This window comes from Enterocloster aldenensis (assembly GCF_003434055.1).
Lineage (GTDB): Bacteria > Bacillota > Clostridia > Lachnospirales > Lachnospiraceae > Enterocloster > Enterocloster aldenensis.
Genome location: NZ_QVEX01000022.1, coordinates 28,893 through 77,748 on the forward strand (window position 1 = coordinate 28,893; position 48,856 = coordinate 77,748).

Sequence of the window (48,856 nt, forward strand, 5' to 3'; positions counted from 1 at the left end):
ATTGGTGCATCCATGACTTCTTTCGCAGCTCAGGGTTGGGCTGAGGAAGATAGTACTTGGGTATACTACAACAGAGATGGCGAGAGAGCAACTGATCAGTGGAAGAAATCCGGTAACAACTGGTATTATCTGGACAGCGATGGCGAGATGGCTATCGATACCCTGATTGAGGATGGCGACAATTATTACTATGTGGACATCAACGGTGTAATGGCTTCCAATCAGTGGGTAGCGATTACTGGTATTATTTCCAGGCTAATGGTAAAGCATTAAAGAATGGCGATAACAGTAAGGTTACTTTAAAAACTGTAAATGGTAAGAAATATGCATTTGATGAAGAAGGAAAGATGCTGTATGGTTGGGTTTCTTCTGATAATGCAGAACGCGTAGATGATACAGACGGCGATGGCTTCAAAGAGGGTGACTATTACTTCGGCGGCGAAGATGATGGCGCTATGACCGTTGGTTGGCTACAGATGGATATTACTTATGATGAAGCTACCAATGATTACGAAATCGCTCCTGTGTTTAATGATGATGAAGACCAGACCCGTTGGTTCTATTTCAAAGCTAATGGTAAAAAGGTTAAGGCAGAAAATGGCGATTACCAGAAAGAAAAGACAATCAATGGTAAGAAGTATGCTTTTGATCAGTATGGCGCAATGACTGCAGAGTGGTCATTGGATAAAGATGAAATTACTGATAAGGCAAGTTCCAGCAATCCTATTCCTGCATCTAACAGTTCTGCTGGCAGTGTAGATGTTGATGCTAAGTATGCTCAGCAGTGGAGATACTTCAATAGCGTTGAAGATGGTTCCAGGATAAGTAAGGGCTGGTTCAAGGTAGTTGCTGCTGAGTATCTGAACTATGATAAATTTAATGATGATGAAGATGCTTGGTACTATGCAGATGGAAGCGGTAACCTGTATGCCGGCGAATTCAAAACCATTAAGGGCAAAAAGTATGCGTTCCGCGATGATGGCCGAATGATTGATGGTCTGAAGTTCATCAAAGAAGAAGGCAATGGGCTGGATGTAATTGCCGATGACGATGCCACATATAACTTTGACAATGAGGATGATTTTGATGAGAATTCTCTCGCACTGGAAGCTCTTGGCTATAAGTGCTATTACTTCGGTAACGGTGATGATGGTGCTATGAAGACCAATAAAACCACTGTTGAAATTGATGGCGAGAAATTCAACTTCTACTTTGAAAAGTCCGGAAGCCTGAAGGGCGCTGGTAAAACTGGCGAAAAGGATGACAAGTATTATCAGGCAGGTAAACTGCTGAGAGCAGGTTCTGATGAGAAATATCAGGTAGTTGCCGGAATTAAGACGACTGTCGATAGTAAGACAGGAGCAGGATATAAGAAGATAAGTGATGCGAAAGAATTTATTGGTGTCCTGTATCAGTTTAATGCAGTTAAGATGGGCGTGAATGATGATAATGTCAAGAAGTTAAATGAACTCGGCGTAAATAAGAAGGCTGATGATTTGAGCGAGTTATACATCATGGATTATAATACTGATGCTCCTGCAGATACATTTTTCTTAGTTAATACTTCTGGTAAGGTTATTGACAGTAAGTCCAAGAACAGAGATGGTAATGATTATTACTATGTTGTTCAGAAGGGTGGCAAGATTGTAGCTGTTTATGTTGAAGACTAATTTATAGTATTCAATACAACTAATTAAAATCTAAGGGGGAAGCGTTATGGCTGATTGTAATTTAATTAGTCCTAACGCTTTCTTTTTATAAACAGAAAACCAACTTGGAGGTATGAATATGCTAAAAAAGAAATTAACTACCCTGGCTGTAGCTATAGGGATTACTTTATCTATTTCCATACCCGCTTTTGCCAGTCATATAGAAAGTGAAACAACTATGGAAAATGCAGGCGCATATCTGTTTGATTGGCGCTCCATAGACTGCGGAAATGGTCGTTATTTTGCAATTATTGCAGGAGGAGATACACTTTATGAAAGTAATGTAATCCTCAAAAGAGGCTATGATTATGCTTATACTTTCTACCCCAATATGTATTCACGTCCATGGGGACAAATCCCGGATTTAGTTAATATTAATGGCGTATGGGGAATCCCGGAAAATTGGACTTTATTGCCGGAGAACAGTCAATCTACATTGCAGCTAGTATTAATCATGAACAATAATAATTACACAAGCAAAGAGCGGTATATTGATGTCGTACGGCTTCCAGGAGGAGTCTCGGCAGTTGATTTACCTGCCGAAGTCAGAAAATATCTAATTAATGCGGATGGCTCAGATGCAGGTGCCTATTCCGGCACTGAAACTACTGGCTGGATAAAAAATGAATACGGACAATGGCGTTATAGAAAACAAGATGGAACCTTTGTCAGTGATGGTTGGTTAAAGGTTGATGAAAATTCATATTATATGAACTCTGATGGAATCATGCTAACAGATACAATTTCACCTGATGGAGTTTATGTCAATACAAGCGGTGAAAAAACATCTTATATGCCAGGATGGATAGCAAATGAAAGAGGCTGGAAATATGTATTGAAGAACGGATATTATACAGCATCCACATGGATTCAGGATACTGATGGAAAGTGGTATTACTTTGACATGGGCGGTTATATGGCAGCAGATGAAAACACCGCGGATGGATATTATGTTGGCCCTGACGGTGTATGGAATGGACAGCCAAGTACCATTTCAGACAATGTTAATCTTGGACCAGGAATGACTCTTTCCTATGGTTGGGAAGAGTCTAATAATACTTGGAAATACAAGCAGAAAGACGGTACTTATGTGACAGATGCTTGGAAACAGGATAATGGTAACTGGTATTATTTTGGTGAAAATTCAATAATGGTTACGAATCAGGAAACTCCGGATGGTTACTATGTTAACGCCGAAGGTGTTTGGGTACAGTAAATAACTAAATAGTTGAAGATTAAAAATAACATTGAAAATACAAGTTGAATGAATGTAAGGCGAAGCCATTTTGGGGCTTCGCCTTATTTCTACGAGGGTATAAAAAATTTTGTGTCTTTAAGTCGGGGAAAACTGTTTGATTTGAATTAGATATGTATGGTTTTGTAAATATTTGATGATTTATGGTTGCCAAATTATTTATCTATTTAGAGTATTACCATCTTTCGGAGAACTATACATGATTTTGATTTTTTTGCACATAAAACAGGCATTCGTGGTTTTTCAGTTTGTGGGCGCTGCCCACACCTGGCCTCAGGAATGAGACCGGGTTTTTCTGGAAATACTCCTAATGCCGAAGGAATAGGCTTGCCAGGATGTCAGCGGTTCACTGCTCCCGGCCTTCTCCTTTTATAGATATGAAGTCAGTCGCTCCCCATACAACACTATCAACTGATTCAGCACCTGATTCCAGCCACGGTATCTTTGGGTCCATTTCCGAATCACGTTCCCACTTGCAAGGTAAAGCATTTTTTCTAGGGCACTGTCGCTGGGGAACACACTTTTGGTCTTGGTCACCTTCCTGTATTGAGGGTTCAATCCCTCAATGATGTTCGACGTACTATGCCGCTTTCGTGATAGCACGACCAATACGATTAGGGGATTCAACCGCCAGTTGCGAAAAGTGACAAAATCAAAGACCGTATTTTCCTCGGACGATAGTCTGATAAAAATGCTGTATCTGGCGATGATGGACATCACAAAGAAATGGGCCGGTCACCGCCAGGACTTGGGCAGATTCATTCCCAATTGGAGACTTATTTTGAGGAACGGTTATCCTGATTATATACGGAAAAGGGCGGCTGGAGCAGTTTTTCTTGACATGCCTAAAACAGCATTATAATACAAGCAAAGGGCAAAACCTGGATAAACGGCTTTGCCCCTTGGAAACCATTGACATATCTTATATCAGTTTTTTGAGTTTAAACAAAACCTGAAACGGTTTCCTGCCCTTTAGTATTATCCACTAATCCTGTGTTCGTTACCATATAATAGAAATCTTTTAACACTAGAGTCAGGCTTCTTCCTGTTGGGTATTCTGTATGGCTCCTGGCCCTAAGCTTTCAGTATCAACAGTAATCGTTGTAGGTTGTCCATCCCATACACCATTTACATCAACATAATATCCATCAGGAGTCTGTTTATCTGTCACCATGTATCCACCTATGTCAAAGTAATACCAGTTGCCATCCGCCCCCTGAACCCAGGTTGAAGCAGCATAATAGCCATTTTTAAGGACATATTTCCATCCCCGGTCATTCTGTACCCACCCGGGCATATAATTTGTCTTTTCTCCTTTTGCATTTACATATACTCCATCAGGTGTAATGGTATCTGCCAGCATAAAACCATTTTCATCCATATAGTAGTTTTCATCATCTACATTTAACCAGCCGTTGGTGACCAGACCACCATCCGGTTTTCTATATATCCATTTACCATCCTGCTTATCCCAGCCATTTGTAACCGTACCTGAATAGGCTCCGGCATCTGAGCCATCCACGTTTATTAAATATTTCCTGACTTCTGCCGGAAGCGTGGATGAGTCCACACCACCTGGAAGTCTTACGACATCTATATAGCGCTCATTGGTTGGAAGCTTCTTGTTATTTGTTACCAAGGTAATCCGTAATGTAGGCTGGGTACCTTCCGGAAGATTAGCCCAATTTTCCGGAATGCCCCATTGCCCATTTACATTTACTAAATCAGGCACCTGTCCCCATGGTCTTGGAATTGACGGGTTAAAGGTATAAGGATAATCGTAACCTCTATTTAATATAACATCACTTTCATTAATTGTATCCCCACCTACTAAAATAGCAAAATATTTACCATTCTCATAGCCTACCGGACGCCATTCGAATAAATAGGCACCGCAATTTTCCATGACAACTGCATTAGAGGATGTTGTATCTGCTAATGCGGTATGGGTATAAGCAGGTGCTAGCGAGAGAGTACACGCTAATAGAATGGCTTTTAATCGTATTCTTTTCATTTTAAAATACCTCCATATTGAATGTGCAACGAAACTAAATATTTCTAAGAAATGGAATTTTTAAAAAAAAGAAAGCGTTGCAACTAATATAATAGTATCAGTCACAACGCTTCCCCCTAAATTTCAGCTACTCCATCTATTAAACTATTCTAAATTAGTCCTCAACATAGATACCAGCAACACTACCGTCTTTCTTATTTACGGTATAATAGTAATCATTACCATCTTTATTTCTGGACTTACTGTCAACTACTTTACCAGATGTACCTACAAGGAAGTAGTCCTTTGTGCTAAGTTCGGCCTTTGGAATGTAAACTTCCTTCAAATCGGCAAGCTTCTTATTGATATTAGCATCACTCAGAATCTTCTTAGCTGCAGCATCGGTCATACCCTCTAAATCAGTCTTGGTATAGTAAGCAATGCCATTCTCGTCTAAATCCTTTAAGAAGGCGTCAACGTCGTCCAGTTTATCATAAGCTGTGATATCTTCACCTTCAGCTAATGTTTCATCGAGATCAGAGTTCTTCGCATAAGTATTGACTTTTACAACCTGATACTTATCATCAGAACCAGCCTTGATAAGTTTACCAGACTGATAGTACTTATCATCCTTCTCACCTGTCAGACCGGCACCCTTGTTTCCGCCAGACTTCTCAAAGTAGAAGTTATACTTATCGCCATCAATCTCAACTGTATTCTTGTTGGTTCTCATGGCACCATCATCACCATTACCGAAGTAATAGCAGTAGTATCCAGCTGCCTCGAACATTGGTGCATGTAAATCAAAGTCATCCTCATTATCGAAGTTGAATGTATCATCGTCATCAGCAATTACATCTAAGCTGGTGCCTTCGTCCTTAATGAACTTCAGACCATCTATCATACGGCCATCATTACGGAATGCATACTTCTTGCCTTTGATTGTCTTGAATTCGCCGGCATACAGATGACCGCTTCCATCTGCGTAGTACCAGGCGTCTTCATCATCATTGTACTTCTCTTCATTCAGAAGTTCGGCACTGACAACCTTGAACCAGCCCTTGCTTACCCTAGCGCCATCTTCAACACTATTATAGTATCTCCATGCCTGGCTGTACTTAGCCTGCTCTTCAGCAGTAGATATACTTGCTGTTGAAGATGTAGATGGCTTCTTATCAGCATCCACAGACCACTCAGCTACCATTGCGCCGTACTGGTCAAATGCGTACTTCTTACCATTGATGGTCTTATCCTTGGTCTCATCAGCGCTCTCAGAATAAATCTTCTTACCATTGGACTTAAAGTAGAACCAACGGCTCTGATCCTCATCATCAGTAAATACTGGTGCAATCTCTTTATAAGCATCATCGGTTGCTTCATCATATGTGATATCCATCTGCAGCCAGCCAACAGTCATTGCACCATCGTCTTCACCGCCAAAGTAGTAGATACCTTCCTTGAAGCCATCACCGTCTGTGTTGTCAACGCGCTCTGCATTGTCTTCAGCTACCCAGCCATACAGCATACGGCCTTCATCGTCAAATGCATATTTCTTGCCGTTTACAGTCTTCAGTGAAACCTTGTCATTGGTTCCATTGGTTAATGCTTTACCATTAGCCTGGAAATAATACCAGTAGTGGTCTGGCTCGTCATCCTCGCCAGCATCCTCGTTGTCAATCGCTACCCACTGATTGGAAGCCATCACACCATTGATGTCCACATAGTAATAATTGTCGCCATCCTCAATCAGGGTATCGATAGCCATCTCGCCATCGCTGTCCAGGTAATACCAGTTATTACCGGACTTTTTCCACTGCTCGGTTGCTCTCTCGCCATCTCTGTTGTAGTATACCCAAGTACCGTCTTCCTCAGCCCATCCTGTAGCTGCGAAAGAAGTCATGGATGCACCAATAGCGAGCAGTGCTGCTGTTGATAATACAGCAACTAATTTTGTCTGCTTTCTCATAATTAATGCACTCTCCTTTTTCTTTTTGAAATACTTTTTGAAATTCCTAATTGCATTACGAGTTGATTATACTTCGTATATGGAAAATTATCAATAGTTTTTTTGCATTTTTTGCAAATTCTACTAAAAATGCGTAAATTAGACAATTTACCAATGGAAGCTTTCCAACTCCATCACACGCATTTAGTATAGTATAAATCCAAGGAAAATACCATAACATTTACCTGTGCATTTTCTTACGTAATTATTACAAAAAGCAAAGGTCTTTCGAAATTTGTACTTATATTTGTACAATTTGAAGGTATTAAAAAATGATACCCGATTTTTGGTATCAGGTACCATTTTTCTAATGCTCATTTTACTGACAATTATTTTGCCAATACAGCGCTGTACGCTTCTGCCATTCCCTTGCTCTGGATTAAATCGTAGTATTCCTGAACCATCGGAATCATCCCGGTCAGGTCTTCGTGCCAATAGTCTTTACGCCTCATGATGTCTTCTACGGAGGCAGTCTTCATGAACGCAAGGATTTCTTCGCCATCGTTTGCCTTATCGGTACGGTAGAAGGAGATAAGGGCTGCCATGGAGAAGGTGAGGGCTGCCGGGTATGTTCCAAACTTCTCTTTGTATTCCAGTATGGTCGGTAGAACGCGTACCTGGAACTTGCTTACGGAGTTAAGGGCAATGCTTAACAGCAGGTGTTTAATGAATGGATTGGAGAAACGCTCCAGCACAGCTGCGCCGAACTTGCGGTTATCTTCAGTGTCGCCAATGGTAGGGATGATTTCCTCAAAAATGCACTTCTTAAGGAAGGAAGAGACTTTTTCATCCTTCATGCATTCGCCTACGGTTTCAAGCCCGTAAAGATACGCACCTAAGACCATGGAGGTGTGGCCGCCGTTCAGGATGCGGACCTTTCTCTTCTTATATGGATGCACATCATCGGTCCATACAACATTGTACCCGGCTTTCTGGAATGGAAGCTCGTCTTCATGATGCCCGCCGATTACCCACAGATGGAAAATCTCTGCTGTGTCAATTAATTTATCTTCATAGCCAATCTTCTTTGTCAGCTCTTCTACTTCATCTCTTGGATAACCGGTGACAATACGGTCTACCAGTGTGCTGCAGAAATCATTGTCAGTTTCAAGCCAGTTTTTGAAACCGTCTTCCAGCTCCCAAAGGTCTGCATATTGAAGAACACATTTTTTCAGGTTATCACCGTTGTCATCAATCAGCTCACATGGAAGAAGAATCAGGCCCTTTAATCCTGCTTTGTACCTTTTATATAAGAACTGACATAACTTTGCTGGATAGGACTTGGGAGGCATGTCGCTGAGTTTCTCTGTTCCAAGATATTCAATTCCGGCTTCTGTTGTATTGGAAACCAGGACCCTTAAGTCAGGGCTTTCTGCCAGGGCAATATATTCCTCGTACTGTGTATATGGATTCAGCGCCCTGGATATAGAGGTCACATGGGTATGTTCATTAACCACTTCCCCATTGTCAATGCCGCGCAGAAACAGATTGTATTCACAGTTCTGGTCTGCCAGCATCTGGCACATTCCTTTTTCAATCGGCTGTACTACAACAATTTTGCCATCATATAAACCTTTTTCCTGCAGTTTGTGGAAAAAATAATCTACGAAACCACGCAGGAATCCGCCTTCACCAAACTGAATAACTGTCTCTTTTACATTATTGCTCATGATTGCTACCTCCATAGGAATAAGAATTGTGTTACTTTTTGTAAGTGCTTACATTTTCATTTATAGAGCACTTTTGCTTTATTTATGAGATTACTATACAACATTATCTGAAAATGTGCAAGGGATTTTAATGGGAAATTGTAAGCATTTACATTTTAAAACAAATCTTATTGGTTTATCCATACAGGAATCATTTAAAAAGTCTTTACATCTGACTTTTACAGAAGATTTATATTTGGATTTTTATATGGAATACTGAAATAATACACTTTCAAATGCTTCTGGTATACTTGATATTTGCACAGGACCTTAATCACATAATACCTTATTTACATAATACCCTATTTCCATAATACCCTATTTACATAACCACACCCATAACCGTCAACCCACAAAAAGCGGCCCCCAGATTTCTCTGGCAGCCGCCTTGTTACACACTTTTTCAAGATGTAAAATATAAAGATAGAAAGGTAAATTACTTCAGGGTAACCTTAGCGCCCTCAGCCTCTAATTTAGCCTTAACGTCCTCAGCCTCATCCTTGGAAACGCCCTGCTTGATTGCCTTTGGAGCACCATCAACCACGTCCTTAGCTTCCTTAAGGCCTAAGCCGGTAACTTCACGTACAACCTTGATGACTTTAACCTTGTTAGGACCAACCTCGGTCAGCTCTACGTCAAATTCGGTCTTCTCTTCAGCTGCTGCTGCGCCGGCACCTGCTGCTGCAACTACAACGCCTGCTGCTGCGGATACGCCAAACTCTTCCTCACATGCTTTTACTAATTCGTTCAGTTCTAATACGGATAATTCCTTGATAGCTTCGATAAACTCAGCGGTTGTTAACTTTGCCATTTTATGTTCCTCCTGTTTGATATTTAGTATTTGGTATTCAATCTTGAATCTTATTTTAACTCGTATTCAGTTCCTATGGCTACTGAATCATGCATGTTCCAATCTTATAAACTGCTCAGGCAGCGGATGATGCACTGCTGTCAGGCGCAGAAAGGATGGGAATTATGCTTCTGCCGCCCCACCGTTCTTTTCCGCAATCTGATTGAGTACGCGGGCCAGGTTGGTGATTGGGGACTGGATGCTGCCAAGCAGCTTGCCCAGCAGTACTTCCCTGGATGGGATGGTTGCAATAACCTGGGTTCCGGCCTGGTCGTAGTAGTTTCCTTCCACGATGGATGCCTTCAGTTCCAGCTTAGGTGCTGTCTTAGCAAATTCTGCTAAAATCCTTGCAGGAGCGGTCGCATCTTCCTTGGATACTGCTAATGCGGTCGGTCCTTCCAGCTGTGGTTCAAGTGCTGCAAATTCGGTTCCTTCTGCTGCACGTTTAATCAGGGTGTTTTTGTATACCTTGTAGGTCACACCAGCTTCCCTTAATTTCTTACGCAGCTGGGTATCCTGCTCTACAGTCAGACCGCGGTAATCAACGATGACTGCGCCTGCAGCGCCTTCAAGTACTCCCTTGATTTCGTCTACAACTGGCTGTTTTAATTCAACTTTTGCCATGAATGGTTTACCTCCTTATTTTATTCTTGCATTGAAAACCGTCATAGCATGGAATACATAAAGACCTCTCTGCCATATGGACAGAGAGGTCTGCAAAATCTCATCATAAAGAATCAGAGTTTTGTATGTTCCTCGGCAGGCGGTTACGCCTTACACCTTACGGTACCTGCTGTCTCAGGGCATTCAACACTTGTGGTATCATATCATATTGTATGATTGGTGTCAAGACCATTTTCATAAAATGCCGGTTATATGAAATGCCGGCTGACACCGTCTATATTACTGCAATCCATTAGTTTACCAGCTTACCTACATTCAGCTTAACGCCAGGTCCCATGGTTGAGGCCAGGGCAACACTCTTAAGGTACGCACCCTTAACTGTGCTTGGTTTCGCTTTCATGATTGCATCAATAAGCGTCTGGAAGTTGTCCGCTAACTGCTCCTCTGTGAAAGAAGCTTTTCCTACTGGCACGTGAATAATGTTTGTCTTGTCAAGCCTGTATTCAATCTTACCAGCTTTGATATCGTTGATAGCCTTGGTTACGTCCATGGTTACGGTACCGGCCTTTGGGTTTGGCATTAAGCCCTTGGGTCCAAGTACACGGCCCAGACGGCCAACAACGCCCATCATGTCAGGAGTTGCTACAACAACGTCAAAATCCAGCCATCCGTCGTTCTGAATCCTTGGAATCAGCTCCTCAGCGCCAACGTAATCAGCACCTGCAGCCTGGGCCTCGTCAGCCTTTGGTCCTTTTGCAAATACTAAGATACGTACGGTCTTACCGGTTCCGTGAGGCAGTACAACGGCGCCACGGATCTGCTGGTCTGCATGACGTCCGTCACATCCTGTCCTGATATGGACTTCTACAGTCTCGTCAAATTTTGCAGATGCATTCTTCTTAACCAATGCGATTGCGTCTGCTACGTCATAAAGTGCAGAACGGTCTACATTTTTCATAGCCTCTGCATATCTTTTACCTGATTTCATTCTAATAACCTCCTAGTGGTATTGACGGGGAATCTCCCTCCCACGTTCATATAACGGGAAAATGCTCCAGAATTACCCACGCTTCTTTTATCGTGGACTTTCCTTAACTTCCCACGATTGCTTTCAATCGTGGAATTTCCTTTAACCCGATGCCTTGCTCAAGGGCATACGGATCCATACACCAATCCTTATTCCTCGACGGTAACGCCCATACTTCTTGCAGTTCCTGCAATCATGCTCATGGCAGCTTCTAAGCTGGCAGCATTTAAGTCTGGCATCTTTGTCTCTGCAATCTTCTGAAGGTCAGCCTTCTTAAGGACAGCAACCTTGTTCTTGTTGGGAACTGCGGAAGCGGTCTTGATGTTGCAGGCTTTCTTAATCAGTACTGCTGCAGGCGGAGTCTTGGTGATGAAGCTGAAGCTTCTGTCCGCATATACGGTAATGACTACAGGGATGATCATGTCGCCCTGATCTGCTGTTCTTGCATTGAATTCCTTGGTAAACTGAACGATGTTAACACCGTGCTGACCAAGTGCCGGTCCAACTGGTGGTGCTGGTGTTGCTTTGCCAGCTGGAATCTGTAATTTGATATATCCTGTTACTTTCTTTGCCATCTTAGGCACCTCCTAAAATTATGTGGTATTGTCGGGAATGTCCCTCCCACCAGCCCTTGCCCTGCAAAAGCTGATTCTTTGTGTTGCAAAGGACCGCTTACATCCTCTTGACTTCAGCAAATCCCAGTTCAACCGGTGTCTCACGGCCAAACATTTCTACATGCATCGTGATGGTTTTCTTGCTGTCGTTAATCGCCTTGATGGCTCCGACAGTGTCCTTCCATGCACCGGAGATAACAACAACCATATCTCCTACTTCAAAATCGACTAAGACGTCTTCTTCTCTCCTGAAGCCCAGGCTGGCCATCTCTTCTTCTGTCAGAGGAACCGGTTTGGAGCCCGGACCCACAAAGCCCGTGACACCGCGGGTGTTGCGCACCACATACCATGTGTCATCGTTCATGACCATGTTGATGAGTACATAACCCGGGAACATCTTCTTGTCAGCTTTTTTCTCCACACCGTTCTTAAGCTCCACTACAGGAAGCATGGGTACGGATACCTCTAAGATCTGGTCCTGAAGGTTTCTGTTTTCAATTGTCTTCTCAATATCGACCTTGACTTTGTTCTCATAACCTGAGTAGGTATGGACTACATACCAATGTGCTTCTGACATACAATCACCCTCGCCTTTAATTCAATCTCCATCATGAGTTTGCTTCAGTTAAAGAATAAAGCTCAAACCGAACTTCATGACAAAGTCCAGGACTGCAATTACCACGCCAATGAAGATTGACATGAACAGAACTGCCACTGTCTGTTTTGCTACTGTTTCCTTATCAGCAAAGACGATTTTCTTGTACTCTTTTTTCAGCCCTTTGAAAAAGCTTGGCTTTTTCTCCTTCTTAGCTGATTTCTTCTCTGCCTTGTCAGCCTTGGCCGTTTTTTCTGTGGTTTCTACAGTTGACACTGTATTCTCTTCCATATTATCACGTCCTTTACTGAACAGGATTACTTGGTTTCCTTATGCATGGTATGTCTCTTGCAGAATCTGCAGTACTTCTTGGTTTCCATACGGTCCGGATGAGTTTTTTTGTCCTTAGTCATGTTATAGTTGCGTTGTTTGCATTCTGTACATGCCAGTGTAATTTTTGTGCGCACGACTTCCACCTCCACTTATATTATCGTAGTTCACATTTTGCTGCTTAGATACTTAATTTTGAGCATAAAAAAAAGACCTAAGCTCTTCCATTCGCCTGACTACTATACCATACAAATGTGGATACGTCAAGGTTTTTTAGGTCTTTTTTCTGTCTGGCTCCGCATGCCTGCCGGACGTTTTCTGTCCTGCACTGTTTGATTTTACTTACTTTTTCTTTATTAATTGTTATACTTCTGCGTTTTATTTATCCTGCTTCTTTTCTTGTCCTGTCCTGTTTCTGCGTTTATGGTAAAGACAGAAGACCGTTCCTCCTGCCAGGGGGATTACCGCTGCGGCCACTACGGTATATTGTATCCTTTTGTCCGTACCTGGATTTTCCTCCTGCACACCGGGCAGGCCGGACGCTGTATCCGCCATATCTTCTTCCATCAGCTCCGGTTCCTGGACAGGAACCGCATTTTCATTGTCAGGTTCCTGGGTCTCAGTGTCTTCCCCTGACGGCATGCCGCCCACCGCAGCCATGGCATTGGATGGCGTGGCCGTGGCAGGGAGGCTGGCTGCTTCTGGGGATGGCTGGGCTGCAGGGGATGGCGTATAATGATTCCTGCTGCGGCCTCCTCCCCGCCGGATCGGGCCTTCCGGTGCATCGGTCTCCTCCTCTGCGCTGCCTCCGGCGCCGGAGAATCTGCCATAGGAACCGCCCTTACCGCTTCCATATGAACCATAACTGTTTCCATAACCGCTTCCTCCATACCCACCCCATCCATAAGAAAAGGTCAGGCCCTGCCCGGTATGCTCTGGTATGGCCACCCTTATCTTGGGGGTGTCGGCTGCTCCGTCCGGCCATTCAATTCTGGCCTTCACATAAAATGAACGGTTATCTGACTGAAAACGGTAGGTCAGATATTCATCCTCTACAATGCTGCGGTTCAGGATATTGCCTGGTTCTTTCAGGAAATTCTCATATTCTACGGTGCCCTGGCCTCCCTGGGCGGCAGATGTACCCACCTGGTTCTTTTCCTTTGTCCATGACTTTCCGTCGCCGCTGCGGTAGATATACAGGGCTGTGATATCAGGGGGCAGGTTCTGGAACCGCAGCCTGGCAATCCCGCTTCCATCCCCATTGATATTCATGAGCAGGGCTTCTGTCAGGTATGTCTCCGGATCCTTTACCGGATGGGTTGTTTCCGGCTGGGTTTCAGTTTCATCCGGCGGAGCAGGCTCAGGAAGGGGACCAATAAACAGCGGGCTGCCTTCGTTGAATTCCGGGCTTACTTTTATCTGTTGATCCTTGTTCCTGCAGATGATGGCCGGAGTGTCTGGTTTTGTGTTTTCTAATTTTATCTTTCCCTGGTTTAAATTCAGTTTTGCATTGCCTTCCACGGAAATCAGACGGTCTGGCCCGGTGATAAGCAGGTCGGGGTCATTGATGATAAGGGAACCATTGCCCCTTATCCGGATCATGCCGCCTGACCCGTCTTTTTCCCTCCGGATTTTGATTTGCGCCGGGCCGCGGTTGGGATTTGGGACCTCATTGCGGTTTCCAGCCTTTCCGTTCTGGTTTGGGTAACGGTCTGCCCCGGCCCCATCGGTGACGGGCGCTCCCAATAATATGGTCTCGTCCGTAATGATTAATTCCTTGGAAATGACGCCTATCTTATGATTCGTGCCTGTCTGGCGGTCATACCACTCCTTCAGTTCAGCAGGAGTATTGATTTGCTCTTCTGTCTCCGGTGTCCCGGTTTCCTGATGCATGGTTTCCTGGGCAAAAGCACAGGTACCTGCCATGTCTGTGCTTCCCGGCAGCCACAGACAGACAGCGGCCAGTATTGTTATTGGAAGTATGATCCTGCCCCGGTGCGGCATTGACCCGGTTTTCGTATGCTTGATATTGCCAGGCATTGGCGCCGGAGACATTTTCTCAATCCCTTCGGTTCGGTTCTGTACCATACGCATTATCCTTTCTATATGTACCTTATATTATACTGTGGGCGATAAAGAGCGTCAACGTATGCTTTCTTACGGTTTCTGTAATGAAATCCAGTGGTTCGGACAGTCACTGCCCATGCCCGATGAATATTGTGACAAAATACACATGTTCCATACCGGCTTTTTTCAATACCCGGGTACATGCCTCAATGGTACTTCCGGTGGTATAGATGTCATCTACCAGGATTACGGAGCGGATATTCGGCGGAATGTGTCCTGCCGTAAATGCCTGCTCCAGGTTTTTCAGACGGCCTGCCGGGTCCAATGATTTCTGTGGGGCCGTGTTTCTGGTGCGCTTGAGGATTGATTGGTCTGCAGGTATCCCTGTCTTTGCGGACAGCCGCCATGCCAGTTCCTCTGCCTGGTTAAATCCCCTTACCCTTAAACGGGACCGATGGACCGGGACAGGTACCAGGGCGTCTGCCCCCATACGCAGGATCCGCTTTCCCAAGCCCCTGAACATGGCTTCACTATAAAAGTCCAGGTATTCACGCTTGTTATTGTATTTTATCTGTGCCATGGACCTGCCGGCAATGTCATCATAATTAATCAGGGAAAGGCCGTAGTCAAAGCTTCTTCTGTGTTTTGTACAGTCGCAGCAGTATTCAATGGTATCGCTTATGACCTCCTTTCCGCATTTTTTGCAGGTCGGCCTGTGCACCCAGGACAATTTTTTCATGCAGTCAGGGCAGATGAGATTTCCCCGGGGCATGACAATCCCGGCGCAGACCGGGCAGCGGCGGGGGAACAGGAGGTCCAGGAGATGGCTGGTGACTGATTGGATTGGATTCATTTTCATCATTCTCCGTTTTGTATGGATTTTTTTGTTGATTGTTTACTTGATTATTTCTCATCCATAGTATTCTTATGGTATCCGGGGGTGAGGTTGAAAATTGCTTTCTGTCAGCTTTGTATCCCGCTTTGTGGAAGATTTGGTCACGATAAAGGAGGCGTAGCGGACTACGTTGACCGGGTTTGGAGCAAATATGCCGCGAAATGGGACATGCTTTGTCCTAAGGGGTACCTATGGTGGATTCCTTGGGGCAAACCGCAGGAGCAGGTTTTCAAACAAACCCGTATTGCTTTTCTTTTATGGATTATTTTTCATGGAATATATCTGACTTTACCGGCAACCCGGACAGGCTTTGCTGTGTAAATCTGGAATCTCGGAATTATGGCATGGAGTCATGGTATGGAATTTAAATATAGAATCACGATATAAATCATGATATGGAATTATAATATAGCATTATGACATAGAATCATGATATGGAATTATGAAATCAGAACGGACATCTGGGTGGGATACTGAATACCCTAACACAGATTTCTTATAAAATCAACTGTTTATCAATCTTTAAGTTCTTCTGCGAAACCCACTGTGAAACCATATGTCAAACCCTCTATTAAACCATCTGCGATACCATCTGTGAAATCCTTTTTGGAACCCTACGTAAAACCTTTTTGGCTAATACAATACTGATTTTAAGGTTTGCACCCAATTCAGAGGGTACAGGGGAATGCGGATAGGACATCAGGACCTGCTTCGAAACAGATTTTGGAAATAGGATAAGATAGGGGAGAAAAGCCGCCCACCGGCACGGCGAAAAAGGTTTCCGGGATTCATTGTCCCGGAAACCTTCCCTCATCCTCTGTCCATCCATCCTGTCCCTTCATCCTGCCCGGCCGCTTTGTCCGAACAGCTCCATATATCCTTTCAGACGCTGCTTATACCCTTCCCTGATACGGTGATATATCATGTAGGGCGGTCCTTCCTGGGCGCCGGCTGCAACGCCTGCCACGAACAGGTCTGTTGCTATGTTTATCTTTGTTATGCCGCATTGGATGGCTTTTACCAGGTTGTCATTCCCGGAACCGCTGCCGCCGTGCAGGACCAGCGGGATGTCCACTTCCCGGCCTATGGCTTCCAGACGTCCAAAGTCAAGATGGGGTTCCCCGCTGTATGCCCCGTGGGCTGTCCCGATGGCAACGGCCAGGCAGTCTATGCCCGTCCTGTCCGCATATTCACGTGCCTTGGCCGGATCCGTAAGACCTGGTTCCCTGTCCTGGGCATAATGTTCACCGTCGCCCACATGACCCAGTTCTGCTTCCACGCTCACCCCCACCGCATGGGCAATTTTTACAAGTTCAGCCGTGTCCCGGATATTGTCTTCATAGGGCGCGCTGCTGCGGTCCACCATGATGGAGGTGAAGCCTGCCCGTATGGCCCATATGGCCTGTTCAAATGAAGCGCCATGGTCCAGGTTGACTGCGATGGGCACGGTTGCGGTCTGGGCCAGCATGCAGATTATCTTCCCAAGGGATACGATATCCGGATGGAACTGATAGGCAAAATCCAGGATAAGGGGCGCCCTCATTTCTACTGCAGCCTCGATGCAGACCCTGGCGGTATCCTCATTTATCACATTGGGGGCCGCCACGCCGTACTTCCCGTTCCGGGCCTCCGCCAATATTTCCTTCATTGAAACCAGCATATGATTATTTCCCCCTTGTTATGAAAACTCTATGTCCGCAGTGAGCTCCTGTTCAATATCATCTGCGTCAGAAGCAGTTTTTGGTTTCATGACAATCAGCAGCAGGGCAGTTACCAGACACCCTATTATGAATGCCAGTATGAACATAAGGGGTTTGTTGCAGAATGGAATGGCAAATACCCCGCCATGTGGTATGGGCATCTCACATCCAAAGAATACGGCCAGGGCCCCTGAGACAGCAGAACCTGCCGTACAGGAAATAATGGTCCTTACAGGGTCGGATGCCACAAAGGGGAACACACCCTCCGTGATAAAACATAAGCCAAGGGGGATTGCGGTCTTGGCTGCCTGATACTCTGCCCCTGTAAACCGTTTTCTGGCAATCAGCACAGCAAGGCCCACACCCACGGGAGGTGTCATTCCGCTTACCAGTGTGGCTGACATAGGGCCATAGACGCCATTGGCAATCATGGAACTGCTGAATGCATAGGCTGCCTGGGCACACGGTCCTCCCATATCAATACGCATCAGCCCCAGAAGTCCGCCCAGGATAAGGCCGGATGAATCACTCATGCTTAACAGGAACGCGGTTATGGCGCCATTTATCATGGAGACAAAACTGCCCAGTATGCAAACGAATATAAGGCCGGACGCCAGGGTGGCCAGCAGTGGTATGACCAGTACCGGCATAAGTCCGATCATGGCCTGGGGAAGTTTTATCTTTTTCTTAATCAGCAATGTTATGTATCCTGTCAGGAACCCGCCTATGAGTCCTCCCAGGAAACCGGCTCCCATGGAATTAGCCAGGGTTCCTATGGCAAGCCCCGGCGCAATGCCTGGTCTTCCCGCGACTGAATATGCGATGCCTGCCGTGATTACCGGCACCGTAAAGCCAATGGCAGCTCCCCCAATCTGGTCCAGGATGGCTGCAAATGTCCCGGCCGCAATATCCCAGCCGCCAAATACCTTTGCCAGCCCCATACACAGCCCTCCGGCCACAACCACCGGTATCATGTAAGATATCCCTGTCAGGGCATGTCTCTTTAACTGCATTTTTTTCCAATCCATATATATCCCCCTCTGCATTCGCTCTGTTACTTTTACTCTGCTGCCTTTACTCTGCTGTCCTTACTCCGCTGCCCTTACTCTACTGCTTTTACCCTGCTCCCTTTACTCTGCTGCTTTTACCCCGCTGCACCTATTCTGCCCCTTTCAGCTTCTCCTCAATTTTATTCAAAACCCCTTTTGGTGAATTGAGGACTACTTTCATGGGCAGCTCCACGATTTTCTTTCCCTTAAAACGCTCCCGGCCTGAGATAAGTATGTCAGCGGATATGAGCACCACATCCGCCCCGGCCACGTCTTCGGCAGTCAGTTCACATTCCGTCCCAATGCTTCCCTGTGTCTCTATTTTTATCTCATGTCCCAGGTCCCTGGCTGCTTTTACCAGCTTTTCTTTTACCAGGTACGTGTGCGCAATTCCAGCCGTACAGGCAGTTACACCCACAATCTTCATATAATCCCTCCTCTCGTTGATATGGCAGATTAATTTACTGCTGGGATTCCCATTGCTGCCGTTATCTCGTTGATGACTGCAAATACATCTTCCTTTGTTGCCACTTCCTTGATACGGCGGCAGATTTCCTCATCTGCCAGGGACCTGGCAACCATTGCCATCATCCGCAGGTGATTGTCCGCATCTGTAGTCTTGTTGACAGCAAACAGGAAAATGACTGAAACAGGCTTCCCGTCCACTGATTCCCATGTTACCGGCTGCTTCAGTTTCCCAAATGCAATACAATCCTTTCTGACGGTTCCCGATTTTCCATGGGGTATGGCAATCCCGTCCCCTATGCCGGTCTGGCCTTCCCCTTCCCTTATGAGGACATCCTTGAGGAATTCAGATTCGTCCCCTATGGCCTGGTCTTTGTACAGCAGATCTGTCAGGTATTCCAGCGCTTTCATCTTTGAGTCGGCCGGAATATCCACTGCAATTGCATTTTCGTTAAAAATTTCTGATAAATTCATGTATTTTACTCCCCGTGTCATGATTGTCCGACAGTGTGCTTACCGTTGATATAATTACATATGTCCTGGGCCTTATTAAGGCTTTTGAACCGTTTCCTCGGTTCCTCTTCATCTAACAGTACTGCCAGTAATTTGTAAAACCCTTTTAATTCATCCATGTCCTGCGGTCTTTTATCCGTACAGGCCGCTATCAGGAAAATAGTGTCCACTTCCTCCCCGGAATGCCACAATACCGCTTTGTCCAGGCGCACCACTGCAATCCCTGAATGCCGCACATCCTTCGGGCTTCCATGGGGAATGGCAAAGCCGAATCCCACTTCGGTGGATACTGCCATTTCCCTTTTTATTACAGAATCCACAAACCCGTCCGTCACATATCCCAGTTTTTTAAGCATGTCGGATCCAAGCCTGATTGCCTCCATCTTATCAACAGCGCTGCAGCCAAATGCCACCAGTCCCGGCACACATAACCGCCTCTTCTTGCCGTCCACCGCCTCCTTTCTCTGATGCAGTTTCCTGGAAACTGTTTTTACCAGCTTTTCTATGGACTTTTCATCTTCCTCTGTCAGAATGGGGCTCACGCAGACAACAGGCTGCCTTTCCTCCAGCGGGCCGATTGTGGATATTACCATTTCCCAGCTCCCGCCTCCGTCCTGGCAGATCTGCCGGAATTTTTCATAGGACAGGACATCCGTCACATGGATATTGGGAAAACGGTATTTTAATTTCTCACAGATAAGCTGTGCAACACTGACGCCATAGTTACACACGATACATGCTGTCACGGTATAGTAATTCAGCTGCTCCCTGGCTGTCAGAAGATAGGTGGCTATATATGCAATCTCGTTGTCATTGACCATAAGCCCGAAGTATTTTTCAAACAGGATGCTGAAGGCCCAGGAAGCGCCGAACACACTGGGATATTTATCCTTAATCTCACGAAGCAGCGGGTTCCTGATTGTCATCCCTATCTTCATCCGGCAGATCATATCGGACAGATGGTATTTGAGGCTTTCGTACAGATGCCCGTCCTGGGGTATACTGATTCCAAGAACGCTGTTAACCATTTCCAGGAACTCGTGGACAAAGCTTGCGAACCGGGCGGATTCAAGGATACCGTTCCTTATATAGTCCATGCCGGCATTTCTGAATATGCCGGAGAAGATGACATATAAAAAGATATAATCCCTTTCGCTTTCTTTGGGTCTGTATCCCATTTTATCCTGGAAACACCGGTCTATCTCTTCCCTGTACCCGCCGGCCGACGCCGCCTTTAGGATAAAGTCATCAGTTTCCGTAAAACCCACCGTGCAGCCGTTTTTACTCCGGTGCAGGGAAAGGGCAATATGTAGGAATAATGTCACGTAATCCCGGTGTGTCTGGATGGAATCGTGCTTTTTTTCAAGGGCACGGATAAAGCTTTTGACGGATGCAGTGTCCGTATCCGGGATAATGGTATGGAGCATTTCCTTCTGATACCCGCTCAGGTCAGGTATCTGTCTGGCATAGTCAGATCCGGCATGGGCCTCCTTTGCAAAAAAGAGTTCTGCAATGGCCCTTCTCTTGTCAAATTCCTTTCCGTTGAGGCTGATGCCGTGATTCCTCCTCTTTTCAACCTGAAGATTATAATTGCCCAGCCATGGTATGATTGCGTCCAGCTCCCTGCTAATGGAACTCCTGCTTACAAATAACTCCTCCGACAGCCTGGTTTCCGTAAGCACATGGCCCGGCCCTGTGCAGAGAATACGCCTCAGCATATAAAATTTCCGGTCATCCTCACCTCCCAGTTCCTGTGCATCCATTTGAAGGAATGCCTGGTTACGCAGCACAAGACAGATGCCTACCCCGGGCTTGCGGCCGACCTCACCTGCACCGGATTCCCTGAGCAGCCTTTCTATGTCGTCCAGGTCATTCCTGATGGTATTTTCAGAGGTATCCAGCAGCCTGGCCAGTTTTCCGCACGTGAGGGCGGTGTCAGAGTCAGCTAAGATTTTTATAATTAATTTTTGCCTCTTTGTTTTGTTCACGCTCTTATTTTCCTTTCTAATTGAAGTTTAACACAGTTATTTTTTGATAATGGATAAGTATATGGCAGATTATTATGATAATTTTAAGCATTTACCCTTGAAATGATTATACTACCAACCAGCTCCCGGGGTTGTATGGTATATATTTCCATTGGGGCCGGACAGCAAAGAAGGCCTGGATCCCTCCAGGCCTTCTTCTCCCATGTCTTCAGTTTTCCGTTAGTCTGTACATTGTATCCGCTATACTGGACATGTCCTTTACTTCGTTTTTATCCCTTTTTTCCTTTAAGGCAATGCGGCACAGATCGATTGCCCCATCCAGCATGAATCCGGGAACCCCGATTTCATCACAGAGCTTCTTCATATACATCAGATCCTTAAGACCGAGTTCAAGGGAAAAATCCAGGCTGTATGTCTTATTTACATACTTTTTGCTGTAAAACTGAAAGAACCAGTTATCAAAAAACTCCGTGTTAAGTATATCATACAGCTTTTCCGGCTCCAGGCCATAACGGTTCATGACAGGATACAGCTGGGCATACAGGACCGCCTGCAAAAGACCTGCCCAGTTCTGTGCCAGTTTGACAAGATGGCCGTTTCCACTATCACCCACGTAATCATAGGATCTGCAATATGAGAGGAACAGGTCATCATATGACCCTATCACTTCTTTATCGCCGGCCACCACGGCTGTAAGGGTCTTGTCCCAGGCATCCTGTGGGCCTGCAATCAGCGGGGAGTCCACAAAATCACCTCCCAGGGCCTTCATCCTGCCATATAGTTTCCGGGTAGAAACCGGGTTGCTGGTGGACAGGTCAATGACAAGCTTCCCCTTAACCCCCAGGGAGAACACGGTGTCCATCACTTTCTCCACTGTGTCTGAGTTCGGGAGGGACAGGAACAGTACGTTACTGCCGGTACATACTTCTTCCAGGGTACCGCATATATGCGCCTGCCCCCTGAACCGTTCTGCGCACTCTTTGTCCACATCAAATACACTGACCTCATGGCCTGCCAGGATTACATTATGGCAGATTCCCTTTCCCATATTGCCCACGCCGATAAAACCAATCCTTCTCTTCATACATGACCTCCTGTCACGGTCCGCAGCCCATACCGAGCCGCCTCAATAACGCGGTAACAACCACGTTATGCCAATAAGATAGTTTCAATATAAATTGGGGGGTTCCCCGTGTCAACAGGAAGAAAACCACGGGCATTGCCAGCCGTATCCTGACTTTGTCCGCGGTTTCCATAAAAATCACGTATTTACAATGTTTTTGAATCGGTCCCGGCCCATATGTACATTTGTGGCAATATGTTCCGGAGGTAATTTGTCCATATCCAGACGCGGGGTACTATGGGGGAGCACTAGCCTTCCAGCTCATAAATCTCCCTGATCCGCACCTTCAGCCCGGAATACCGCTTCTGCTCAACGCAATTGGCCGCCATGGTGTAAAAGGCGTCCGGCTGGCCCACCAGGCATACGCAGGCCCGGGCCCGGGTCACGGCCGTGTAGATGAGGTTGCGGGTCATGAGCATCCTGGGTCCGTTGTACATGGGAATGATGACAGCCGGATACTCGCTTCCCTGGGATTTGTGGATGGTGATGGCGTAAGCCAGTTCCAGCTCTTCCAGCTGCTTAAAGCTGTATTCTATCTTCTTGCCCTCGTCAAACTCCACGGTGAGAAGTTCCGCGTATTCGTTAATCTCCCGGATGATCCCAACGTCCCCGTTAAAGATTCCGGCGCCGCGGTCCGTGGGTATGCCGTATTGGTTGCAGACCTCCCACTCCATCTGGTAGTTGTTCTTTATCTGCATTACCTTGTCGCCAACGCGGTAAATGATCCCGCCCGCCTCCCTTTCCTTCTTTGACTTGTCCGGGGGGTTCAGGTAGTTCTGGAGCACCTGGTTCAGCCGCTCCACGCCAAGGGCGCCTTTGCGCATGGGGGTCATGACCTGTATGTCAAATGGCTGGGCATGGACATAACCCGGCAGCTTCTGCTGGATCAGCGTGATGGCGGCGCTTATGACCGCGTCCGGGTTATCCCGGCGGATGAACAGGAAGTCATTGCTGCGCTTTGCCAGGTCCACCCGTTCTCCTGCATTGATTTTATGGGCGTTGACCACAATATCGCTTTGGGCTGCCTGGCGGAAAATATTAGTCAGCTTCACCACATTGAAGCAGCCGGAATCTATGATGTCCCGAAGCACGTTGCCCGGACCAACGCTTGGAAGCTGGTCCACGTCCCCGACCAGGATCAGACGGGTGCCCACATTGACGGCCCGCAGCAGGGAATGCATCAGGCTTATGTCCACCATGGACATCTCATCAATGATGATTACGTCCGCGTCCAGAGGATTTTCCTCATTCCTGTCAAAATGCATGCCGGAGGCGCCCAATCCAGATTTGTCGCTGTCCCCGCCAGGTGCGCCTGAGGGCACCAGTTCCAGCATACGGTGTATGGTCCTGGCCTCATAGCCCGTGGCTTCTGTCATGCGCTTGGCGGCCCGGCCCGTTGGCGCTGCAAGGAGTATTTCCATGCCCTCCATCTCAAAATACCGGATAATGGTGTTGATGGTGGTGGTCTTACCGGTGCCGGGTCCGCCCGTGATGACTAAAAGCCCGCTGTTGACAGCTTCGTAGACGGCCTTTTCCTGAAGGCTGTCCAGACGGATTGAATCCTGGCTCTGGAGCTCATTATCCTGTTTTTCCTGAGCCTGATTTGCCAGGCTCTGATCTGCCTGAGTCTGATTTTCCCGGTTTCGGGCCTGACGGGCCTGGGTCTGGCGGGCCTCCTGCGCCTGGATTTCCTGGACCTTCTTCAAGTTTTCCTTTATCTCTGTCTCAGGCGTGTCGCCCTTGATGTTCAGGTCATGAAGCATCCTGGCAGCGTTCAGTTCCAGGTAGTAGTACTGTGAGGAATAGATGACCGGCCCCTGTTCTGACTGCTTCACAACCACCCTGCGGTCAATCTGCATATCCATCAGGTGCTTTTCCATGGATGAGGGCTCCACCTTCAGGAGCTCGGATGCCTGGGCAAACAGCTCTGTCTGGGGAAGGTATGTGTGGCCGTTCCCCGTGGCCTGGAGAAGGGTGTACAGGATACCGGCCTTGATGCGGTAGTCGGAATCCGTGAAAATGCCTACCCGCTCCGCTATCTCGTCAGCCATCTTGAATCCCACCCCGGGGATGTCGTCGGCCAGGCGGTAGGGATTTTCCCGGATGATTCCGTAGAGGGAGGGTCCGTACTGCTGATATATCTTGGCTGCCAGGTTCATGGTTATGCCGTAGTTCTGAAGGAACATCATGGCCTGGCGCATGTCTTTCTTGTCCTCCACCTGCTCCGCAATGGCCATGGCCATCTTTTCGCTGATGCCCTTGACCTCTGACAGGCGTTCCGGCTCTTCCTCCATGACCCGGAAGGTATCTGCCTTAAAGTGGCGCACAATCCTGGCAGCCAAAGCGGCCCCGATGCCTTTGATTGCACCGGAGCCCAAATACCGTTCCATGGACAGCTCGTCCTGGGGTGTTTTCATTTCGTAGCTCTCTATCTGGAGCTGTTCGCCGTACACGGGATGTTCTGTCATATGGCCGCTGGCTTCTATCATGTCGCCCTCTGCCGCATAGGCCAGGGTTCCCACCATGATGACCTCATCGCCGTCATTCTGGTCCGTGACGCTTAAGACAGTGTATCCGTTGTCCTCGTTGCGGAACTTAATCCGCTCTATGAATCCTGTAATCGTTGCCATATTTTCAACCGAAAGAACCCGGAACGAAATGCATGTCCGGGTTCTGATTCTTAATAGTCTTCTCTGCTGCTTCCGCCCATGGATGCTTCCATCATCATATTCATTCCGTGGGCAAATTCAATGAACTTACCTGTTCCAATTGCCACCGCTGTCAGGGGATCTTCTGCAATCATGGTGGTAATGCCTGTCTTCTCCTCAATCAGGGCGTCCAGGCCGCTGAGCAGGGAACCGCCTCCTGTCATGACAATGCCCCTGTCAAAGATATCGGCCGCCAGTTCAGGCGGGGTGCGCTCCAGCACGTTGTGCACCGCATCCACTATCTGAAGGGCCGGTTCGCGAAGGGCTTCCAGTGTCTCGTCCGAGGTAACCACAATGGTCTTTGGAAGGCCTGTTACCAGATTGCGTCCCCTTACCTCCATGGTAAGGACTTCGGGCCTGCGGTATGCGGCGCCGATGTTAATCTTAATTTCCTCAGCAGTACGCTCACCGATAAGAAGGTTGTGCTTTTTCCTCATGTAGCGCACCAGGGCCTCGTCAAAGTCATCTCCGGCAATCTTGATGGATGTGCTCACAACCGGGCCGCCCAGGGAAATGACCGCGATATCGGCCGTACCGCCGCCGATATCCACTATCATGTTGCCGCAGGCCTTGCCGATGTCAATCCCTGCGCCGATGGCCGCTGCTACCGGCTCCTCGATGATGGCAACCTCACGGGCGCCTGCCTGGTAGGTTGCATCCTCCACTGCCTTTTTCTCAACTTCAGTTGCGCCGCTGGGGATGCAGACACTGATTCTTGGCTTGCGCAGCGTCTTCTTGCCCACTGCCTTGCTGATAAAGTATTTTAACATTTTCTCTGTAATGGTATAATCTGAAATAACGCCCTGGCGCAGAGGGCGCACGGCAACAATGTTGCCCGGGGTACGTCCAATCATGAGACGTGCCTCTTCGCCGATTGCCATGATCTTGTTGGTGTCACGGTCAATGGCCACAACGGACGGTTCCTTTAATACGACACCCTTGCCCTTAATATATACAAGGATGCTGGCTGTCCCTAAATCAATTCCAATATCATTGGACATCATCGAAAACATATAGATAATTCCTCCTCGCTGTCCATGCCGGCACGCAGGCTTATGGAACCTGTTTTCCCGGAACGGCTGCTTCTATTACTCCTAAAATCTGGCTGCTTGTTCTGTTTTGCTTTTATAGCATTGCTTCTATTATATACAATATTGTAAAGTTTTCAAAGGGTTTTTTTCTTTTTTATTTTCTTTAGGTTTTTTTTATGATGCGGACATATTTTTGTCACAATTATTGCTTATGATTATATCAAGTTCACCGAGAGGTGGACGAGGCCTTTGTTTCAAGTGATTACTTGAAATCACAAAGCTTTTTCATACTCATACCGGACGAAGCAATTCGTCCGGCCCCCCTAATAACATTTTCTTTTTTTATATACCTACCATTCCCACGCTGGCCTCGGGCCATGCAAAAAAAACAAAAAAGAACGCTGGCTGTGGCGACACAGAAAGGCGTTCTTTTTTGCTGTCCCCTGCCATGACGGAGGCAAATGGAAAATATCCGCCTTCTTTTCATCTGCAACCCATCCCCCCACCTCTTACATTTTCCGAAGATATAAATTACTATTGAAAATGGAAAATTTAACCACTAAAGAGGAGGATTAAAACATGACAGCTACACCGAAACTACAGCCGAACCATGCGCTGGACCTGTTTGAGAAGTATCTGGCCGCGCACAACAAATCGCCGAATACAATCTGTGTGTACCGCTATGCGGTGGAACAGTTCTACCATCTTTATCCGCAGCTCACCCCGCGCAACCTGCAGCTTTACAAGGTCTATCTCCTGGAGCATTATAAGCCCCAGACCGTGAACCTGCGGATCCGCGCCCTTAATTGTTTCATGGAATACCGGCAGGCATCCATTACTCCCATTACCATGATTAAGATACAGCAGAAGACGTATCTGGACAAAATCATCAGCCAGGCCGACTATGAATATCTGAAACGGAAGCTGGTTGAAAACGAGGAGTTCACCTACTATTTCATTGTGCGCCTGATAACGGCAACCGGGGTGCGGGTCAGCGAGCTGATTACATTTCAGATTGAGGACATTGACAGGGGGCATAAGGATATTTATTCCAAGGGCAACAAGATGAGGCGCATCTATGTCCCCAGCCAGCTGGGCCGGGAATTCAAACAATGGTTCCTGCACATCGGGCGCAAAAGCGGGCACCTGTTCCTGAACCGTTTCGGTTCACCCCTTTCCCCATCAGGCATAAGGGCCCAGTTCAAGGTGTTTGCGGCCCGCTACCATCTGGACCCGGAGGTCATGTATCCCCACAGCTTCAGGCACAGGTTTGCCAAGAATTTTATTGAAAAATGCGGCGACATCACCCTGCTTTCCGACCTTCTGGGGCATGAAAGCATCGAGACCACCAGGATATACCTGAGGCGCAGCAGCAGCGAGCAGTACCGGATCATTAATAAGGTGGTTGACTGGTGATTGGGAAGGAGGGAAAATGACATGGATTCCATAGAAGGACAAATGATGAATAATACCTGCGAATTCCAGGCAAACTTAGAGTATTTCCGTGATTTCCTCCAGAAACGCGGTTCCGCGGAAAATACCATTGACTCCTATCTGACATCGGTGCGCCATTACCACTCCCTGTACCAGGATGTGACGGTGGAATACCTGCAGGCGTATAAGGTATGGCTGATGGAGCATTATAAGCCGAATACGGTCAATACCCGGATTTATGGCATTAACCAGTATGTAATCGCGCTGCAGGATGCGGCGGGAAAAGACAGTGAAAGCAGCAGCATTTCCCTCCTTTCCCCGTACAAGCTGCCCGCTGTAAAGCATCAGCAAAAACCGTTCCTCGATAATATTATCTCCAAACGGGATTATGAGCGCCTGAAACGTTGCCTGAAACGGGACGGCAACATGTTCTGGTATTTTGTGGTGCGGTTCCTGGGGGCTACAGGCGCCCGGGTCAGCGAACTGATACAGATTAAGGCCGAACACATACAGATCGGCTGCATGGACCTGTATTCCAAGGGCGGCAAGGTGCGGCGCATCTATTTTCCGGAAAAACTCTGCGGGGAAATGCTGTCCTGGCTGGCGCTGCGCGGCATACGGTCCGGGTTCGTGTTCACCAACCGGCAGGGGAAGCAGATTACGCCGCGGGGAATCAGCAGCCAGCTAAAGGTCCTTGCCAGACATTACCGCATCAGCCCTGATACGGTCTATCCCCACAGCTTCCGCCACCGTTTTGCCAAGAACTTCCTGTCCAAATTCAACGATATTTCACTTCTGGCCGACCTTATGGGGCATGAAAGCATTGAAACCACGCGCATCTACCTGACCCGCTCTTCGGACGAGCAAAGGGTGCTGATTGACAAAATTGTCACATGGTAGATTGCATTTTCCGGCAAAACCCAGTATGATTAGAGTCATAAAGCAGAGCAAAGGATGAGTTTATATGTATGAGTATTCGTGGTACCAGTGGCTTACTTTTTTCTTTATATATTGTTTCTTTGGGTGGATTTTTGAGTCCACCTATGTATCCCTTAAAAAAAGGCAGTTTGTGAACAGGGGGTTCCTCCGCCTTCCCCTGCTTCCGCTCTACGGCACAGGGGCCGTTATGATGCTGTGGGTATCCCTGCCGGTCAAGGATAACCTGTTCCTTGTGTATGTCTCCGGCGTGGTGGCTGCCACTGTTTTAGAGTATGTGACGGGATGGGGCATGGAAAGGCTGTTTAAGATGAAATACTGGGATTACAGCAACCAGCGTTTCAATGTAAAGGGCTATATCTGCCTGAGTTCTTCCATTGCCTGGGGATTCCTTACCATCCTTCTCACAGAAGTCATCCACCGGCCCATTGAGCGGTATGTCCTGGGACTTCCGCTGATGGTGGATCTGGTATGCGTCATTGTGGTGTCCCTGCTGTTTGCAGCTGATACCGCCGAATCCGTAAAGGCCGCCCTGGACCTGGCCAAGGTACTGGACGCCATGACCAATATGCGGGCGGAACTGGATGACATCCAGGTGCAGATGGCGCTTTTAAAGGCTGAGACAGTACAGAGGATGGAGGAGGCCAGGGAGGAAGCGTCCCAGAAACTGGGGCAGGTCAGGTCAGAGGCTGCTTCCCGCACATCCGCGCTGAAAGAAGGGGCTGCGGAACGCCTGAATGTGATTGTGGAAAATACCGTGGAACGCATGGGAGACCTGATGGAAGATACCGCTGAACGCGTGGGCGTGCTGGTGGAAGGGACCGCTGATAAGGTGGCCCGGACAGCGGAACGGCTGGCCGAACTGACTGAAGATGCAGCCGCGCGTGTCAGCGCCACTTTGGGGCAGAAGGATATGTCCGGACTGGACGAGGCAGGGAAAGAAGGCGGCCTAAGAGAGGAAGCGGGCACAGACGGAGGCTGCCGGGACAGGAAAGCAGGCACGGACGGTTGCGGCTGGGATGAGGAATCGGCCAGACACGCCTTTGCGGCGGAACGCCGCGAGCGCATAGCTGCTTTATCCAGACGCCTGTCTGCCATTACGGAAAAGCGGCACAGCCTGTCCAGCCGCATGGGATATTACAGGCGCAGCCTGCTGAAAGGCAATCCCACCGCGTCTTCTTCCCGGTTTGCAGAGGCCCTGAAGGAACTGAGGGAGATTGCCGACCGGAAGAAATAGGTTTTACAGATTCAGGTTTTTACAGATTCAACCGCCGCCGTCCGGGCAGTCTGCCGGAACAGCGGTGTACCATATGCTTTTATTGCTGAAGGAAGGGATGCCCGGCAGTCATTGCCGCCAGGCATCCCTTCCTATATCCGTCATGATATTGTCTTACATCATCTTATCCACCATGGCCATCACTGCCGCTCCCAGGCTTTCTGCCTTGGCATCCGCATCTTCCATGGAAGTTCCCTTGATTCCGTAATAGAACTTAATCTTGGGTTCTGTTCCGGACGGCCTTACACAGATCCATGCGCCGTCGTTAAGGTCATAATAAAGCACGTTGGAGGATGGGAGGCCCGTAGGCTTCACCTCTCCTGTGGCCATGTCCGTAATGGTATCCAGCTTGTAATCCCTTGCAGAAACCACATGGTAGCTTCCCACCTGGGCCGGGGTGTTGCTGCGCAGGGTCTCCATGATGGACTGGATTTTGGCCAGGCCTTCGATTCCCGATAAGCCGATGGACTTGACCGCATCCTTATAGTAACCGTATTTGTCATACATGGCAACCATGGCATCCCACAGCGTCATGCCTTTCTGCTTATAGTATGCAGCTGCCTCACAGAGGGCTGCTGTTGCGGAAATCGCATCCTTATCGCGGGCATAGGTGCCAATCAGACAGCCATAGCTCTCTTCCATTCCAAAGAGATAGGTTCCGTGTCCGGTCTTCTCATTCTTAAGCACCTGCTGTCCAATCCACTTAAAGCCGGTGAGTACTTCAATCAGCTCACAGCCGTATTCCTTTGCAACCGCGTCAATCAGGTTGGTGGATACAATGGACTTAATGACCTGTCCATCGGCAGGAATCCTGCCAGCCGCCTGCTTCTGGCTGAGCACGTACTCACAAAGAAGGGAACCGGACATGTTGCCTGTCAGAGGGATGTAATCCCCTGAAGCGCGGTCCTTTACATATACGCCCAGACGGTCTGCATCCGGGTCGGTTGCCAGTACCAGGTCCGCATCCTTTTCCTTTGCCAGCTTGAGGCCAAGCTCAAATGCTTCTGCAGCCTCGGGGTTGGGGTAGCTTACGGTTGGGAAACCGCCGTCCGGCAGTTCCTGCTCCGGAACCACATATACGTGGGTAAAGCCAATCTCTTCCATCACCCTTCTGGCCGGGATATTGCCGGTTCCGTGAAGCGGTGTGTAAACGATTGTAATCTGGTCCTGCATCTGGTCAATGGCCTTCTGGTTCACAACCTGGGCCTTTACCTGGGCAATGTACTTATCGTCGATTTCTTTGCCAATGACTTCGTATTTGCCTGCTGCCAGTGCAGAGGCCTCGTCCGTGGTCTTAACCGTGGACAGATCCTCTATGGCCAGCACCTCGTCGGTAACGCCCTTGTCATGGGGCGGGGTGAACTGGGCGCCGTCCTCCCAGTATACCTTGTAGCCGTTGTATTCCGGCGGGTTATGGCTTGCCGTGATATTAATTCCTGCAATGCACCCCAGCTCACGCACTGCAAAGGAAAGCTCCGGAGTGGGACGCAGGGACTCGAACTTATATGCCTTGATTCCGTTGGCTGCCAGGGTCATGGCTGCTTCCATGGCAAATTCAGGTGACATATGGCGGGAGTCATACGCAATGGCAACGCCCTTGTCAGCGCCGCCCTGTTTGATGATGTAATTGGCAAGACCCTGTGTAGCGCGTCTTACCACATAAATATTCATGCGGTTAATGCCGGCACCGATTACGCCGCGCAGTCCGGCCGTGCCGAACTCCAGGTCCATATAGAATCTCTCTTTAATCTCATTCTCGTCGCCTTCTATGGCGCGAAGCTCAGCTTTTGTGGCCTCGTCAAAATAAGGGTTTGATAACCATTCCTGGTATATCTTCATGTAATCTTTCATTCTGTACTCCCTCCTGAATGTGATATTCTATGCATAATCTGCCTGCATATCCTGATTAAGATTATACTATACCCAACCAGAAAAAGGAAGTACAAGCCTTCATTATTTTTCGCCGCGCAGCGCCGCCACAGGCGTCTGTCCGAAGGCAGCAGTCCTCTCTTAAACGCAGCAGCCCGCTCCTAAACGCAGCAGCCCGCTCCTAAGCGTAGCAATCCGCTCCTAAACGCCACAGTCCGCCCTCAGCCGCCTCAGGAAGCTGTTCCTCAGCTGCTGCTGTTCCTCCAGGCCGCGAAGCTTGTCGATATTGCGCTCCGGTATCCAGGCCTTGTTGGCATTAAAATAAAAGTTCAGCTGTTTCCAGTATTTTTCAGGATAAAGGAACAGGTAGTACAGGCAGGTCCGCTCCCGGCGGTCCATGGGAAGGACCCGCTCATAGGAGTCCAGCATGGACAGCCCCAGGTCCATATTCCAGCCATGTTTCTCCATGACCTTGCGCATGAAACGGTAAAGGTCCGATACCTGGATCCCAAGGTGCATCCGGTTGTATTCAATAATGGCCGTATAGCCATTGCCCATCAGCACATGGTGCTGATCCAGGTCTCCATGGCACAGGTAGACGGGCTTTCCTGAGTGGTCATCGGCGCCACCGGGACCGCGCTGCTGTCTTTTGGCGGCGATTTCCCGTATTTCCGCTGCTTCCAGGGCGTCATATTCAAAGGCTGGATCATATTCCTCCGACCACAGCCCTTTGATTCCATGCACGGCCTCCTGGGCCTGCTCGTAAAACATATTGTAATTTCCAATGACACACAGCTCAAAATCGGATTTTTTGCGCTTTCCCCGGATATAGTTGCGGGTACGCTGCATTTCCTTGTTATGGCGCTCTAATTCTTCTTCCAAAGGCGCGCAAAGATTGGAGCCCATGCTCCATTCCTCTTTAAACTCAACTGCCCTTAACTGACTGTGAAGCATAGCCAGGCGGGACAATGCCTGTCGGATTTCAAAGCCGTCCTTGATGTTGCATTCCCGGTCCATGAACCAGTCCTTAAATATGTAGCGGGTCCCATCCCCGGTCACGGTCAGAAGACTGCCTTCCCGGTTCCTGATGTACTGGTCCGCCCGCAGGCTTCCTCTTGTATCCAGTATCCTTAAGACCTCGTCCTCGAATTCCAGACGCTTGACCGTTCCACGGTATTCCTTTAAAAGCCTGCATCCGTTCCTGGTCTCACAAATCCATGAACCACGGCCCTTCCTGACTGATAAAATATCCATATCATATTGCTCTAAGGCTTCCACGTACTTCTCGTTCATCTACAACCCCTCCACACTCTGATCCCATCACATTTAGTCGAAACGGGAAGCTGCCGTTTCAGCTACTTCTAGGGTATGTGTAAAATGGGGGGATTATGACAGGTGGACGGAAAGAAAACTGCCTGCCGCATAGGTGCGGCAGGCAATTTCCATATAAAAAACACGGCCTTATTTACAATACGCCAAACTGCGCATATACTTCATCAATAGGCATTCCCTCCGCCAGCATCTGTCTCTGGGAATTTTCCTTTTCATATATTTCCTCTACCCGTAAAAGGACTTCATCCACCACCTCTCCAGGAATCACCTGTACACCATCGTTATCCCCAAAAATAAAATCGCCTGGGTATATGGTGACATAATGGGTCAGATGACCAGGCAGCATGGCCGGAACATCAACCTCTGTTACAATCCATCCTCCAAAAGCATTTGGCGCCGTTCCAAAAGAAAACATAGGAAAGTCTTCCATTTTTAAAACATATTGGGTATCCCGGCAGTTTCCTGCCAGAAGCATTCCTCGGCATCCATGGGAATAAGCCAGCTGACAGCTCATCTCCCCAAAATGCGCAGGCTGCATATCTCCTCCGCAATCAAAACACAGCACGCTCCCCGCCGGGCTGGAAGCAACTTTGCGCATCATGATTTTCTGGGGATGCTCTTTTCCCTGGAGATATTCCTTATAAAATTCCTGAATCCCATCTGGCGGCGTATAGGAGTTATCGATGGCCAGTGTATGTAATTTTACCGGCAATGCCCTACCTACCAGCACCATACCCTGGCGCAGAGGTTTAAACCTCTGGGATAATACAGTATCGCATACCCCCAGTTCCCACAGGCTGTCGGAAACATTTCCTCCATACCCGGCCCTCCTGAACCGCTCAATCCGTTCCGAATCCGTTATATCCAGATGCCGTATGGTCTCTCTGGCAATATTATATTGACGTTTTTCCGGAAGCATAGCATTACCTCTCTTTCAATTTTTTTAGTATGTGAATTGGTTGTATATATAATTGCCTTTTCCATCATGAATGTAACCAATACAATCACATTGAATCCCGGACTCCCAGGCTTCGTCCTCCACAGTGAATAGTTCCAGCATCATACTGTCACAGGACATCATGTAACATGTAACCCTTGGGGAGTTTCCTGAAGAAACAGTAACTTCTGGATAAGCCGCGGAAAAACCTTTGGATTTAAAGTAGGCAGAGGCCTTTTCCATGTCATCCACATATATCCCCAAATGTTCCAGACCGTATATATTAGGTACATTCTTCCAACTGCAATCCAGTCTTTGGCATAACTCCAATGGCACCCCCTGGTTTCCCTGGATATTTATAAAATCAGTACCAGTTCCCCATACATTTGGATTATGGAACGGCTTCTTGCCATCCGATTCAATTACGATTTCTTCTGATTCACAATATTGAACCGCTGCCGCTGCATCGCCTACAGCCAAGGCAATGTGACAGAACCCATATCTTCCGGTAATGTTGCGCCTCCCCTTATGAAGCTTCAACCGGCAGTCCCCATTTTCAAGCGTATCCTCCCTGTTCCTGGCCTTTTGGAAAAAAAGATATTTCTGTAACCACGCCGACAACTCATCTGGGGTATCAACATACAGGCCTATACACCAGCCGCTTCCATCTTCGGACATCTGCATCCCCCTTATATTTTGTCCAGTACCCGCTTTCCCCGTTTCATTATTTCAAGACAGGTCCTGGTATTATGATAGGGACACTTTGCCTTGCTGGCTTTTTCATCCCCCACCATGTTTTTCATTGCTTCCATATCCTTAACCATTTCGCTGTCAAATACCTTATTGCTTCCTAAGGCAAACCATTCTCCTTTTTCATGGTCTGCAACATATGCCTCCACATAGTCCCATATATCCAGGGTGGCTTTCAGATACTTCTGGTCTTTAGTCAACTCATAGCAATTGAAGAAAGAGGTGATGCCCTCTGCCTGTGTCCACCATACCTTGGATTTATTTATATGACCTGTCTTTAAATCCATATCAGAGTACATACCGCCATTAATGGGATCCAAACCCTCCAGATATACATGATCCATAATATCCAAAGCGGTGTTTCTGGCCTTTTTTATTAAAGATCCATCGCCTAAAAGATCTGCTGCCCATGTAAGAAGATAACAGCATTCTGCATCATGACCATAGTTGATTTCATCATCAGTACGGTTTCCATCCTCATCCATTCCAGCTTTTAAATGGTGGTTATCCCTATCCACCGCCACATCCAGAAGAAACTCCAGAAATTCCTTAAGTACTACCCCAACATACTGATTTCCGGTGGCCTGATATAGGGTTATGGTTGCCTCAAACATATGAAGATGGGAATTTAACAGCTTTGGGGCCCCATCTGCATTCATTACCCAGCGCCATAGCCAGAAGTCCTTCTTCCATTCCCTGGAAACAGAATCTGCATATCCGCCATTTTCATATTTTGCACAGCTGTTTACAAGCTTGAAAGTCCGCATTGCCATATCCAGCGCGTTTTCATCTTTAAAAACACGATAATATTCCGCCATGGAATATACGATAAAGGCTTGTCCATATGTCCTCTTCTCTATTTCCAGAGGAATCCCTTTCTCATTTACCATCCAGTAAACGCCGTCATATGTATTATCCCAGAAATAATCCCGCAGGTACTCAAATGCCCTTTTAGCCAGTTTCTCATAATGTTCATCCCCAAATATGTCAAATGCGCTGGTAAATGCCCACAGCATCCTGGTGTTGAGGACTACAGCCTTAGGATATCCTTCAACTGGCTTTAAATTTCCGTCCACCTTTCCGAAAAAGCCCCCATTTTTTTCATCCACCATATTATTACACCAAAAGGGAAGGATACACTCCTTCAGGTTCTTTTCCATCCTTGACATAAGTGTTTTGATTGAATTAACTTCATCCATTCCATACACCTTCTTTTTCTTTTATTTTCAATTCCTTTTCGATTGATTCCATCAAGCCAAGCATATAGCCGGTTGCAAATAAGTTTCCATTTATCCCATAACCCGGATTGGAATTATCATCTCCATACATGGTCGGAACGTGGTCAGGGCGCATGACCCCCTGATATCCAATTTCATAATAGGCTTTCATAGCCTCATACATATCGGTATCCCCTACATGATGGAAGGTCTCCACAAATTCTTCCGGCTGGCCATGTATATCCCTGAAATGCGCAAAGAAGAGCTTCCCTTCCCTTCCGAATCTGCGGATACAATCCGGTACATCCTCACCCATGGACGCAAAGGTTCCCTGACACATGGTTATACCGTTATATTCACTGGGCACAAGCTTAGTAACCTGGTACATTGCATCCGCGCTGGTAAGTATACGGTCAACGCCTCCAATACAACTGACTGGCGGATCATCCGGATGCACGGCCAGCTGTACCTTATATTTCTCCGCCACAGGAATCACTTTTTTTAGGAAATACTCCAGGTTCGTCCATAGGGCGTCCGCACTGACAGGACCACAGGCAGGCGGCGGACAGTTTTTTACATCCTCCATTTTAAATCCGGTAACAGACGCTCCTCCTTCTGCAGCCACATTTACCCTGGTCCTGAACCATCCCCATACAGGCATCCAGTTAAAGCATACGGTCTTTATCCCCAGTTTCCCCATATTCTCCAACAGGGTACAAAATCTGGCAATGGCTTCATCTTTAGCCGGCAGTCCCAGCTTTGCACTATCGATAAAATCCACTCCTTCCAGTACAGACCATTCCATGCCGAAATCTTCCATTTCCTGTTTGAGTTCCCGCAAGGACATATAATGCCAGGGCGGGACTAGGCTGGTATATTTGCCGCCCTGGGGCATTGTAACTGCATACTTTATACCAAGTTGTTTTGCAAAATGCTTTAACGGGGTATGATGTTCCCCATAAAATGAATATGCAATTTTCAAATCAATTCCTCCTCGTCTCTTTATATAGAAGCATTTCCCCAATAACCGGAATCCAATAATCAGGCATTCCTTTTTTGTTATTTACATAATTTACAAACTTCCCAATCTGCTCCGTGTTTAATGTAAACATATCATAGTGACAGGGAATCATAAGGCGGATACCGGCTTTCCTGCATAGTTCTGCTGCTTCGCTGTACATCATATTGGATGCAAATCCTTTTTGGCGCCGTTCCTCATCCCATCCGTTTACTGGTACAAATGCCATATGCACATCTGCTCTGGCCAGCAGGGCGGGGAGTTCTTCATAGTATAGGGTGTCACCTGCATGATATAAGGTAAAAGGCCCCATTCGTACGATGTAGCCCAGATACGGGTACTCGGAAGCAATGCTATAGTCAAATCCGTTATGTTTACCCGGAATAGCCTCGATGCATATATTTCCAGTCATCAGTTTTCTTCCTGCCTGACAGGCCAGGATATCATCCTCACTGATTCCATCCTCAAGCAAGGACGGACGGGCAGAAAATGGAATCACAATCCTGGCACCGGGGTTTGCTTTTAAAACCGGTATCACCGTATCCCTGTCATAGTGATCCTTATGGTCATGGCTGCATAATATATAATCCACACATGTAATCCATGACGGCTGCACGGGTATGGGCATCATCCTTATATGCTGAATGACAGGACTATTCCTGGTCATATCCTCCAGGGATGTGGACAGATATGGATCAAAAAGTATGCAGCAATCCCGGGACTTCACAAGAAAACCGCTCTGTCCCATCCACCACACTGCCAGTTCCCCATCCCCTGGTTTGTAATGATTCATTTCATCAGCTAAGTTTCTATCATTTTCTATCATACATGGCCTTCCTAACAAACCCTGAGCATCAAGCCTCCGTCAACGAGCACCGTGGCACCGGTCATATAGCGGAATGCATCTGATACCATGCAGGCCACCACATCCCCAATATCCTCTGGAGTCCCAACCTTTTTCAATGGAATCAGCCGCTCTGTCTCAGCAAGTTCCTTTGCATCCGCTAAATCCGGGTTCATATTAGTGAGGACCGCACCCGGGGCACATGTATTGACCCTAATCCCATAGGGGGATAGATCTGCGGCCAGACATCTCATCAACCCCTCCAAGGCACACTTCGTGCTGGTATATACGGCCTGGGGAGGCAATGGATTTAACGCATTAACAGAGGTGATGATTACTATCTTCCCATCCTTCTGTCTTTTCATGATTTCTCCAGCCCGCTTCAGTCCGAACAGCGCTCCTTTTACATTCGTTGCATACAGTGTATCCATTTCCTCCTGTGTGGTTTCCATAGCCCGTTTCCGTATGGTGAATGCAGCATTGTTCACATATATATCAAGGCGTCCCGTCTCCTTTTCATATATATCAAAAAAATCCTCTACCTGGGACTGGACCGAAACATCTATCTCATATGCCGCCCCCTTGACTCCCAAATCATCAAGCTCATTTTTTACCTCTTCCAGATATTTTTTATTTCTTCCCAGTACGGTCACATCTGCGCCCAGCTTTGCCAGGGACATGGCAATTGCCCTTCCGATTCCCTGGGTGCCTCCTGTAATAATGGCTTTCTTCCCCTCAAGGCTGAATACCTTATTGATATAATCCATCTGCATATTTTCTCCTCCTACGCTTGTTTTCTGCCCTGGAGTGTATTCATCACCACTGCAAATATCATCAGTGAACCCCTTACCACATATTGGGCATATTCCCCAACGTTTAACAGGGTCATGGCGTTGCTTACCACACCCAGGAATACAAGGCCCACCATAGTTCCCTTCATTGTACCGATTCCTCCGTTAAAACTGGCGCCTCCAATGATAACAGAGGATATGACTGTCATTCCCCAGTCTTTTGCAAAAGTAAAATTTCCAGCCATAACCTGTGAAGACAGGATAATACCACTGATAACCGCAGTTATCTGGACCAACACCATACATACCGTCTTTGTCCTGATAACATTAATTCCCGATAACCTGGCCGCTTCTGCATTGCCTCCAGATGCATAAACGTCCCGCCCCAGTTTTGTCTTGTGCATTATGATATAGATAAGCAGAAAGACAATCAGCATAAAGATTGCTGCATTAGGAATTACCTCCATTGTAAAGCCAGCCCCAATTGTACTGTACCATCCTGGAAAGGTCACTACCGGAAAACCATTGGATATCATTGCGCAGATACCATATAATACATTCATCATTGCTAATGTGACAATCATTGATGGCATCTTGAATTTTGTGACAAAATATGTATTTACAAGTCCTGTTACCGTCCCAACAGCACAGGCTGACAGAATCCCTATAAGAAAAACAAGCCACCCAGGCATTACCCCGCTGCTCCCCCATCTCCCCCAGCACAATCCAATCATAACACCTGACATTGCTACCGTGGAACTGACCGATAAATCAATTTCCCCACATATAATTACCATGGTCATACCAAAAGCAAGAATTCCCTGCATGGATATATTTCTTAAAATATTAAGGAAATTACCAGGTGTAAGGAAATATGGACTTGCAAACGCCATCACGGCAATCAGGACGAGCAACAGCAGTTCCAGTAAATATTGATTCAATGATATCCTGATGTTTCTTTGTCCTGATTTGATATTTGTCCGGGTCATTATCTTTTCCATTGTATCCTCCTTTCTCACATGCACATTGCATATAAATCATCAATCCCCAGATGGCCTATATCCTGTTCAGAAATTTCTCCTACAAGGCGCCCCTCATGCATGATGATGATCCGATGGCACACTTCCAGTAATTCTTCCAATTCTGTAGATACCATGATGCTGGATATGCCCTTACGTGCCTCATCCCATATAATCTGGAATATCTGCTGTTTTGCGCTGACATCAATGCCTTTTGAGGGTTCATCGAAAAACATTATTTTAGGATTGGTATTCAGCCAGTTTCCCACTACCACCTTCTGGGCGTTTCCGCCTGATAACGAAGTAATTGGATCATCGGGACTGGACACTTTTATTTGCAGATCCTGAATCTGATGCTGGGCAAACTCCTTTTCCAGACTCTTTTTCACAAAAATACCCTTAGAAATCAAGTCAGTACTTGCCATGCATATGTTCTGTTTGATTGTGTGCACCATCACAAGGCCTTCTGATGTCCTGTTCTCCTGAATCATGGCAAGTCCCCGTTTCTTCATTAGCTGAGGTGTTGCCTTTTTTATCTTTTCGTCAAACATGATGATTTCACCAGAGTCATATCTGTCTGCCCCAAATATCCCCCGCAGGAGTTCTGTACGCCCGGACCCCAGCATACCTGCAATCCCCAGCACCTCACCTTCTTTTAAAGAAAAGCTGATATCAGTAAATTTATCTTTCCTTGAAAGATTATTTACCTGCAGCACCACCTTGTTGCCTGGCTTTAAATCTTCCGGACGCTTTTTTATTTCCACACTGCCAAACATCATACGTATCACATCTTTGCGTTCCAGTTTATCCATGTTCTCAGTACCTATGAGTTTTCCATCCCTAAGAACCGTGCAGGTGTCCGCAATCTCCCATAACTCATGCAGTTTATGTGATACATAGATGATAATCACATCCTTTTCTTTTAACCGCCTCAGCATGGCGAACAGTGCCTGTGTTTCATGTTTTGCAAGCGCAGAGGTGGGTTCGTCCAGCTGCAGGACCTTCGGATGGAAGGACATGGCTTTTGCTATCTCCACCATCTGTTTGTTTCCGGCGCTTAAATCTTTTACAAGTATGTCCACCGGTATATCCAGCTGCAATTCATCTAATATATCCTTCGCAATACACTGCCCCTCTTTCCAGTTAATCATCCCATGTTTCATGGGCATTCTGCCCAGCAGGATATTTTCCGCCACATTTAGTCCCGGTACCAGGCTTAAATCCTGATAGACAGTTGCAATTCCCTTTTCAAACGCATTCTTCGGACTGTTAAACCGCATTTCCTTTCCATCCAGGAAAAACTCTCCTGACGTTGGGCTTATTGCTCCTGAAAATACTTTTAACAAAGTGGATTTACCTGACCCGTTTTTTCCCACAAAAGCATGGACTCTTCCGCTGTCAAAACTGACATTGATATGATTTAAAGCCAGTGTCCCGGGATATTGTTTGCTTATGTTTTTGGTCTCCAGCACACTCATGGTCCTGCTCCTTCCCTCTATTTCATTACACCTAAGTCCTTCATCTGTTGTTCATATATATCAATTGTTTCAGGTTCCCTTTGGTTCAGCACCATGTCCTCACATGCATTCCACTTCTGTACATACTGTTCTGTTGATGTATCTCCCATCAATACCTGAATACACTGTTCTGCGGCCCTGTATCCTCCTTCATAGGAATTCTGTCCTACTGCTACCTGGCATATATCGCTTTCCCGCATCATCTGTGATATCTGCACAGAGACATCGATTCCGAACACATATATCTGCCCTTCTTTACCCGCATTTTTAACTGCCATCGTAGACCCGACAATAGCCCCTTCATTTGCACAGAATATAATATCCAAATCCGGATTACCCGTAATTACGTCCCCTGCTACCTGAATTGCCTCATCCTGCATCCAGGCATCCTGATCAGTAACAACGCTATAATTCACTCCTTCATTGGTTAATGCATCCAGAAAAGCGTTTACACGGGTACTGGAGGCTTCATTGGCAAGCGCTGCAAATTGAAGGACTGCTATTTTTACTTGCTTGTCCCCATACATCTCTTTGACAATCGGCGCTGATATCTGTCCACATGTTTTGCTCATACTGGCATTATCATTTGCAAATACGCCATATAGATGGCTTAAATCTACATTTGCGTTTGGAGTACCATTGACAATCGTAACCGGAATACCCTTATCTGCAATATTGTTTAATGGGGTCAGTACCACTTCCGAGGAAGGTGCCCAGACAAGACCGTCAACCCCTTGGGTAACATACGTGTTCATCAATTCCAAATCCTTTGCGTTGTCCCCTCCTGTATTGGCTGTCAGGATCTGTACACCATAGTCTTTTGCAGCCTGCTGTGCAGCCTGGGTTATGATTCCCTGATGCTGGTCTTCCTGATAAACCACACATGCAATGGTAATATCCTCCGGTTTCATTGGTGCATCTTTTGGTTTTACAGGAAGCGTCCCCTGTGAATCCTGGCTTTCGGACGCTTCTGTTCCGTCTGTCCGGGCCTCCGTCTGGACGTTTTCCTGACTGTTCCCCGGGACTGGCGGTTCCGCCTTACCACCTGCACAGGCGCCCAATACCATGCTGATGCCTATAACTGCTGCTATCCACTTTCCTGCTCTTCGTTTCATGTTACCCCTCCGTTTTTCTTTTTTAATGGTTTTTAGGTTATCTATGATCTAAATCAACTATATCGGATTTATCCACTGTTAACAATTTGAGATTTTTTTGATTTATTGTACTTTTTTTGTTAATATTAAGATATGAATTTTAAAATTATCAATCAAATAGGGTGGGGGCATGAAAAAGAAAGATAATATCACGAAATCCATGGGCAGTTTTCGTTTTAAAATAATATTTGTATTTTTAGTGATTGCACTTATGCCCTGCATTCTTATTACCTGTTATTTTTTTATATCAGCTAAAACCATCATCACCAAACGTACCATGGATTCTATCAACAGTTCCCTGTCCAATACCCAGGACCACATAATGTCCGTGCTGAACGTATGTGAACCTCAGATTGAAAATCTGGAAATAACTATAAATAACCTCTTTTCTGAATTTCCGGACAAGGACCAGTCAAAAAACGGAAGCATCATGATTGATGATTACCAGGAACTCCTCCGGATCCTCAAACGTTTAGATACCGTTATACAGACTCAGTTTCCCGCATATACACAGAATTCATGCATTTATATATATCTTCCCGGAGAGCACACATTCATTGATTCATCCACAACTTATTATGAGGATATTGACCCTGAATCCCTGGATTATTACTGCAAATACATAAATTCTGATAAAAGGCACTTTTGGGTTCCTACATCAAAAATAGATATCTACGCCCTTAATCTTATGGATAGATATGCAAAAAAACAAAATTATTTAAGCTATCTCACCAGCTTTTGTAAACCTGATGGTTCTCCTCTGGCCTATATAAGTTTTAATCTTCCTGTCAGTCTGTTCAGCGAAAGTTACCGACGCAATCAGATTGAGGATAAGGGGGATTTACTGGTATTTAATCAAAATGAAATCTTAATATGTACGTCCGGAAATGACGGACAATATTTACATACCCCCGAACTAATCAATTATCTGGATAAAACCGTTGATAATACAAAGACTCCTTCGTATCTACATATTGGTCAGGATAAATATCTGGCAATTGCGGGACATTCCTCTGAATATGGCGTAACCTTCCTTCATCTTCTCTCAGAAGATGTATATCTAAAGGATATAAAAAATGTGTTCACCCCTCTTTTGATATTTTTAGCATTGCTTATTGTTTTTCTGCTATTAATTGCCATTGGCGGCGCCAGCTATTTTTATCAGCCGGTATCTATTTTAAATCATGCAATGAGGCAGGTAGCTGCCAGGAACCTATCCTTCCGGATTAAGGAACAACGCCAGGATGAATATGGTCTGATTTATAAGGGATTCAATTCCACCGTATCAGAAGTAGAATCATTGATTGCCCACCTTACAAATGAACAGCTGCTTAATAAGGAAGCCACCATCCACCTCCTCCAGGAGCAGATGAACCCGCATTTTATCTATAATACCCTGGAAACCATCTATAGCTTATCTGAACTTGGGCGGATAGAAGATGTTTCCACTGTTACACGGGCCATGTCGGATTTCTACCGGATTAGCCTGAGCGAAGGCAGGAACGAAATCCCGCTGGGGGATGCAATCAAAATAGCCGAGTATTACCTTACTATCCAATGCACGCGTTTTAGGGGAAAGATCCATTATGATATCAAAATCCCCCCGCAATATAATAAGGTCATCGTACCTAAATACTCCATACAGACCATAGTGGAAAATTCCATTTACCATGGCGCGGAACCCCTGTCCAAATCAACTACAGTAACCATCCAGGCACATGAAGATGGGGATGGATTAATTATCATCATTCAGGATAATGGGATTGGGATTCCTGAACAGAAACTGAAACTAATCCAAAGTCAGATAGAACAACCGGATTTGGAAGGGGAAAACTTCGGGATCCACAATCTGAGCCTGCAGATCAGACTGAAATTCGGTGATGATTACGGCGTCAGGATTGAAAGTGTATATGGTGAAGGAACCCTTGTTTATATCCGTGTTCCTATGGCCTATCAACAGACTTAAGGGAGGTAACCGATATGTACCGTTTATTAATTGCGGATGATGAACCGCTTGTAAAAGAACGCCTGACAAAAACAATCCCGTGGAAAGATTTTGGAATTACCCAGGTATTGACTGCTGCTGACGGAAAAGAAGCCCTGGACCTTGCATTGGAACATAGTATTGATGTTATTATTACAGACATACGAATGCCGATAATGAATGGTATTGAATTATTGGAAACCCTTGCAAAGGGGAGTTGTAAGGCTAAGGTTATTCTTATAAGCGGTTATGCGGATTTTCAATATGCGCAGAAAGCGCTTAGATTGGGGGCCATCGATTATGTTATGAAACCTGTTATTGCAGATGAACTGATAAAAATTGTTTTGCGAATCACTGAAATGATAAAACAGGAGCGGGAGGACCAGCAGAAACTGCATTTTGCCAACCAGCAGATACACGAAAACCTGGATGTACTGCGCAAAGAATTTTTCTGGAACACGATTCTCGGAAGAATCAACTCAGAGGATGAATTTTACCGGCAGGCAACAGATTTACAGTTATCAATAAGGAATCTGCCCTGTCTGTATTTTGAGTTTACTTTCATAAAAAAACGTCCTACGGAATCAACAGCTTATGTCCTACTATTACGTTCCACCATTGAGGCACTATCGGAACAGATATCAGACAGGGACATAAAATGTTACTGTTTTTCAGTTGAACATGACATAATATCCGGACTCCTTTTTACCCGCAAAGATATAAGTTATCTATCACACCGTATGGATGATGTTTTAATACATATCCGTCATATACTGAACACCATATCCCATTATTCGTTCCAGCTATATATGAGCAGCGTATATACATCCCCCACCCATCTCCAACTGGCCAGGGAAGAAGTATTATGCCTGAAGAGAAAAAACAATAGTTTCAATTATGGGATGGATACACATGTACCTCCTGAAGAATACTCCTTGAATTATTATAGACCAGACAACATTGACTCCCTGACCTATGCCATCATCCATGGAAGTATTGCCGAAACCACACAATGGGTAAACCATACGCTTTTAAACCTTCCCTCCGGATGCGTGCAATATGATTTAAGGATGACAGCTTTTAGTATCATAAACTCTGTTATCGAACATTTAATTGAATACGGGGCCTCTCCTCAGGAAAGTTTTTCCCAGCTCACCATTGTCCTGTTTACAAACCTGGATAAAATACAGGATATCCCCACCTTCCGGAATTTTTTAAATGCGATATTAAATGTCATCATATCTGATGTCCGGATGGACAATCCAGATACCCGCTCCAGTACCATAACAGGCATCCTGGAGTATACCAAAAAGCATTTTAGGGAATCAATCACATCCAAAACAGTAGCAGAGGCATTTTACTTCAATCCGTCTTATTTCAGTAAACTATTTAAAAATGAAGTAGGAATCCATTTTACAAAATACCTGACCAACCTGCGTTTGGAGGATGCAAAAAAGGCCCTGGAAAATACCAACGATAAAATCGCTAATATTGCCAGGGCAACTGGATATGAAGATATACAATATTTTGTGAAACTATTTAAAAACCATACCGGTCTTACACCGAGTCAATACCGGGAATCCAAACGGCTCAATATTGGGTGAAGTACCTTACATATCACTCTTCCAATGCAGCTGATGCAGCTCCCCCTTAAGCTCCATCTTCTCAAACCCATGCTGCCTCAGCGCCTCATACAGCACAATGGAAACAGAATTGGAAAGGTTCAGGGAACGGATATCACCCCACATGGGGATACGGACGCAGCGGTCTTCATTCTCTACCAGGATTTCCTCGGGAATCCCGGCGCTTTCCTTACCAAACATCAGATAGCAGTCTGTTTCGTATTTCACATCGGAGTAAACCTTGTGGGCCTTGGTGGTGGCAAAATACATGTGCTCCAGGGCGTCCGGGTTGCGCTCCAGGAAATCCTGGTAATCACTGTACACGGTCACGTCCAGCTTGTCCCAGTAATCCAGCCCAGCCCGCTTAAGCGCCTTCTCATTCAGCTTGAAACCCAAAGGCTCAATCAGATGGAGCCTGGTCTGGGTGGCCACACAGGTGCGGCCGATGTTGCCTGTATTGGACGGCATTTCCGGCTCCAGTAATACTACGTTCATCATAATACAGTCACGCCTTTCCGTCCAGCCTGTTAATAAAGCGCTCAATCCGGCTTAAGGCTTCCTTCAGGTTTTTTAATGAGTAGGCATAGGAAATCCTTACAAATCCCTCGCCGCAGCCGCCAAATGCGGTTCCCGGCACGACCGCCACCTTTTCCTCCTGCAGCAGCCTGGTTGCAAACTCCTCTGAAGTCATGCCAAACCGTTTGATGTTGGGAAAGGTATAGAATGCGCCCTTTGGCTCAAAGCATTCGATTCCCATCTCAGCAAATGCATGAAGGAGGAAACGGCGGCGCTGGTTATAGGATTCACGCATCATGGCCACGTCCGGGTCCCCATTCTTAAGGGCAGAGACAGCCGCGTACTGGCTGGTGGTGGGCGCGCACATGATGGCGTACTGGTGAATCTTGAGCATCTGTTCCAGTATGGCCGCCGGGGCAGCTGCATAGCCCAGACGCCAGCCAGTCATGGCGTAGGCCTTGGAAAATCCGTTAATCAGCACGGTCCGCTCCTTCATGCCCGGGAATGACGCAATAGTCACATGCGGCTCATCCCCATATGTAAGCTCAGAGTATATCTCATCGGATACAACAAACAGATCCTTTTCCAGGACAATCTCCACAATCTTCTCCAGGTCTTCCCGTTCCATAATCGCGCCTGTGGGGTTGTTGGGAAAGGGAAGCACAAGAATCTTGGTCTTGTCCGTTATCTTTTCCAGCAGTTTCTCCGGGGTCAGCCTAAACTGGTCTTTTTCTTCCAGCTGGATTGCCACGGGTACGCCGTCCGCCAGGGTGACACAGGGCATGTAGGACACGTAGCTGGGCTGGGGAACCAGGACCTCATCCCCGTCATTGAGCATGGCACGCATGGCAAGGTCGATGGCCTCGCTGCCGCCCACCGACACCAGCACTTCCCTGTCCGGGTCATAGACCACCCCGCATCTGCGCTTCAGGTATTCGCAGATTTCTACCTTCAGGGGCTTTAAGCCTGCATTGGAGGTATAGAAGGTACGCCCTTTTTCCAGGGAATAAATGCCTTCTTCCCGTATATGCCAGGGTGTTTCAAAATCCGGCTCGCCCACGCCAAGGGAGATTGCATCCTTCATCTCGCTTACAATATCAAAAAATTTGCGGATGCCTGAGGGCGGTATGTTTACAATTTTATCTGATAAGGGATTTCTCATGGGGTAATCAACATCCTTTCATCCTGTACCGGCTCACTTATGATGGTGCCGTGGTCTTTGTACTTTTTCAGTACGAAATGGGTTGCAGTGCTGAGCACGGACTCCATTGGCGCCAGCCTGTCAGATACGAACTGCGCCACCTGGCGCATGGTCTTTCCTTCGATGAATACAGTGAAATCATAGGCGCCGCTCATCAGGTAAACCGCCTCAACCTCACTGTACTGGTATATACGCTCCGCAATCTTGTCAAATCCCATACCTCTCTGGGGAGTCACCTTTACCTCGATAAGGGCAACTACCTTCTCATCGCTGGTATTGTCCCAGTTAATCAGGGTATGGTATCCGCAGATGATGTGTTCTTTTTCCATCTGCGCTATCTCGTTGGCAACCGCCACTTCACTTTCCCCCAACAGGACCGCCAGGTCTTTAATATCAATCCTGCTGTTCTTCTCAATGACTGCAAGAATCTTCTCTCTCATGTTCAACATCCTCCATCCTGATTATTATATTGTAGTGACAATTTTAAGCAGTTCATCCGGCTTTGGCCGTTCCAGATAGCCTGCCGCCTCTTCTCCGTGACGGACCTGCCTTGCAATGCCCTCTGTCACACATCCGATGACAGCCGCCTGAATCCCTTGCGCGCTTAATCTCCTGACCAGCTGTCCTCCCCGGTCAGCCGCCATGACAACACAATTGCCGCACAGCAGCCTGTAAGGATTCAGCTCATAGAATTCACAAATCTCCACCGTAATCTGCCGGATAGGAAATAATCTCAAATCCACATCAATGCCGGCATTAAAAATTCCGGATAAATTCCAAAGGGCAGCTAACACGCCGCCCTCTCCTGCATATTCGTAGGACGACACAGGGCAGCGGCCCTGTGCAGCCTCACATTCCATCCATTGTTTTACGGAAATGTCTTCCGTCTGGTCCAGACACCTTAAGAACATAGGGGAAAAATGTGTCTCAAGTTCTTCCCTCTTATATTGGCCGATTCTGCGTGTACCGGCAAGACCGGTGAAACCCGCCATCACCAAATCCTGGCCCGGTTTCATAAAGCCATCCCGCTTCTCAAACCCTCCCGGGCCCTGGCCTGCAGTCCTCATCCCGCTGCCTCCGGTATGGGCGTGACCACCGGAGCCGGATCTGTGGCCGGGGCCACCGGAGCCGGGTCTGCCGGCGCCGCCGGGGCTGGGTCCGCGGGTGCGGCCGGGGCCGGATCCGCCGG

42 protein-coding genes, 3 pseudogenes and 1 other annotated feature are annotated in these 48,856 nt (G+C 46.9%); of the genes and pseudogenes, 9 read left to right on the forward strand and 36 right to left on the reverse strand.

The genetic code is table 11. The annotated features are described in order from the left end of the window. Positions 1–1,670: pseudogene (locus tag DWX59_RS25605) on the forward strand (argininosuccinate lyase); the annotation flags it as partial. 118 nt (positions 1,671–1,788) lie between these two features. Beyond that, the gene (locus DWX59_RS25610) at positions 1,789–2,925 is read left to right on the forward strand and encodes a PspC-like choline-binding domain-containing protein (RefSeq protein ID WP_117562997.1); all 1,137 of its coding nucleotides are present in this window, start codon (positions 1,789–1,791) and stop codon (positions 2,923–2,925) included. A gap of 408 nt (positions 2,926–3,333) precedes the next feature. Here DWX59_RS25610 and DWX59_RS25615 read toward each other — a convergent pair. Continuing rightward, positions 3,334–3,558: pseudogene (locus tag DWX59_RS25615) on the reverse strand (transposase); the annotation flags it as partial. A 7-nt stretch (positions 3,559–3,565) separates the two neighbouring features. On the opposite strand from DWX59_RS25615, the pseudogene DWX59_RS29505 reads away from it, so the two are divergent. After that, positions 3,566–3,765 (forward strand): annotated as a pseudogene (locus tag DWX59_RS29505) (IS256 family transposase); the annotation flags it as partial. Positions 3,766–3,997: 232 nt separating this feature from the next. Here DWX59_RS29505 and DWX59_RS25625 read toward each other — a convergent pair. The 12 genes from DWX59_RS25625 to DWX59_RS25680 form a co-directional block, all read right to left on the reverse strand. After that, complete coding sequence (locus tag DWX59_RS25625) at positions 3,998–4,978, reverse strand: choline-binding protein (RefSeq protein WP_235845188.1); 981 nt, start codon at positions 4,976–4,978, stop codon at positions 3,998–4,000. Between the two features lie 154 nt (positions 4,979–5,132). Continuing rightward, positions 5,133–6,923 (reverse strand): PspC-like choline-binding domain-containing protein, encoded by a 1,791-nt coding sequence (locus DWX59_RS25630; RefSeq protein WP_117562998.1) that lies wholly within the window; start codon positions 6,921–6,923, stop codon positions 5,133–5,135. A gap of 368 nt (positions 6,924–7,291) precedes the next feature. Then, positions 7,292–8,632, reverse strand: coding sequence for a tagaturonate reductase (locus DWX59_RS25635; protein ID WP_117562999.1), 1,341 nt, complete (start codon positions 8,630–8,632; stop codon positions 7,292–7,294). 475 nt (positions 8,633–9,107) lie between these two features. After that, positions 9,108–9,482: a 50S ribosomal protein L7/L12 gene (gene rplL, locus DWX59_RS25640; RefSeq protein WP_117563000.1), complete on the reverse strand. Its 375-nt coding sequence runs from the start codon at positions 9,480–9,482 to the stop codon at positions 9,108–9,110. A gap of 162 nt (positions 9,483–9,644) precedes the next feature. Next, positions 9,645–10,145 (reverse strand): 50S ribosomal protein L10, encoded by a 501-nt coding sequence (gene rplJ, locus DWX59_RS25645; RefSeq protein ID WP_117563001.1) that lies wholly within the window; start codon positions 10,143–10,145, stop codon positions 9,645–9,647. A 49-nt stretch (positions 10,146–10,194) separates the two neighbouring features. Continuing rightward, positions 10,195–10,342, reverse strand: a sequence feature (ribosomal protein L10 leader region). Positions 10,343–10,437: 95 nt separating this feature from the next. Beyond that, positions 10,438–11,133 carry a 50S ribosomal protein L1 gene (rplA, locus tag DWX59_RS25650; RefSeq protein WP_117563002.1) on the reverse strand — a complete coding sequence of 232 codons (696 nt, stop codon included), beginning with the start codon at positions 11,131–11,133 and terminating at the stop codon, positions 10,438–10,440. Positions 11,134–11,321: 188 nt separating this feature from the next. Beyond that, positions 11,322–11,747, reverse strand: coding sequence for a 50S ribosomal protein L11 (gene rplK, locus DWX59_RS25655; RefSeq protein ID WP_008726238.1), 426 nt, complete (start codon positions 11,745–11,747; stop codon positions 11,322–11,324). Positions 11,748–11,844: 97 nt separating this feature from the next. Then, on the reverse strand, positions 11,845–12,363 hold the full coding sequence (nusG, locus tag DWX59_RS25660; protein ID WP_008726236.1) for a transcription termination/antitermination protein NusG: 519 nt from the start codon (positions 12,361–12,363) through the stop codon (positions 11,845–11,847). A gap of 48 nt (positions 12,364–12,411) precedes the next feature. Next, positions 12,412–12,672 carry a preprotein translocase subunit SecE gene (gene secE / locus DWX59_RS25665; RefSeq protein WP_117563003.1) on the reverse strand — a complete coding sequence of 87 codons (261 nt, stop codon included), beginning with the start codon at positions 12,670–12,672 and terminating at the stop codon, positions 12,412–12,414. Positions 12,673–12,698: 26 nt separating this feature from the next. Further along, positions 12,699–12,848 (reverse strand): 50S ribosomal protein L33, encoded by a 150-nt coding sequence (gene rpmG / locus DWX59_RS25670; RefSeq protein WP_008726232.1) that lies wholly within the window; start codon positions 12,846–12,848, stop codon positions 12,699–12,701. 241 nt (positions 12,849–13,089) lie between these two features. Then, positions 13,090–14,799: a hypothetical protein gene (locus DWX59_RS25675; protein ID WP_117563004.1), complete on the reverse strand. Its 1,710-nt coding sequence runs from the start codon at positions 14,797–14,799 to the stop codon at positions 13,090–13,092. 106 nt (positions 14,800–14,905) lie between these two features. Continuing rightward, on the reverse strand, positions 14,906–15,637 hold the full coding sequence (locus DWX59_RS25680; RefSeq protein WP_409337948.1) for a ComF family protein: 732 nt from the start codon (positions 15,635–15,637) through the stop codon (positions 14,906–14,908). A gap of 15 nt (positions 15,638–15,652) precedes the next feature. Between DWX59_RS25680 and DWX59_RS30300 the strand changes: the two genes are divergently transcribed. After that, positions 15,653–15,994, forward strand: coding sequence for a DUF6783 domain-containing protein (locus tag DWX59_RS30300; RefSeq protein WP_147325865.1), 342 nt, complete (start codon positions 15,653–15,655; stop codon positions 15,992–15,994). 517 nt (positions 15,995–16,511) lie between these two features. Here the strand turns inward: DWX59_RS30300 and DWX59_RS25695 are convergent. The 8 genes from DWX59_RS25695 to mreB form a co-directional block, all read right to left on the reverse strand. Continuing rightward, entirely contained in the window at positions 16,512–17,333 is an 822-nt protein-coding gene (locus tag DWX59_RS25695) for a class II fructose-bisphosphate aldolase (protein WP_117563008.1), read from the reverse strand. Positions 17,334–17,351: 18 nt separating this feature from the next. Further along, positions 17,352–18,401, reverse strand: coding sequence for a PTS fructose transporter subunit IIC (locus DWX59_RS25700; protein ID WP_227116438.1), 1,050 nt, complete (start codon positions 18,399–18,401; stop codon positions 17,352–17,354). A 130-nt stretch (positions 18,402–18,531) separates the two neighbouring features. After that, complete coding sequence (locus tag DWX59_RS25705) at positions 18,532–18,849, reverse strand: PTS fructose transporter subunit IIB (protein ID WP_117563010.1); 318 nt, start codon at positions 18,847–18,849, stop codon at positions 18,532–18,534. 29 nt (positions 18,850–18,878) lie between these two features. Continuing rightward, on the reverse strand, positions 18,879–19,361 hold the full coding sequence (locus DWX59_RS25710; protein ID WP_117563011.1) for a PTS sugar transporter subunit IIA: 483 nt from the start codon (positions 19,359–19,361) through the stop codon (positions 18,879–18,881). A gap of 17 nt (positions 19,362–19,378) precedes the next feature. Further along, the gene (locus DWX59_RS25715) at positions 19,379–21,388 is read right to left on the reverse strand and encodes a BglG family transcription antiterminator (RefSeq protein ID WP_117563012.1); all 2,010 of its coding nucleotides are present in this window, start codon (positions 21,386–21,388) and stop codon (positions 19,379–19,381) included. Positions 21,389–21,596: 208 nt separating this feature from the next. Further along, positions 21,597–22,472, reverse strand: coding sequence for an NAD(P)-dependent oxidoreductase (locus DWX59_RS25720; RefSeq protein WP_117563013.1), 876 nt, complete (start codon positions 22,470–22,472; stop codon positions 21,597–21,599). Positions 22,473–22,759: 287 nt separating this feature from the next. After that, positions 22,760–25,141 carry an SF1B family DNA helicase RecD2 gene (gene recD2, locus DWX59_RS25725; RefSeq protein WP_117563014.1) on the reverse strand — a complete coding sequence of 794 codons (2,382 nt, stop codon included), beginning with the start codon at positions 25,139–25,141 and terminating at the stop codon, positions 22,760–22,762. A 50-nt stretch (positions 25,142–25,191) separates the two neighbouring features. Further along, positions 25,192–26,232, reverse strand: coding sequence for a rod shape-determining protein (gene mreB / locus DWX59_RS25730; RefSeq protein ID WP_008726208.1), 1,041 nt, complete (start codon positions 26,230–26,232; stop codon positions 25,192–25,194). Between the two features lie 597 nt (positions 26,233–26,829). On the opposite strand from mreB, the gene DWX59_RS25735 reads away from it, so the two are divergent. The 3 genes from DWX59_RS25735 (at position 26,830) to DWX59_RS25745 (ending at position 29,857) form a co-directional block, all read left to right on the forward strand. Beyond that, entirely contained in the window at positions 26,830–27,666 is an 837-nt protein-coding gene (locus tag DWX59_RS25735; RefSeq protein WP_117563015.1) for a tyrosine-type recombinase/integrase, read from the forward strand. Between the two features lie 45 nt (positions 27,667–27,711). Continuing rightward, positions 27,712–28,584, forward strand: a complete 873-nt coding sequence (locus tag DWX59_RS25740; RefSeq protein ID WP_117563032.1) for a tyrosine-type recombinase/integrase — start codon at positions 27,712–27,714, stop codon at positions 28,582–28,584. 64 nt (positions 28,585–28,648) lie between these two features. After that, positions 28,649–29,857 (forward strand): putative ABC transporter permease, encoded by a 1,209-nt coding sequence (locus tag DWX59_RS25745; RefSeq protein ID WP_117563016.1) that lies wholly within the window; start codon positions 28,649–28,651, stop codon positions 29,855–29,857. 153 nt (positions 29,858–30,010) lie between these two features. On the opposite strand, the gene DWX59_RS25750 is transcribed toward DWX59_RS25745, so the two are convergent. The 11 genes from DWX59_RS25750 to DWX59_RS25800 form a co-directional block, all read right to left on the reverse strand. Beyond that, positions 30,011–31,747: a phospho-sugar mutase gene (locus tag DWX59_RS25750; RefSeq protein WP_117563017.1), complete on the reverse strand. Its 1,737-nt coding sequence runs from the start codon at positions 31,745–31,747 to the stop codon at positions 30,011–30,013. Between the two features lie 219 nt (positions 31,748–31,966). Beyond that, positions 31,967–33,058: a protein kinase family protein gene (locus DWX59_RS25755; protein WP_117563018.1), complete on the reverse strand. Its 1,092-nt coding sequence runs from the start codon at positions 33,056–33,058 to the stop codon at positions 31,967–31,969. A 172-nt stretch (positions 33,059–33,230) separates the two neighbouring features. Further along, positions 33,231–34,016, reverse strand: a complete 786-nt coding sequence (locus DWX59_RS25760; protein ID WP_117563019.1) for an RraA family protein — start codon at positions 34,014–34,016, stop codon at positions 33,231–33,233. A gap of 24 nt (positions 34,017–34,040) precedes the next feature. Continuing rightward, a complete protein-coding gene (locus DWX59_RS28580; RefSeq protein ID WP_147325867.1) occupies positions 34,041–34,286 on the reverse strand; it encodes a hypothetical protein in 246 nt (81 codons plus the stop codon). A 437-nt stretch (positions 34,287–34,723) separates the two neighbouring features. Beyond that, positions 34,724–35,953 (reverse strand): AGE family epimerase/isomerase, encoded by a 1,230-nt coding sequence (locus tag DWX59_RS25770; protein WP_166460308.1) that lies wholly within the window; start codon positions 35,951–35,953, stop codon positions 34,724–34,726. Positions 35,954–35,975: 22 nt separating this feature from the next. After that, entirely contained in the window at positions 35,976–36,983 is a 1,008-nt protein-coding gene (locus DWX59_RS25775; protein ID WP_117563022.1) for a mannonate dehydratase, read from the reverse strand. 1 nt (position 36,984) lies between these two features. Beyond that, the gene (locus tag DWX59_RS25780) at positions 36,985–37,845 is read right to left on the reverse strand and encodes an MBL fold metallo-hydrolase (protein WP_117563023.1); all 861 of its coding nucleotides are present in this window, start codon (positions 37,843–37,845) and stop codon (positions 36,985–36,987) included. 11 nt (positions 37,846–37,856) lie between these two features. Continuing rightward, positions 37,857–38,636, reverse strand: coding sequence for an SDR family NAD(P)-dependent oxidoreductase (locus DWX59_RS25785; RefSeq protein WP_117563024.1), 780 nt, complete (start codon positions 38,634–38,636; stop codon positions 37,857–37,859). 11 nt (positions 38,637–38,647) lie between these two features. Then, on the reverse strand, positions 38,648–39,655 hold the full coding sequence (locus DWX59_RS25790) for an ABC transporter permease (RefSeq protein WP_117563025.1): 1,008 nt from the start codon (positions 39,653–39,655) through the stop codon (positions 38,648–38,650). A gap of 14 nt (positions 39,656–39,669) precedes the next feature. Then, a complete protein-coding gene (locus DWX59_RS25795) occupies positions 39,670–41,151 on the reverse strand; it encodes a sugar ABC transporter ATP-binding protein (RefSeq protein ID WP_117563026.1) in 1,482 nt (493 codons plus the stop codon). A gap of 17 nt (positions 41,152–41,168) precedes the next feature. Next, positions 41,169–42,305 (reverse strand): substrate-binding domain-containing protein, encoded by a 1,137-nt coding sequence (locus DWX59_RS25800; protein ID WP_117563027.1) that lies wholly within the window; start codon positions 42,303–42,305, stop codon positions 41,169–41,171. A gap of 1,228 nt (positions 42,306–43,533) precedes the next feature. On the opposite strand from DWX59_RS25800, the gene DWX59_RS29090 reads away from it, so the two are divergent. Together DWX59_RS29090 and DWX59_RS25810 are read left to right on the forward strand one after the other, a co-directional pair. Then, a complete protein-coding gene (locus DWX59_RS29090; RefSeq protein WP_207660468.1) occupies positions 43,534–44,310 on the forward strand; it encodes a sensor histidine kinase in 777 nt (258 codons plus the stop codon). A 14-nt stretch (positions 44,311–44,324) separates the two neighbouring features. Then, positions 44,325–45,932 (forward strand): response regulator, encoded by a 1,608-nt coding sequence (locus tag DWX59_RS25810; protein ID WP_117563029.1) that lies wholly within the window; start codon positions 44,325–44,327, stop codon positions 45,930–45,932. A 6-nt stretch (positions 45,933–45,938) separates the two neighbouring features. Here DWX59_RS25810 and DWX59_RS25815 read toward each other — a convergent pair whose 3' ends face one another. The 4 genes from DWX59_RS25815 to DWX59_RS25830 are packed head-to-tail and all read right to left on the reverse strand — an operon-like array spanning position 45,939 to position 48,734. Then, a complete protein-coding gene (locus DWX59_RS25815; protein ID WP_173906054.1) occupies positions 45,939–46,448 on the reverse strand; it encodes a tRNA (cytidine(34)-2'-O)-methyltransferase in 510 nt (169 codons plus the stop codon). A 7-nt stretch (positions 46,449–46,455) separates the two neighbouring features. Next, positions 46,456–47,628 carry an aminotransferase class I/II-fold pyridoxal phosphate-dependent enzyme gene (locus DWX59_RS25820; protein ID WP_117563030.1) on the reverse strand — a complete coding sequence of 391 codons (1,173 nt, stop codon included), beginning with the start codon at positions 47,626–47,628 and terminating at the stop codon, positions 46,456–46,458. After that, positions 47,625–48,107: an Lrp/AsnC family transcriptional regulator gene (locus DWX59_RS25825; RefSeq protein ID WP_008726188.1), complete on the reverse strand. Its 483-nt coding sequence runs from the start codon at positions 48,105–48,107 to the stop codon at positions 47,625–47,627. The genes DWX59_RS25820 and DWX59_RS25825 overlap by 4 nt, the downstream gene beginning before the upstream one ends. Before the next feature lie 24 nt (positions 48,108–48,131). Continuing rightward, positions 48,132–48,734 carry an AIR synthase family protein gene (locus tag DWX59_RS25830; RefSeq protein WP_117563031.1) on the reverse strand — a complete coding sequence of 201 codons (603 nt, stop codon included), beginning with the start codon at positions 48,732–48,734 and terminating at the stop codon, positions 48,132–48,134. Between the last annotated feature and the right edge of the window lie 122 nt (positions 48,735–48,856).

What these genes read in the sequence shown, in the direction of transcription:
- DWX59_RS25610 (WP_117562997.1), top strand. Translation starts at nt 1,789, where the DNA reads ATGCTAAAAAAGAAATTAACTACCCTGGCTGTAGCTATAGGGATTACT.
- DWX59_RS25625 (WP_235845188.1), bottom strand. Translation starts at nt 4,978, where the DNA reads ATGAAAAGAATACGATTAAAAGCCATTCTATTAGCGTGTACTCTCTCG.
- DWX59_RS25630 (WP_117562998.1), bottom strand. Translation starts at nt 6,923, where the DNA reads ATGAGAAAGCAGACAAAATTAGTTGCTGTATTATCAACAGCAGCACTG.
- DWX59_RS25635 (WP_117562999.1), bottom strand. Translation starts at nt 8,632, where the DNA reads ATGAGCAATAATGTAAAAGAGACAGTTATTCAGTTTGGTGAAGGCGGA.
- rplL (WP_117563000.1), bottom strand. Translation starts at nt 9,482, where the DNA reads ATGGCAAAGTTAACAACCGCTGAGTTTATCGAAGCTATCAAGGAATTA.
- rplJ (WP_117563001.1), bottom strand. Translation starts at nt 10,145, where the DNA reads ATGGCAAAAGTTGAATTAAAACAGCCAGTTGTAGACGAAATCAAGGGA.
- rplA (WP_117563002.1), bottom strand. Translation starts at nt 11,133, where the DNA reads ATGAAATCAGGTAAAAGATATGCAGAGGCTATGAAAAATGTAGACCGT.
- rplK (WP_008726238.1), bottom strand. Translation starts at nt 11,747, where the DNA reads ATGGCAAAGAAAGTAACAGGATATATCAAATTACAGATTCCAGCTGGC.
- nusG (WP_008726236.1), bottom strand. Translation starts at nt 12,363, where the DNA reads ATGTCAGAAGCACATTGGTATGTAGTCCATACCTACTCAGGTTATGAG.
- secE (WP_117563003.1), bottom strand. Translation starts at nt 12,672, where the DNA reads ATGGAAGAGAATACAGTGTCAACTGTAGAAACCACAGAAAAAACGGCC.
- DWX59_RS25675 (WP_117563004.1), bottom strand. Translation starts at nt 14,799, where the DNA reads ATGGTACAGAACCGAACCGAAGGGATTGAGAAAATGTCTCCGGCGCCA.
- DWX59_RS25680 (WP_409337948.1), bottom strand. Translation starts at nt 15,637, where the DNA reads ATGAAAATGAATCCAATCCAATCAGTCACCAGCCATCTCCTGGACCTC.
- DWX59_RS30300 (WP_147325865.1), top strand. Translation starts at nt 15,653, where the DNA reads ATGGATTTTTTTGTTGATTGTTTACTTGATTATTTCTCATCCATAGTA.
- DWX59_RS25695 (WP_117563008.1), bottom strand. Translation starts at nt 17,333, where the DNA reads ATGCTGGTTTCAATGAAGGAAATATTGGCGGAGGCCCGGAACGGGAAG.
- DWX59_RS25700 (WP_227116438.1), bottom strand. Translation starts at nt 18,401, where the DNA reads ATGGATTGGAAAAAAATGCAGTTAAAGAGACATGCCCTGACAGGGATA.
- DWX59_RS25705 (WP_117563010.1), bottom strand. Translation starts at nt 18,849, where the DNA reads ATGAAGATTGTGGGTGTAACTGCCTGTACGGCTGGAATTGCGCACACG.
- DWX59_RS25710 (WP_117563011.1), bottom strand. Translation starts at nt 19,361, where the DNA reads ATGAATTTATCAGAAATTTTTAACGAAAATGCAATTGCAGTGGATATT.
- DWX59_RS25720 (WP_117563013.1), bottom strand. Translation starts at nt 22,472, where the DNA reads ATGAAGAGAAGGATTGGTTTTATCGGCGTGGGCAATATGGGAAAGGGA.
- recD2 (WP_117563014.1), bottom strand. Translation starts at nt 25,141, where the DNA reads ATGGCAACGATTACAGGATTCATAGAGCGGATTAAGTTCCGCAACGAG.
- mreB (WP_008726208.1), bottom strand. Translation starts at nt 26,232, where the DNA reads ATGTTTTCGATGATGTCCAATGATATTGGAATTGATTTAGGGACAGCC.
- DWX59_RS25735 (WP_117563015.1), top strand. Translation starts at nt 26,830, where the DNA reads ATGACAGCTACACCGAAACTACAGCCGAACCATGCGCTGGACCTGTTT.
- DWX59_RS25740 (WP_117563032.1), top strand. Translation starts at nt 27,712, where the DNA reads ATGAATAATACCTGCGAATTCCAGGCAAACTTAGAGTATTTCCGTGAT.
- DWX59_RS25745 (WP_117563016.1), top strand. Translation starts at nt 28,649, where the DNA reads ATGTATGAGTATTCGTGGTACCAGTGGCTTACTTTTTTCTTTATATAT.
- DWX59_RS25750 (WP_117563017.1), bottom strand. Translation starts at nt 31,747, where the DNA reads ATGAAAGATTACATGAAGATATACCAGGAATGGTTATCAAACCCTTAT.
- DWX59_RS25755 (WP_117563018.1), bottom strand. Translation starts at nt 33,058, where the DNA reads ATGAACGAGAAGTACGTGGAAGCCTTAGAGCAATATGATATGGATATT.
- DWX59_RS25760 (WP_117563019.1), bottom strand. Translation starts at nt 34,016, where the DNA reads ATGCTTCCGGAAAAACGTCAATATAATATTGCCAGAGAGACCATACGG.
- DWX59_RS25770 (WP_166460308.1), bottom strand. Translation starts at nt 35,953, where the DNA reads ATGTCAAGGATGGAAAAGAACCTGAAGGAGTGTATCCTTCCCTTTTGG.
- DWX59_RS25780 (WP_117563023.1), bottom strand. Translation starts at nt 37,845, where the DNA reads ATGATAGAAAATGATAGAAACTTAGCTGATGAAATGAATCATTACAAA.
- DWX59_RS25785 (WP_117563024.1), bottom strand. Translation starts at nt 38,636, where the DNA reads ATGCAGATGGATTATATCAATAAGGTATTCAGCCTTGAGGGGAAGAAA.
- DWX59_RS25790 (WP_117563025.1), bottom strand. Translation starts at nt 39,655, where the DNA reads ATGGAAAAGATAATGACCCGGACAAATATCAAATCAGGACAAAGAAAC.
- DWX59_RS25795 (WP_117563026.1), bottom strand. Translation starts at nt 41,151, where the DNA reads ATGAGTGTGCTGGAGACCAAAAACATAAGCAAACAATATCCCGGGACA.
- DWX59_RS25800 (WP_117563027.1), bottom strand. Translation starts at nt 42,305, where the DNA reads ATGAAACGAAGAGCAGGAAAGTGGATAGCAGCAGTTATAGGCATCAGC.
- DWX59_RS29090 (WP_207660468.1), top strand. Translation starts at nt 43,534, where the DNA reads ATGAGGCAGGTAGCTGCCAGGAACCTATCCTTCCGGATTAAGGAACAA.
- DWX59_RS25810 (WP_117563029.1), top strand. Translation starts at nt 44,325, where the DNA reads ATGTACCGTTTATTAATTGCGGATGATGAACCGCTTGTAAAAGAACGC.
- DWX59_RS25815 (WP_173906054.1), bottom strand. Translation starts at nt 46,448, where the DNA reads ATGATGAACGTAGTATTACTGGAGCCGGAAATGCCGTCCAATACAGGC.
- DWX59_RS25820 (WP_117563030.1), bottom strand. Translation starts at nt 47,628, where the DNA reads ATGAGAAATCCCTTATCAGATAAAATTGTAAACATACCGCCCTCAGGC.
- DWX59_RS25825 (WP_008726188.1), bottom strand. Translation starts at nt 48,107, where the DNA reads ATGAGAGAGAAGATTCTTGCAGTCATTGAGAAGAACAGCAGGATTGAT.
- DWX59_RS25830 (WP_117563031.1), bottom strand. Translation starts at nt 48,734, where the DNA reads ATGAGGACTGCAGGCCAGGGCCCGGGAGGGTTTGAGAAGCGGGATGGC.